The following is a 52,017-nucleotide window of genomic DNA, read 5'->3' as shown; positions in this document are numbered from 1 at the left end:
AGTGGTCGATATAGTAGAGGTCGTGCTCGCGCGGGCCTGGATCTTCTCCGGCCGGTCGATCTCGCCGCGCAGGCCGTTGATCTGGGCCCAGCCGGTGACGCCGGGCTTGACCTTGTGCCGGGCGAAATAGCCGTCGACCACCTCTTCCCAGAGCTTCTGCTCGGTATGGGCGTTGACGGCGTGGGGGCGCGGGCCGATCAGGGAGAGTTCGCCGCGCAGCACGTTGACGAGTTGCGGCAGTTCGTCGATCGAGGTGCGGCGGATGAAGCGGCCGACCTTCGTCACCCGCGCATCGCCCTTCGTGACGACCTTGGCCGCGGACGGGTCCGCCATCTCGTGGAACATCGAGCGGAACTTCATCACCTCGATGACCTCGTTGTTGAAGCCGTAGCGCTTCTGCCGGAAGATCACCGGACCGCGGCTCTCGGCGCGCACGGCCACGGCCGTCGCCAGCATCAGCGGCGACAGGACGACGAGGGCGAGCGAGGCGAAGATCACGTCGAAGATGCGCTTGGCGATCCGGTCCCAGCCGGCGATCGGCTTGTCGAACACGTCGAGGAAGGGCACGCCGCCGATGTAGGAATAGGCGCGCGGACGCAGGCGCAGCTTGCTGGCATGGGCGCTGAGGCGGATGTCGACCGGCAGCACCCACAGATTCTTGAGGAGCTGCAGGATCCGGTGCTCGGCGGTGAGCGGCATCGACACGATCAGAAGGTCGACGGCGGCGAGCCGGGCGAAGATCTCCAGTTCGCCGATGTTGCCGAGCTTGGGATAGCCGGACACGTTTTCCGGCGAGCGCTCGTCGGCGCGGTCGTCGAAGATGCCGAGGATTTCGAGTTCCTTGCCGCCGTCGCGTTCCACGGCCCGGATCAGCGCCTCGGCCGGCGCGCCGCCGCCGACGATCACCGCCCGCTGCTTGAGCTTGCCTTGCCGCGTCCAGCGGCGGACCTGCCAGCCGGCCAGCGATGAGGCGAGGACCAGCGCCAGCGCCTCGGCGCCGAGCCAGAGGCCGAGCCAGGCGCGCGACACTTCGAAGCCTATGCCGCCGACGAACATGAAGGCGAGGAACAGGCCGACGACGATGCCGAGGGCGACCAGCGCCTGGCCGGTGCGCAGCGCCGGGCGCCGCAGGGCGGCGATGTCGTAGTTCGACGCGATCTGGCCGGCGAGGATCATCAGGATCGGCGCGCCGATGGCGGGCCCGGCATAGCCGGCGGTCAGCCCCTCCAGATCCGGCACCCACGGCAGCAGCGTTGCCGCGCCGAACAGGACCAGCAGCGAGAAGTCGAGCATCACCGCCATGCCGGAGACGATGCTGGCCGGGATCGATTCCTGGCGGAACGACATCGCCACGGCCCGGGCGCGGGCGCGAGCGTGACCTTGCGGGCCGTGCGCAGGCGTCGTTCGGGCGGCGCAAGCTTTGCGGGCGCCGTCTCGCCGGCAGCAGGATAGTCGGCGGTTCCTTCGTGCATCACCATCGTTGAGGCTTTCGGATCCGGATGTCGGTTGCGTTGATCGGGAGAATTGCGCGGGATCGCTCATGACGGCGTTAACGAAGGGCAATCCGAGGCGGATGGGGGCTGGGAATCCGGGATCATGCTTGTCGGAAGATGAATCCGGAGGGTGAAAAACGGGGGGAATCGCGCCGCGCCTGCGGAGGTCGGCGCAAGCCCGATGGCGGCCTGCGGGCTGCCGCATCCGACCGGAATCGGCTTGACGCGCTGATTACTGACGAATATTGAATATCGTCAGTAATCGAATTTGTCGGGTGTCCCAGGTGCCGATGCGGCCCGCGGACGACCCGGCCGGCCGCCCCGGGCGGAAGGACGACGGACATGGCAAGACCAATGCGCAACCGCGCCGAGCCGGACGAGGTCCGCGCCGCCATTCTCGAGGTGGCCGAGGAGCATTTCCGGCGGATCGGCTACCAGAAGACCTCCGTCGCCGACATCGCCGCCGCGCTGAAGATGAGCCCGGCCAACGTCTATCGCTTCTTTCCGGCCAAGTCGGCGATCGTCGGGGCGATCTGCAGCCGCGTCACCGCGGAAACCCAGGCGCTCGGCTTTGCGATCGCCGCCTCCGGGGGCACCGTCGCCGAACGGCTGACCCGCTATCTCGTCGAGATCCATCGCCACAACAAGGCGACGCTGATGAACGACGAGCGCCTGCACGACATGGTGTCGGCGGCGATGGAGGAAAACTGGACAGCGATCAAGGCCCATATCGAGGTGATGCGCGGCATCGTCTCGGGGCTGATCCGAGAGGGGATCGAGACCGGCGAATTCGCCGAAGGCGACCCGGACCTGCTCGGCCATGTGGTCAAGACCAGCTTTGCCGCCTTCGTGCATCCCAAGCTGATCGAGCAGTGCTGCGATCAGGACATGGAGCCGATCGCCCGCAAGCTGGTGGATATTCTCGTCAACGGACTGAAGAAGCGCGACTGAACCGGCCGCCCGCGAAGGGGCGACCGGTCGTTTCACCATGTCTGCCGAGTGACGAATTTCGATTGTCGTCACTCATCATCTGATTCTCAAGCGGGGTGTGTCATGACGGGGCGATGGACGAGTGCGGCACTGCTGATGCCGTTGCTGCTGGCAGCCTGCCAGGAGGCCGAGGTGGTGAAGGCGCCCGATCCCGTGGTGCGCGCCGAGGTGGTGCGCGTGGTGTCGATGGCGGAAAGCCGGTCCTACACTGGCGTCGTGACGCCGCGGCGGGAGACCCCGGTGGCCTTCCGCGTCGGCGGCAAGATGACCGCGCGGACGGTGGACGTCGGCGACCGGGTCGCCGCCGGCCAGCTGCTCGCAACCCTCGACGAGGAGGATTTCCGGCTGTCGCTGGAGAGTGCGGAGGCGGAGCTTGCCGCCGCGCGCGCCAATCTCGCCCAGGCCGAGACCGACCAGAAGCGCTACACCGACCTGGCCAAGGGTGGCATCGTCAGCCGCTCCACCGACGAGCAGCGCCGGCTTGCCACCGACGAGGCGCAGGCGCGGCTGGAAAAAGCCGAGAAGTCCGTCCATCTCGCCCGCAACCAGCTGGACTATGCCCGGCTGGTCGCCGCCGGCGACGGCGTCGTCACGGCGGTCGATGCCGAGCCTGGCGAGGTGGTGACGAGCGGCCGCGCCATTCTCACGATCGCCCCCCTCGGCGAGACCGAGGTGGAGGTCGCCATTCCGGAAAGCCGGCTGGCCGACCTCGACGGCGCCAGCGCCTCGGTCGACCTCTGGTCCGGCGGCCGCGCGCTGGGCGCCAGGCTGCGCGAGATCTCGCCGCGCGCCGATGCCACGTCCCGCACCTACCGCGCCCGCTTCACGCTGGTCGATCCCGGCCCCGAGGTCCGCCTCGGCATGACGGCGACCCTGACGCTGACCCGCGGCGAGCCGGGCGCGGTGATCCGCCTCCCGTCGACCGCGATCCTCGACGAGGGCGCCGGTCCGGTGGTGTTCGTCGTCGCCGGCGACGGCCACACCCTGCGCAAGACGCCGGTGTCGATCCGCCGCTTCGGCGCGAGCGACGTGCTCGTTGCCGGCGGGATCGGCGACGGCGCGACGGTGGTGACGCTCGGCGTCAACAAGCTGCAGGACGGCGATGCGGTGCGCGTGGCTCTGGATGAGGCGAGGGGCTGATCATGACGAAGGAACCGGCGGCCGGTGGCCTCAATCTCTCGCGCTGGGCGGTGACGCACCAGTCGCTCGTGCTCTTCCTCATCCTCATCCTGTCGCTGGGCGGTCTCTATTCCTACGCCCGGCTCGGCCGCGCCGAGGATCCGAGCTTCACCATCAAGGTGATGGTCGTCTCCGCGGTCTGGCCCGGCGCCACCGCCGAGGACATGCAGCGCCAGGTCGCCGACCCGATCGAGAAGGTGCTGCAGGAGGTGCCGCATTTCGACAAGGTGCGCACCTATTCCAAGGCCGGCCAGGTCTACCTGCAGGTGCAGCTGGAGGATTCGACCCCGGCCGGCGACGTGAAGGAGATCTGGTATCAGGTCAGGAAGCGCGTCGGCGACATCCGCGGCGACCTGCCGTCCGGTCTCCACGGCCCCTTCTTCAACGACGATTTCGGCGACGTCGACAGCGCGCTCTACATGCTCAAGGGCGAGGGCGCCGGTCTGGCCGCCCTCAAGACCGAGGCCGAGGCGATCCGCCAGCGGCTGCTGCGCGTGCCGGATGTCGCCAAGGTCCGCTTCTACGGCAACAGCGACGAGAAGATCTTCGTCGAGTTCAGCCACGCCAAGCTGGCGACGCTCGGCCTTTCCCCGCAGGACATCTTCTCCTCGATCGCCGCCCAGAATCTCGTCACCCCCGCCGGCGCGATCGACACGCCGAGCGAGCATGTCGCCGTGCGCGTCGACGGTGCGATCGGGGGCGTTGCCGCCGTCGAGGCGGTGCCGGTGAATGCCGGCGGCCGGGTGTTCCGGATCGGCGACATCGCCACCGTTCGCCGCGGCTTCGAGGATCCGCCCTCCTTCGAGGTGCGCCACGAGGGCGCCGAGGCGCTGGCGATCGGCGTGGTCATGGCCGAGGGCGCCAACATCGAGACGCTGGGCCATGCGCTTGACGCGGCGATGGCCGAGATCCGCGCCGACATGCCGGTCGGCTTCGAGATCGCCCAGGTCGCCGACCAGCCCAAGATCGTGGAAGAGTCGGTCGGCGAATTCATCCAGGCCTTCCTCGAGGCACTCGCCATCGTGCTGGCGGTCAGCTTCCTGTCGCTCGGCTGGCGCACCGGCATCGTCGTCGCGCTGGCCGTGCCGCTGGTGCTGGCGATCGTCATGATCGTGCTCGACATGCTCGGCATGAGCCTGCACCGCATCACCCTCGGCGCGCTGATCATCGCTCTCGGCCTTCTGGTCGACGACGCGATCATCGCGGTGGAGATGATGGTGGTGAAGATGGAGGAGGGCTACGACCGCCTGAAGGCGGCGACCTTCGCCTGGAGTTCCACCGCCTTCCCGATGCTGACCGGCACGCTGGTGACGGCCGCCGGCTTCGTGCCGGTCGGCTTTGCGAAATCGAGCGCGGGCGAATATGCCGGCGGCATCTTCTGGGTCGTCGGCATCGCCCTGATCGCCTCGTGGTTCGTGGCCGTGATCTTCACGCCCTATCTCGGCGTGAAGCTGCTGCCGAACTTTGCCGGCCACAAGGGCGGCGGCCATGGCGAGATGTACACCTCGCGGACCTACCGCGCCTTGCGCGCGGCGGTGAACTGGTGCGTCTCGCACCGGGTGGTGGTCGTGCTCGTCACCATCGGCGTCTTCGCGCTGTCGATCTGGTCCTTCCAGTTCGTCGAGAAGCAGTTCTTCCCCAACTCGCCGCGCCCGGAGCTCACCGTGGAACTGCGCCTGCCGGAGGGCAGCGCGATCGCCGCCACCCGTGCGGCGGTGGAAACCGTCGAGAGCCGGGTCAAGGGCGATCCGGACGTGCTGACCTATTCGAGCTATGTCGGCGCCGGTGCGCCGCGCTGGTTCCTGTCGTCGAACCCGGAACTGCCGAAGGCCAACTACGCGATCCTCGTGCTCGAGACCACCGGCCCCGAGGCCCGTGACCGGGTGAAGGCCGAGATCGAACGGTTCACGCAGGAGGGCGGATTGCCCGAGGCCCGGGTGCGCGTCAGCGAACTGGCGCTCGGCCCGCCGGTCGGCTTCCCGGTCCAGTTCCGGGTCATCGGCACCGATCCCGTCGAGGTGCGCCGCATCGCCCGCGACGTGCAGGCGGTGGTGGCCGCCAATCCGAAGACCGTGGATGCCCAGCTCGACTGGAACGAACAGGCCAAATCCGTGCGCCTCGTGCTCGACCAGGACCGGGTCCGCGCGCTTGGCCTGACGCCGCAGTCGATCTCCGACACGCTGCAGACCCTGCTGTCGGGCTATGAAGTGACGACGGTGCGCGACGGCATCGAGAAGGTGGCCGTGGTCGCCCGTGCGGTACCGGAGGAGCGCGCCGACCTCGACAACCTCGGCGACCTCACGGTCGCGGTGGCCGGCGGCGCGCCGGTGACGGTCTCGCAGGTGGCGCGGATCGACTACGGTTTCGAGGAACCGATCCTGTGGCGGCAGAACCGCGACATGATGATCACCGTGCGCGCCGACGTGGTGCCGGGCGTCCAGGCGCCGGACGTGTCGGCCGAGATCGCGCCGACGCTGAGCCGGGTGATCGACGCTCTGCCGGTCGGCTACCGGATCGAGACCGGCGGATCGATCGAGGAGAGCGCCAAGGCCAACGTTGCCCTGTTCGCGGTCTTCCCGGTGATGCTGCTGGCAATGCTGACGATCCTGATGGTGCAGCTGCAGAGCTTCTCCAAGCTCGGCCTCGTCTTTTCGACCGCCCCGTTGGGGCTGATCGGCGCCACCGGCGCGCTGATCGTGTTCCAGCAGCCCTTCGGCTTCGTGGCGCTGCTCGGCCTGATCGCGCTGGCCGGGATGATCATGCGCAACACGCTGATCCTCGTCGACCAGATCGCCCAGGACATCGACGAGGGCATCGCCCCGTGGGATGCGATCGTCAACGCCACGGTCCGCCGCTCGCGGCCGGTGGTGCTGACCGCGCTCGCCGCGATCCTGTCGATGATCCCGCTGGCCCAGAACGTGTTCTGGGGGCCGATGGCGGTGGCGATCATGGGCGGCCTCGCCGTGGCGACGGTCATGACGCTGCTGTTCGTGCCGGCGCTCTACGCGCTCTGGTTCCGGGTGCGCCGCCCCGAGGCGGACGATCGGCCGGCCGTCGGCGAACAGCTGCCGCTGGCACTGCCCGATCCGGCCACGGCGATTCCCGTCAGGCTGGCGATCGCCGAAGCCGCCGAGTGAGGACGTCGATCAAAGGGGTGTCGCCGACAGGCGGCACCTCCGCTTCCGGGCTCCGAAACGCTTCATCGGACCGGATGATCACTTTCAACAGCGGAGCATCAATGCCCCGCCTTTTTCAAGTGTGTGCCAGACAACCTATTGTACCGAAATTGTTTTAATCCTCGGTGACACCGCGACTGCAAGGGTCGGCAGGCAGGCCCCGACGACGGCCTGCACATTCGTGACGCACCGGCCGGACCTTTCTCCGCCGCGCCCGGTCGGGCATGGTGAGGGCCGACAACAGGCGGCCGCAGGGCTGCCGAGAACATCCGAGGAAACATCGCCATGCCGAGCGACATCGAGATTGCCCGCAGTGTCACCATGCAGCCGATCGGGGACGTGGCGTCCAAGCTCGGCATTCCGGACAGCGCGCTCAACAACTACGGCAAGCACATCGCCAAGATCGATGGCGCCTACCTGAAGTCGCTCGAAGGCAAGCCGCGCGGCAAGCTGGTGCTGGTCACCGCCATCACCCCGACTGCGGCGGGCGAGGGCAAGACCACCACCACGGTCGCCTCGGCGACGGCCTCAACCGCATCGGCCGGAAGGCGGCGATCTGCCTGCGCGAGCCCTCGCTTGGCCCCTGCTTCGGCGTCAAGGGCGGCGCGGCCGGCGGCGGCTGGGCCCAGGTCGTGCCGATGGAGGCGATCAACCTCCACTTCACCGGCGATTTCCACGCCATCACCGCCGCGCACAACCTGCTCTCGGCGATGATCGACAACCACATCTACTGGGGCAACGAACTCGGCATCGATTCCCGCCGCGTCTCCTGGCGCCGCGCGATCGACATGAACGACCGGTCGCTGCGCGAGATCACCTCGTCGCTCGGCGGCGTGTCCAACGGCTATCCCCGCACCGACGGCTTCGACATCACCGTCGCCTCCGAGGTGATGGCGGTGTTCTGCCTCGCCACCGATCTGGCCGACCTCGAGGCGCGTCTGGCGCGGATGATCGTCGCCGAGACCCGCGACCGCAAGCCCGTCACCTGCGGCGACATCGGCGCCGCCCCGGCGATGACCGTGCTGCTCAAGGACGCCTTCGACCCGAATCTCGTGCAGACGCTGGAAGGCAACCCGGCCTTCGTCCACGGCGGCCCCTTCGCCAACATCGCCCACGGCTGCAACTCCGTCTCCGCCACCACCGCCGCACTGGCGCTCGCCGACGTGGTCGTCACCGAGGCCGGCTTCGGCGCCGACCTCGGCGCGGAAAAGTTCTTCGACATCAAGTGCCGCAAGGCCGGCCTCGTGCCCGACGTGGCGGTGATCGTCGCCACCATCCGCGCCCTGAAGATGCACGGCGGCGTCGGCAAGGCGGACCTCTCGAAGGAGAACGTCGTCGCCCTCGAGACCGGCTTTGCCAACCTCGAGCGCCACATCGAGAACACCCGCAAGTTCGGCGTGCCGGTGGTGGTCTGCGTCAACAAGTTCGTCACCGACACCGATGCCGAGGTCGAGGCGGTGATCCGCCTGACCCGCGAGAAGTGCGGCGCCGATGCCATCCTCTGCACCCACTGGGGCGAGGGCTCCAAGGGCACCGAGGCGCTGGCCTACAAGGTGGCCGAACTGCTCGACGCCCCGCGCGAGGCGGAGTTCACCCACCTCTATCCCTCGGAGATGGGCCTGTTCCAGAAGGTCGAGACCATCGCCAAGACGCTCTACCGCGCCAGCGCGGTGACCGCCGACGCTTCGGTGAAGAAGCGGCTGGCCGAGTTCGAGGCCGCCGGCTACGGCCACGTGCCGGTCTGCATCGCCAAGACCCAGTCGTCCTTCTCGGCCGACGCCAACGCCAAGAACGCGCCGGAAGGCCACGTGCTGCCGATTCGCGAGGTGCATCTGGCGGCCGGCGCCGAATTCGTGGTCGCGGTCTGCGGCGACATCATGCGCATGCCGGGCCTGCCCAAGGTGCCGTCGGCGCTGCACATCAAGCTCGACGCCAACGGCATGATCGAAGGGCTCAGCTGAGCCCTGACGTCCGGACCGGATCGACAACGAGAAAAGCCCCGGCAACGGGGCTTTTTTCATGTCTGGAAGGTGAGGCGCGGTGCTTGGGCCCGCGCTGCGTCACATGAAGCGGAAGCGGGCCAGCCGCGGGTCCTGGCTGTCGTGCACGGACACGGCCTCGCCGTGGAAGGTGACGCCGACGTCCTTGCCCTTGCGCCAGATCACCGTCACCGGCTGCATCACCGCGTCCGACATGTCGTAGAGCATGAACTCGCCCGGCACCTCCTCGGCGCCCTCGACGCGCAGGCGCGCGCCCGTCGGCGAGATTTCCCGCACCATGCAGTCGAGCACGTAGCGGTAGCTGCCGTAGACGATCTTTCCGGCGCGGATGGTCCGTCTCCGCTGATCGTTGCGCCGTTCATCCATCATATCGCCCCTCGTTGCCGGTCGATGAGGTCAGGCTACGACGGCGAAATTTACATTCGGTAACGACGGCTTTCCGCGCGCGCATCTGCAAACATGAGTACGCAAATCCACAATGCTTGACAGCCTCCGGCCGCTCTGAAAGGTTGGCCCGGCGACGGGAAAATCCCGTCGCAGCCTTTGATGTCTGGGCCTTGAACCCTTTCGATTGGAGGTGGGGGACATGACGGAAATGAACGGGGCTGCATCGATGGCCGCGCGGCGGGGCGCCGCGACGGCGGCCGGCCGATCCCGCGGGACGGGCGCTCGATGATGGCGATCGCGATCGCTCCGGGGCCGGCGGCGCCGCTGCTCAGCCGCAAGCCCGAACGGCTTCTGGTCGAGGGCTACCGAGCCTGGCTCAACGGCTACGAGACCGGCAGCATCGACTGCTGGGAACGCGGCTGGACGGTCTATCTCGCCGAACTCGGATCGGCCGATGCGCGCAGGATCTACGGCGAGGTGTCGTGGTGGGTCCGGCAGACGCGGGCCGCCGCCGGGCGCGCGCTGACCTGCTTTCCGTATGGCTGCCAGTGCCTCTGCCGGGACGAGTGCCTGCTCGTCTCCTTCGTGGCCGCCGTCCAGAACGGTGACCTGGAGGCCCAGCGCCGCTGCGTCGTCCACCTGGCCGCCGATGGCCGGGCCGACATGGCGACCGCCGCCGCGCGCGACCTTTCGGCCGCCTTCGACGGCATCCACCAGCGTCTCTTTCCGGTTCCGGCCGACGTCATCGACGACATCGCCGGGCGGCCCTGCTCCGCCCGGTTCAACTGACTTCAGGGTCCGCGCGCCGGACCATCTATCCACGGGGAGAATACGGATGCGTCTCGAAACCCTTCTGGCCGGCGGTGTGGCTCTGGCCGCGCTCGCGGGCGCCCAGCCGGCGCTTGCCGCCGGCACGACCGAGGCGGCCGCCGTGGTCGCCACCTATGCCGACATCGCCAAGGCCGGCTACGAGGATTCGCTGTCCACCGCCAAGGCGCTGGACGCCGCGATCGAGGCCTTCCTCGCCGCGCCGACCGAGGACACGCTGTCGGCCGCCAAGGCCGCCTGGATCGCCGCCCGCGTGCCCTATCAGCAGACGGAAGCCTTCCGCTTCGGCAACCCGGTCGTCGACGACTGGGAAGGCAAGGTCAACGCCTGGCCGCTCGACGAGGGCCTGATCGACTATGTGGACGCCAGCTACGGCGCCGAGTCGGACGCCAACAGCCTCTACACGCTGAACGTCATCGGCCATCCGGAGCTCGAGATCGGCGGCGCGACCGTCGACGCCAGCACGATCACGCCGGAGCTCCTCGCCGAGAAGCTGCAGGAAGCCGGCGAGATCGAGACCAACGTCGCGATCGGCTACCACGCGATCGAGTTCCTGCTGTGGGGCCAGGACCTCAACGGCACCGGACCCGGCGCCGGCAAGCGCCCGGCCACCGACTATGACGCCGCCAACTGCACCGGCGGCAACTGCGAGCGCCGCGCCGCCTATCTGGCGTCGGCCTCCGACCTGCTGATCGCCGATCTGGAAGAGATCGTCGCCGCGTGGTCCGAGGGTGGCAAGGCGCGCAGCGAGCTTCTCGCCAAGTCTCCCGAGGAGGGCATCGCCACGATCTTCACCGGCATGGGCTCGCTGTCCTATGGCGAACTTGCCGGCGAGCGCATGAAGCTCGGCCTGCTGCTGCATGACCCGGAGGAGGAGCACGACTGCTTCTCCGACAACACCTTCAACTCGCACTTCAACGACATCGTCGGCATCCGCAACGTCTACTTCGGCTCCTACACCCGGGTGGACGGCTCGAAGGTCGCGGGTCCGAGCGTGGACGCGCTGCTGAAGGCCAAGGCGCCGGACGTGGCCGCCGAGATCGAGGCCAAGCTCGACGCACCCTGAAGGCGGCGGAGGCGATGAAGACCCGCGGCGAGACCGTCGAGGCCTATGACCAGATGATCGGCGAGGGCAACGCCGAGGGCAACGCGGTGGTGCAGGCGGTGATCGACGGCCTCGTCGACCAGACCCGCTCGATCGAGCGCGGCGTCTCGGCGCTGGGCCTGTCGCAGATCGCCTTCGAAGGCTCCGACAGCCTCGACAACCCGGACGCCGTCTTCCAGTAAGCCGGTCGTCCAGCAGGACGGCGACGAGGGGGGCGGCGCTCCCCTCGTTTTCCGTTGCAGCAGGCAGTGCACGAGGGAGAGCCCCCCGGACGGGGGTGGACTTTCCCGTCTTCCCGCGTGTATCGGCGAGAGGGCGCCGGATTTCAGGACTGGTCCGAGATGATTTCCAAGCGGGTTCTTCCCTGGGTTCTGCCGGCGGTGGCGGCGGCGGCCGTCCTCGCGCTGAGCACCGCCCGCGCCGAGGGGCCGATGCCCTGGCGCGATGATCTGACGCCGAAGGATCGCGGCCGGGTGGCGAAAGTGACCGCGCCGCCGCGGGATTTTGCGGCGCCCGAACGCTTCGAGACCATGCCCGGCGGCGCGACGACCAACCGCAAGGTCTTCGACCGCGACGCCTTCTCGCAGTTTTCCGCCAACCTCGACTTTGCCGGCGAGGAATCCTTCAAGCTCGGCAACGCGCTGTTCCGGCGCTTCTGGGTGTCGCCGCCGTCGTCGACGCAGGCCTCCGACGGGCTCGGCCCGCTGTTCAATTCGCGCGCCTGCCAGAACTGCCACCTCAAGGACGGCCGCGGCCACGCGCCGGGGCCGGACGATGCCGAAAGCTTCCTGATGCGCCTGTCCGTGCCGGGGCCGCAGGGCGCCGAGCCCGAGCCGGCCTATGGCGGCCAGCTGCAGGATCTCGCCGTGCCCGGTCTTCCCGCCGAGGGAAAGATCCAGGTGCGTTACGAGGAAATCCCGGTCACGCTCGCCGACGGCAGCGCCGTGTCGCTGCGCAAGCCGACCTACACGATCACCGATCTCGGCTACGGGCCGATGGCGCCGGACGTGATGATGTCGCCGCGCGTCGCCACGCCGATGATCGGCCTCGGCCTGCTGGAGGCGATCCACCCCGGCGACATCGCGGCGCTGGCCGATGCGGACGATGCCGACGGTGACGGCATCTCCGGTCGGATGAACCGCGTCATCGACGACCGGACGGGCGCAACCGTGCTCGGCCGCTTCGGCTGGAAGGCCGGCCAGCCGACGATCGAGCAGCAGAGTGCCCACGCCTTCTTCGGCGACATGGGCCTGTCGACGCCGCTGATGACGGCCGCCGCCGGCGACTGCATGTCGGGCCAGCAGGCCTGCCTCGACATGCCGAACGGGGTGCAGCCGCGCTTCGGCGACTTCGAAATCCAGCAGGACGCGCTCGACCTCGTCACCTTCTATTCGCGCAACCTCGCGGTGCCGGCCCGGCGCGATGTGGACGATCCGGACGTGCTGGCCGGCAAGAAGGTGTTCGTCGAGGCCGGCTGCCCGGCCTGCCACCAGCCGAAATTCGTGACCCGCCGCGATGCGGCGACGAAGGAACTCTCCTTCCAGCTGATCTGGCCGTTCACCGACCTGCTGCTGCACGACATGGGCGAGGGCCTGGCCGACAACCGGCCCGAGGCCGAGGCGGACGGCCGGGAGTGGCGCACCGCGCCGCTCTGGGGTATCGGTCTCACCATGGCGGTCAATGGCCACACCCAGTTCCTGCACGATGGCCGCGCCCGCAACCTGCTGGAGGCGATCCTCTGGCACGGCGGCGAGGCGCAGGGCGCGCGCGACAGGGTGGCGGCCGCGTCGAAGACGGAGCGCGATGCCCTGATCCGGTATCTGGAGACGCTGTGATGGGTGCTTGTCTCGGGCGGTTCGGCCAGCTGGTCGCGGCGACGACCATGGCGTTGTCGCTGGCGGCGACGCTGGCGATGGCGCCGGCGCGCGCGCAGGAGGGCGCCACGGCCGCGTCCTCCGCGTTCGGCGAGACCGATTTCGCCATGATGGTCCGCACGACCATCGAGCGGCAAATCCGTCCGGCCTTCACGATCTTCTCCGAACGCGCCGCGCGCCTGTCGATCAGCACGTCGATGCTTTGCGCCGCCCCCGACGCCGCCGCTCTGGCGGCGGTGCGCGAGGATTTCGGCACGGCCGTCCTTGCCTGGTCGGCGGTGGAGTTCCTGCGCGTCGGGCCGATGATGGACGACCATCGGCTGGAGCGGCTCGCCTTCTGGCCCGATCCGCGCGGGATCGGCCTCAGGCAGGTGCAGGCGGCGCTTGCCTCCGGCGACGAGACCGCGGCCGATCCGGCAGCGCTGACGCAGAAGTCGGTGGCGATGCAGGGGTTGACCGCGCTGGATTATCTCCTGTTCGGCACGGCCGCCGACGATCTCGCCGCGCCGGGTGCCGCCGACTACCGCTGTCGCTACGCCCGGGCCGTGGCCCAGAATGTCTCGGCGATGGCCGAGGAGCTGGAGAACGACTGGAACCGCGGCGAGGACGGCATCGCGGCGCTGTTCGAGCAGCCTGGCCCGGACAACCCGCTGTTCCAGACCTCGAAGGAGGCAGCCGGCGAGATCTTCCAGCAGGTCGCGACCGGCCTCGAGATCGTCGCCGACCACAAGCTGAAGACCGCGCTCGGCAAGTCGGCCGCGACGGCGAAGCCGAAGCTCGCGCCCTTCTGGCGCTCGGGCGCGACCCTGCCGACGATCCGCGCCAACCTCGAGGGCCTGTCGGCGCTGGTGGAGGCGAGCGGCGCCCTCGACCGTCTCGGCAAGAGCGACCGCTGGCTCGCCGACGCGATCCGCTTCGAATTCCGCAACGCCATCGACGCCGCGCGCGGCTCGACGCGCCGGTCGAGGATGTGGTGCGGGACGCGACGCTGCGCGATCTGGCCGGCTACCTGATGCTGACCGTGCAGAGCCTCAAGGCGGAGGTCGGCGGCGACCTCACCGCCGCCATCGGCCTGGAAAAGGGCTTCAACTCGCTGGACGGGGATTGAGGACTCTCCTCCGTCATTCCCGCGAAAGCGGCAACCCATCGATCGGCAGGGGGAGGGCGTGGGGTGAGAGCGATGCTCCATCATGGATTGCAACGCCGAGTGCTCTGGCGCCCTTCCGCCCGGGTATGGATGGGTCCCCGCTTTCGCGGGGATGACGACCGAGAGAGACGGAGCAAGGTGCGGAAAACGCCGAGGGTTTGAGGCCAAGTGGGTGCAGTGTTGTGCGTCGGATGGCCGGGTTGCCTCTTCGGACGCAGATCTGCCTGCCGGCTGCCACCCGCCTCTCCGTCGTCATTCCCGCGAAGGCGGGAACCCAGCGGTCGGCAGGCAACGACCTGCGGCGAGTGCGATGCCCCGTCACGGGTTGCAACGCGGAATGCTTTCGCACCCGTCCGCCCGGGATGGATGGGTTCCCGCTTTCGCGGGAATGACGACCCGGAGGTCCGGGGCTGGGAGGCAGGAAAGGACACCACATGCAGCCGGATCGACGCCGTTTCCTGGCCCTCGTCGCGGGGGCGACCGTGCTCGGGCCGCGGCGCCTGTTTGCCGCCGCGCCCGACGGAAGCCCGCGGTATGCCGCCTGCGCGAAGCTGGCCGATGGCAGCTTTGCCGTGGTGCTGATGGACGAGGCCGGGAATATCCTCGGCAGCCGGCCACTGCCGGGGCGGGGGCATGAGATCGCGCGCGATCCGACGTCGGCTCGCCTCGTCGCCTTCGCGCGCCGGCCGGGCAGTTTCCTCGCCGTGTTCGAGCCGGACGCGCGGACCGCGCCGCTGATCGTGCCGGCCGCACCCGGCCGGACCTTCTACGGCCACGGCGCCTTCAGCCCCGACGGCGGGCTTCTCTATGCGACCGAGAACGATTTTGCGACGCCCGGGGCGCGATCGGCCTCTATGCGCCCGTGGCGGCTTTCGCCGGATCGGCGAGTTTTCCTCCGGCGGCATCGGCCCGCACGAGCTGCTGCTGATCGACGGCGGGCGGACATTGGCGATCGCCAACGGCGGGCTCGACACCGGACCGGAATTCGGCCGCACCAACCTCAACACCGCCGACATGACCCCCTCGCTGGCGCTGGTCTCGGCCGACGGCGGGGGCCTTCTCGCCAGCCATGATCTGGGCGACAGCTTCGCGCAGCTGTCGATCCGGCATCTGGCCGCCGACCGCTTCGGCGCGCTGTGGTTCGGGTGCCAGCACGAGGGGCCACGGACCGAGCTGCCGCCGCTGGCCGGCCGGCTCGGCGACGACGGGCGCATGGAACTGATGGAACTGCCGAAGGAACTGCGGGTGCGGCCGCGCAACTATGTGGGCGCGGTGTCGGCCAGCCGCGACGGCGGAACGGTCGCCTTCTCGGCGCCGCGCGGCAACGTGGTCTTCGCCTTCGACGCGGCGACCCGGCGCTTTGCCGGGATGGCCGCCCTTGCCGACGGCTGCGGCATTTCCCCGACCCGCGAGGCCCGGACCATTCGCGGCGCCGGCGGGGAGGGGGATGTGGTGGATTTCGTGTTTGGAGAAGAGGGCGGGACCGCCCGCAAGGTGGCGCGGGACGACCTTGCGTTCGACAATCACCTGACGTTGTTGTGACGACGTCCTCCCATAGGGGAAGGGCGAGATGACCGGTGAAGGCGGAGAGCATTGCGCCCCCTCCCGACCCGGCCTGCGGCCGGGCCACCCTCCCCACAAGGGGGAGGCATGGTGCGGGGGGGGGGCGGCCCGTGAAGACGGATAGACGCCGGATTTTCCTGAGGTCTACTCTCAGGCCAGTTCGTGGCGCCAGGGCGGGTTGGCGCCGGGGCGGGAGACGGTGACGGCGGCGGCGCGGATGCCGAAGGCGACGCAGGCGGTGATCTCGTCGGCGGTCATGGCCGCGAGGCGGTCGCGGGACAGATATCCGCCCTCGTAGAGTGCGACCAGGGTGCCGGCCTGGAAGGTGTCGCCGGCGCCGATGGTGTCGGCGACCGTGACCTTGGCCGCGGGCACCTCGATCCGGCCGGCACTCGCATGCCAGGCGACGACACCGTCGCCGCCGCGGGTCAACAGCACCAGCTTCGGCCCCGCCGCCAGCCAGCCGGCCGCCTTCGCGTCCCAGTCAGGTTCGCCATAGAGGAACTCGAAGTCGACGTCGGACATGCGCAGCACGTCGGCGTAGCCGATCAGCTCCTCGATCCGGCGGCGGTAGTCGTCGCGATCCTTCGTCAGCGACGGACGGCAGTTGGGATCGAGCGAGATCACCGTCCTGCCGGCGGCATCGCGCACCATCTTCAGCGTCTCGGTCGAAACCGGGTCGTTGATCAGCGTGGTCGAGCCGACGTGGACCACCTCGATCGTCGAAAAGTCGATCGAGCCGGGGCGCCAGGTCCAGTTCCGGGCGGCCGAGGTCTCGTCATAGAAGGCGTAATGCGGCTCGTTGTCGACGATGCGCACGAAGGCGAGCGTGGTCTCGTCGTCGGAGCGGCGCAGATGATCGAAGCTGACGCCGGACGCCGCCATGTGGTCGGCGATCATCTGGCCGAACATGTCGTTGGACACGCCCGCCACGAAGCCGGTCGGGGCGCCGAGCCGCGCCATGGCCACCGCGATGTTGAGGCAGGAGCCGCCCACCGCCGGCACATAGCCGTCGCGCCCGTCGGCGGTCTTGACGGGCACGAAATCGATCAGCGCATCGCCGCAGGACAGAAGCATGACACCGGCCTCCCGCCGAGAATTTGTCCGTTCGTAGCGACAATTCTTCGCGCTCGCAACGCCCCTGATCGTCGGGCTCACAAGCCCGTTCGGCAGATTGGGGTGCCCCTGCGGTCCTCAAAAGTCACTTGACGATGTGATTACATCAAAATACTGATGTAAAAAAATCGGAAGCGAGCGATCACGTGGGCAAGGTGACGATCCGGGATGTGGCCGAAGCGGCAGGCGTCAGCGTCGCCACCGTCGACCGTGTCCTCAACGGACGCGCCGGCCGCACCTCGCGCAGCGCCGCCCGGGTGGAAGAGGCGATCGCGCGCCTCGGCTATGCGCCCTCGGCGCTGTCGGCCCGGGTGGGCGCGGCGCCCGGCCGCTTCGTCTTCGTGCTGCCCGCCGGCTCCAATCCCTTCGTGGCCGGCCTCGCCGACGCGGTGGAGCGGCTCGGCGACTGGATGCCCTTCGATGCCGCCCGCTACGAGACGCTGTTCGTCGACGTCTTCGACGGCCCCGGCCTTGCCCGCATCCTCGACGGCCTCGACCGCAACGGGCTCGGCGGCGTGTCGCTGGTGGCCCTCGACCACCCGATGGTGCGCGAGGCGGTGAACCGGCTGCATGACGACGGCGTGCCGGTTGTCACCCTCGTCTCCGACCTGCCGGGCTCGCGGCGCAGCCACTATGTCGGCATCGACAACATCGCCGCCGGGCGCACCGCCGGCAGCCTCATGGGACGGTTTCTTGCGGGCCGGCCGGCCGAAGTCGCCATCGTCGGCGGCTCCTTTGCCCTGCGCGACCATGTGGAGCGTCAGCTCGGCTTCAAGCAGGCGCTGTCGGAGAGCTATCCGGCGGTGACGGTGGTCGGCATGCGCGAGGGTCGCGACGACGGCGACGCGACGCGGCGGACCGTGGCGGCGCTGCTGGCCCAGTATCCCGGCCTCGCCGGCATCTACAGCGTCGGCGCGGGCAACGCCGGCATTGTCGAGGCGCTGAAGGCGGCAGGGCGCAACCGGGACATGGTGTTCGTTGCCCACGAACTCTCCGCCGACAACCGGGCGGCGCTGATCGCGGGCGTGATCGACGCGGTGATCAACCAGGACTGCGGCCACGAGATCCGCTCGGCGGCGCGGGTGATGCGTGCGCTCTCGGCGCGGGTGCCGATCGTCGACGCGCAGGAGCGGATCCGCATCGACATCTTCCTCGCCGAGAACCTGCCCTGAGGGCGCCCGGCCGACAACAAGACCCGCAAGCAACAAGACCAGAGACACGGGAGGACGGAGACACATGTACATCGGGATCGACATCGGCACGTCGTCGGTGAAGTCGGTGCTCATCGACGACGCCCAGACGATCATTGCCAGCGCCAGCGTGGCGCTGGAGGTGTCCCGGCCGCACCCCGGCTGGTCCGAGCAGGAGGGCGACGCCTGGGTGACGGCGACCTATGCCTCGCTTGACGAACTGGCCCGCAGCCATCCGGCCGAGATGGCCAAGGTCAAGGGCATCGGCCTGTCCGGCCAGATGCATGGCGCGACCCTGCTCGGCGCCGACGACAGGCCGCTGCGCCCGGCGATCCTGTGGAACGACGTGCGCTCGGCCGCCGAATGCGCGCAGATCGAGGTGCGCTGCCCGAATTCGCGCGAGATCGCCGGCAACATCGCCATGCCGGGCTTCACCGCGCCGAAGCTCGCCTGGGTGAAGGCCCACGAGCCGGAGATCTTTGCAAGGACGCGCAAGGTGCTGCTGCCGAAGGACTATGTCCGCCTGCATCTCACCGGCGAATATGCCTCCGACATGTCGGACGCCGCCGGCACGCTGTGGCTGGATGTCGCCGGCCGCAAGTGGTCCGACGACCTCCTGCCGCGACGGACCTGACCCGGGACCACATGCCGGGTCTGGTCGAGGGCACCGAGGTCTCGGGCCGTCTGCGCGCCGAGCTTGCCGGCCGCTTCGGCATCGCCGGCACGCCGGTGGTGGCCGGCGGCGGCGGCGACAATGCGGCGAGCGCGGTGGGCATGGGCACGGTGACGCCCGGCGCCGCCTTCGCCTCGCTCGGCACGTCCGGCGTGCTGTTCGTCTCCAACGACCGCTTCTCGCCCAACACCGCCGGCGCGGTCCACGCCTTCTGTCACGCGGTGCCGGACACCTGGCACCAGATGGGGGTGTTCCTGTCGGCGACCGACAGCCTCAACTGGCTGTCCGGCCTGCTGCGCACCCCGGCTGCCGATCTTGCCGGCGCGCTGGGCGCCCGGGTGGAACGGCCCTCACCGGTGCTGTTCCTGCCGTATCTGTCGGGCGAGCGTACCCCGCACAACGACGCCGGCGCGCGCGGCGCCTTCGTCGGTCTCGGCCATGAGGCCGGCGCGTCCGCGATGACCCAGGCGGTGCTGGAAGGCGTCGCCTTTGCCTTCCGCGACTGCCTGCGCGTCCTGTCCGATGCCGGCAGCAGGGTGGAGCGCGCCGCGGCCATCGGCGGCGGATCGCGCTCGCCCGTCTGGCTGCAGATCATGGCGAACGTGCTCGGCATTCCCCTGGACCTGCCGAAGGACGGCGATTTCGGCGGAGCCTTCGGCGCCGCCCGTCTCGGCCTCATCGCCGCAACCGGCGCCGACTATCGCGAGATCGCGACGCCGCCGCCCACCGAACGCGTCATCGAGCCCGATCCGGCCCTGGCCGCGGCCTATGACGACAGCTACGCCCGCTACCGGGCCCTCTATCCCGCCATCAAGGAGGCACTGACATGAGCACCGGATTCTTCGGCGATATCGCCCCGATCAAGTTTGCAGGACCGGACAGCACCGATCCCTTCTCCTTCCGCTACTATGACAAGAACCAGCTGGTCATGGGCAAGCGCATGGAGGATCACCTCCGCTTTGCCGCCTGCTACTGGCATTCGCTGACCTTTGCCGGTCTCGACCCCTTCGGCGGCATGACCTTCGATCGCCCGTGGTTCAAGCCGGGCAACGAGATGGAGATGGCCAAGCTGAAGGCTAATGTCGCCTTCGAGCTGTTCCAGATCCTCGACGTGCCTTTCTTCACCTTCCACGACCGCGACGTGGCCCCGGAAGGCGCGAGCTTGCCGAGTCCAACCGCAATGTCCGCGAGATCGCCGACGTCTTTGCCAGGAAGATCGACGAGACCGGCGTGAAGCTGCTGTGGGGGACGGCGAACCTGTTCTCCAACCGCCGCTACATGGCGGGTGCCGCCTCCAATCCGGACCCGGACGTGTTCCTCTACGCTGCGGCGCAGGTGAAGAACGTCTTCGACATCACGCGCGATCTCGGCGGCGAGAACTACGTGCTGTGGGGCGGCCGTGAAGGCTACGAGACCCTGCTCAACACGTCGCTGAAGCGCGAGCTCGATCAGCTCGGCCGGTTCCTGTCGATGGTCGTCGACTACAAGCACAAGACCGGCTTCAAGGGCGCGATCCTGATCGAGCCGAAGCCGAAGGAACCGTCCTCGCACCAGTATGACTATGACGTCGCGACCGTCTACGGCTTCCTCAAGGCCTATGGCCTCGAGAAGGAAGTGCAGGTCAACGTCGAGCAGAACCACGCGATTCTGGCCGGCCACAGCTTCGAGCACGAACTGGCGCTCGCCGCCGCCCTCGGCATCTTCGGTTCGGTCGATCTCAACCGCGGCCATTACCAGCTCGGCTGGGACACCGATCAGTTCGGCATGAACGTGCCGGAGCTGACGCTGGCGATGGTGGAAATCATGCGTGCGGGCGGCTTCACCACCGGCGGCTTCAACTTCGACGCCAAGATCCGCCGCCAGTCGCTCGACGCCGAGGACCTGATCCACGGCCATGTCGGCTCGATGGACGCGATGGCCAAGGCACTGCTGTCGGCGGCCGCGATCATCGAGGACGGAGCGCTCGACGGTCACGTCGAGCAGCGCTATGCCGGCTGGAATGCCGAGCTGCCGCAGGCGGTCCTGAAGGGCGAGAAGACGCTGGAAGACCTCGCCGCCCATGTCGAGGCGACCCGTCTTGACCCGCAGCCGGTTTCCGGCCGCCAGGAATATCTGGAAAGCCTCGTCAACCGCTTCTGCTGAGGCCCGGGTCAGGGCGCGGGGCCGATGGCCCCCGCCGGAACCCGGAGGTGGGTTGCACAAACAGGTCCATCAAACAGGAAGGAGCCGCGTTCCGGGCGGAACGCGGCTCCTTTTGCTTCGCGATGTCGCCGCCGTCGTCACACAGTCGGGGGGCGACGGCCGGTGACGAGGCCGTAGATCAGCGAGATCGCGAAGAGAACGATCGCGACGAAGAAGATCAGCTTCGCAATGCCCATGGCTGTACCGGCGACGCCGCCAAAGCCAAGAACAGCAGCGATCAGCGCCACGATGAGGAAAGTAAGAGCCCAACCAAGCATTGTCCGTCTCCAGTCTTGTCTGGTTCGTTGTGATGCAGTGAAAACGTAGGGTGGCCGAAGTTTGTTCCTGCGTTTTCGATCGGGACCTTGAAATTTCGCAACGATGGCCAGCCCCGGCCTATCGGCGCCGCCGGTCCCCCGGTCGCCGGCCGCGTCGGCGCGGGAGGCGTCCGCAGTGCAACAGACGAAATCTTTACCGGATCCGGGCATAGACACAGGCGTGAAGCCCCGGCGATCCGGGTTTGCCGCGCGGGAGACCCGGATGCTGCGACGCCTCTACGACTGGACCCTGTCGCTGGCCGCCAGCCGGCACGCCGCGACCGCCCTTGGCGGCGTCTCCTTCATCGAAAGCTCGGTGTTTCCGATCCCGCCCGACACGCTGCTGATCCCGATGGTGATCGCCCGGCGCGACCGTGCCTGGTGGTATGCCACGCTGTGCACGATCACCTCGGTGCTCGGCGGCCTTGCCGGCTATCTGATCGGTGCCTTCCTGTTCGATGAACTCGCCAGTCCGATTCTGTCCGCCTACGGCTATCTCGACAAGTTCGAGGAGTTCCGCGGCTGGTACAACGAATGGGGCGTGTGGATCGTGCTGTTTGCCGGCGTCACGCCGTTTCCCTACAAGGTCGTGACGATTGCCAGCGGCGCCACCGGGCTCAACGTCGTGGTGTTCATGCTGTCGAGCATCGTCGCCCGCGGCCTGCGCTTCTTCATCGTCGCCGGATTGCTCTATCGCTTCGGCCCGCCGATCCGCGACTTCATCGAGCGCCGGCTCGGCCTCGTCTTCACGGTCTGCCTCGTGCTGCTGATCGGCGGCTTCGTCGCGGCGCGCTACGCGTCTGACGACGCCGGAACGGTGGCCTGCCATGCCGGCCGGCCCTTGCCGCCGGCGGCCGACCTTTCTATCGTCGGCGCCCGTTGCCCGAGACGCGGACAGAGCTGACGACATGAAGCCGACCAATCCGATCTTCACCGGAATGCCGACCACGATCTTCGAGGCGATGTCCGCGCTGGCCCGCGAAACCGGGGCGATCAACCTCGGCCAGGGCTTCCCGGACGTCGACGGGCCGGAGGAGATCCGGGCGAAGGCCGCCGGGGTCTCGCTGCACGGGCCGAACCAGTATCCCTCGATGATGGGCATTCCCGGACTGCGCCAGGCGGTGGCTGCCGCCAACCGGCGCTTCTACGGTCTCGACGTCGACTGGCAGCGCGAGGTGCTCGTCACCTCCGGCGCGACCGAGGCGCTGGCCGACGCGATTTTCGGCCTCGTTGCGCCCGGCGACGAGGTGATCGTGATCGAGCCCTTCTACGACAGCTACGTGCCGATCATCCGCCAGGCCGGCGGCACGCCCGTGTTCGTCCGCATCACCCCGCCGGAATGGGCGATCGACCCGGACGCGCTGGCGCGCGCCTTCTCGCCGCGCACCAAGGCGATCATCGTCAACGACCCGATGAACCCGGCCGGCAAGGTGTTCACGCACGAGGAGCTTTCGCTCATTGCCGGGCTCTGCCTTGCGAACGATGCCTATGTGATCGCCGACGAGGTCTACGAGCACCTGACCTTCGACGGCCGGCGCCACGAGACGCTGATGAGCTTTCCCGGCATGCGCGAGCGGGTGGTGCGGATCGGCTCGGCCGGCAAGACCTTCTCGCTCACGGGCTGGAAGATCGGCTATGTCACCGCCGCGCCGAACCTCCTGGAGCCGATCGCCAAGGTCCACCAGTTCGTCACCTTCACGACGCCGCCGAACCTGCAGGCCGCCGTCGCCCACGGGCTGGCCATGGGCGACGACTATTTCACCGAGCTTGCGGCGACCCAGGCCGGCAAGCGCGACCGGCTGGCGGCGGGGCTTGCCTCGGTGGGATTCGAGGTGATGGCCTGCGGCGGCACCTATTTCATCACCACCGACACCGGCCCGCTCGGCATCGACGACGATGCCGAGGCCTGCCGGCGCCTGACCCGCGAGGCTGGGGTCGCCGCCGTGCCGGTCTCGGCCTTCTACGCCGGCAACGCGCCGACCCGCTTCATCCGCTTCTGCTTCTGCAAGCGCGACGAGGTGCTGGACGCTGCCGTCGAGCGGCTGGAGCACTGGCTGCGCAAGGCGGCGTGACCCCGTTGCCGGCCGGACCGGTCCCGTGCATCGGCCGCCATGGCGCGGCAAGAGGAACTGCCTGATGACCAATCCCGTCCTCGTCGAAGTCCTGCGCGGCGGCGTCGTCGAAAGCCGCCACCGCGGGTCGATCGTGGTGATCGACGCCGACGGCGGCGACGTGCTCTCGCTCGGCAACGTCGCGGCGCCGGTGTTTCCCCGTTCGGCGATCAAGGCCTTCCAGGCGCTGCCGCTGCTGGAATCGGGCGCCGCCGACCGCTTCGGCCTCGACGACGCGGCGATCGCGCTCGCCTGCTCGTCGCACAACGGCGAGCGGCGGCATGTGGAGGTCGCCCGGCGCATGCTGGCGGCCTGCGGCTGCGACGAGGGCTGCCTCGAATGCGGCCCGCAGCCGCCCGAGCGCGAGGCCGACAAGGCCGTGCTGGCGCGGATGCAGGGCCGGCCGGCCCGCATCCACAACAACTGCTCCGGCAAGCATGCCGGCTTCATCTGTGCGTCGGTGGCGATGGGCGTCGACCCGGCCGGCTACGCCCGGCGCGGCCATCCGCTGATGGACGCGGTGATCGACGCGGTCTGCGACATGACCGGCGCCCCGTTCTCGGAGGACCTCTGCGGCACCGACGGCTGCTCGATCCCGACCTTCGCGGTCTCGCTGGCCTCGATCGCCCACGGCTTTGCCCGCTTCGGCACCGGCACCGGCCTCGGACCGGAGCGGGCGAAGGCGGCGGCGCGCATCCGCGCGGCGGTGGCGGCCGAACCGTTCATGGTCGCCGGCACCGGCCGCTTCTGCACCCGGGCGATGACCGTGCTCGACCGCCGCGCCTTCGTGAAGACCGGCGCCGAGGGCGTCTTCACCGTGGCGCTGCCGGACGAGGGCCTCGGCATGGCGATCAAGATCGACGACGGCGCGGCCCGCGCCTCCGAGGTGGTGACGGCCGCGGCGATCGAGGCGTTCCTGAAGCTGGCCGGCGGCGAGATCGCCGACCTCGTCCGCCCGCAGATCCTCAGCCGCAACAAGGAGTCGGTCGGCGAGATCCGGCCGTCCGAGGCGCTGCTGAAGGCGCTGGGGGCCTCGTAAGGCTTCCGGGGCGGGTGGATCTCCACGCGCCTCAAGGGGATGCGGCAGGCGACGGGATCGTGAAGTCGATGACGGCCGGACGAGCCACGGATCTGCGGGCATCGAGGGACTTTTCCACGTCGGGAAACGGGGGGACGGCGCAGTCGTCCTTGCCCGCCGGCCGGTCCCAGATGTCGCGGGCATAGCGGCTGCGCACCGCCAGCACGACGGCTTCCGTCCTGTCATTGCGCATCAGGCCCGCCGCCGCCAGCGAGCGGGCGACCTCCTCGAGGATGTCGGCGGATTGCTCGAAGGTGATGGCCTTCACTTCCGGCGGTGCGTCGCGCCCGCAGCGGTGCACCTCGAACAGCCAGTCGTGGATGATGTAGGCCGGGCCGAGGCCCCAGGGCGACAGGCCGGGCACGCCCCACAGGATGCGCGGCACCGAGCCGCCGTCGGTGTACATGTCCTCCGGCACGATCGGCACGGTCAGGAAACTCGGCTGGAAGCTGAGGGCGTTCGCGGTCCTGCGGTAGATGAAGGCGTCTTCCCTGTTCCACTCGACGAGAACGCGTCCCTGAAGGATCCCGGTCGGGCCGGCGGTCGAGCCGCCCGAGACGCATCCGCCGAGACACAGCAAGGCCGCAAGAGTCCGGACGATCCTCGATCTGATCATGACGTGAGGCCCCCGCCGCAACGTTCGCGATGATAACCGCGAAACGCGACAGGCGGCAATCGTCACGACACCCGGTTGTTCTCGATCGTCAGGTTGGAGAAATTCGCCGCGCTGGCCCGGGCCAGATCGCCGGTGACGAGCTCGCCGCCCCGCTCGCCGCGGATCGCGCCCTCGCTGGCGCCGTCGATCATGTTGCCCGACAGCACCGCCCCGCCGGCACCCTCGGCGACCGAGACGGCGATGCCGACCCGCCCGCCGCGCAGCACGTTGGCCGAGGCGACGAGGCCGTTGGCCCCTGCGGCGCCGCCGGCATAGATGCCGTAGAGCGGCGCGTTCTCGACGACGTTGCCGGTGACGCTTGCCCCGGCGGCCACCGAGATGCCGATGCCGTCGCCCTCCGCCGGCTCTTCGCCGGGGCCAAGGCGCGCACCACGTTGCCCTGGCAGACCGCCGGCCGGTCCTCGCCGCCGGAGAGGCGGATGCCGGCCGCGGCGCCGTCGATCACGTTGCCGGAGACCAGCGCGCCGCCTGCGCCCGCAACCTCGATCGCCGTGCCGCCGGACCGCAGGCAGCTGTTGCCGACGAGCTGGAGCCCGGGGCTGGCGCTGGCGTGGATCGCGCCGGCCGCGCAGTCGGCGATGCGGTTGCCGGACACGATCACCGCGCCTGCGCCGGAGAGCAGTACGCCGGAGCCGGCCCGCCCGCCGGCGCCGGTGCGGCTGGCGATCCGCTCGATGCGGTTGTCGGAGACAAGGCTGCCGTCCTCGCCGGGCGTCCAGCGGGTCAGCGACACGCCGGCCTCGCCGCAGTCGGTGATCTCGTTGCCGGAAATCGACAGGCCGACCGCCTCGATGACGGCAAGGCCGCTGCCGGCGGCGCCGTTGATCCGGCAGCCGGTGACGCGGCCGGAGACGCGGGAAAGTGCCAACGCGGTGCCGGAACTGCCCGAGACGGTGCAGCGCTCGATGGTGAGGTCGGTGACGGCGGAGAAGGCGAGCAGGCCGGCGTCCGGATCGTCGAGAGCGCGGTTGGCGCCGTCGATTGTCACGCCGTCGAGGCGACGTCGGAGACGCCATTGGCGGTCAGCAGCCGTCCGCCGCCGGAATAGACCATCACCGAGCGGCCGGGGATGCCGATGATGCGCACCCCGGAAGCCATCGTCAGGTTGGAGACGAGGTAGCGCCCCGGCGGCAGGAACAGCGGCCGACCCTCGCGGGCGGCGCGGTCCAGCGCCTGCTGCATCACGAGGCTCTGGTCGTCGGAGGCGCCGGGGGCAAGGCCGTGGTCGACAGCGCCGAACGAGCCGCGCAGGCCGGCAAGTTCCGTGCGCGCGGTCTCGGAGCGGGCCGGCACCAGCATCAGCCCGGTCCCCGCCGTCGCCATCGTGCCATATAGAAACGCCCGGCGATCCATTCTGGGTCTTCCTCCGCTGGATGGAGGAAGCGGAGCAAGGATCGGGCCGGGGGAGCTTACATCCCCAGCATCGCCGCGATTTCGGCGGCGGCAAGCGAGGCGGAGAGGCGGCCGGCGCGGACGTCGGCTTCGAGGCGGCGGTTGGCGTCGCGCAGGGCGGGGTCACGGTCGAGGCGGTCGCGGAAGCGGGTGAGGATCATCTCGCGCATCCAGTGGACCTGCTGGTCGCGGCGGCGGGCATCGAAGCGGCCGGAGCGGACGGTCACGTCGCGGTAGCGCTCGATCTCCGACCAGACGACGTCGAGGCCCTCGTTGGCAAGGCCCGAGATCGTGACGACCGGCGGGGTCCAGTCGGGCGTTCCGGCGCCGAGGATGTGCAGCGCCGCGCGGTACTCCGACGCCGAGGCGCGGGCGCGCAGGGCGCCGTCGCCGTCGGCCTTGTTGACGGCGATCATGTCGGCGACTTCGAGGATGCCCTTCTTGATGCCCTGCAACTCGTCGCCGGCACCCGGCAGCATCAGCACGAGGAAGAAGTCGACCATCTCGGCGACGGTGGTCTCCGACTGGCCGACGCCGACCGTCTCGACGAGGATCACGTCGAAGCCGGCCGCCTCGCACAGCAGCATCGTCTCGCGGGTGCGGGCGGCAACGCCGCCGAGCGTGCCGGCCGAAGGGGAGGGGCGGACATAGGCGTTGGGATCGACGGCAAGCCGGGCCATCCGCGTCTTGTCGCCGAGGATCGAGCCGCCGGTGCGGGTGGACGACGGATCCACCGCCAGCACGGCCACCTTGTGGCCGGCGGCGGTGAGATTGGTGCCGAACTGGTCGATGGTGGTGGACTTGCCGACGCCCGGCACGCCGGTGATGCCGATGCGCAGCGAGCGGCCGCTGTCGGCGAGAAGCTCCTGGAGCAGGTCGCGCGCCTTCGCCTGATGCTCGGGCTTCCGCGATTCCACGAGGGTGATCGCGCGGGCGAGCACCGCCCGCTCGCCGGCGCGGATGCCGGCGGCAAGGCCGGCCACGTCGGTGTCCGGGCGCCGGACATCGCCGGCCGGAGCGAGACGCGCGGTCATCGCCGTCAGCCGCCCGCCTGCGGCGTCCAGATCATCCGCTGCAGCGTGGAACTGGCCACGGTCGCCGGATCGGGCAGGGTGTCGGAGGCCTCGTAGTTCGGGATGGCGAAGACGAGCGTGACGGACGGCGCGCCGCGCGCGGTGCAGATCGGCATGCCGGCCCAGTTGCCGCGGCCGACGCGGCACTGCCCGATGTCCTGGCGCGTCTCGGCGAAGCTCATGCCGATCCGCTCGCCGTTGGGCCCGGCCATGTGGTGGGTGACGCCGTGGATCGCCTCGATCCGGCCGCCGCCGGCCGGAAGGATCTGCAGCACCTGCAAGCCATCGTGGAAGGCGGCGAGCGCCGTCTCCGTGCGCGTTTCGGTCGCCATGGTCACGGTGTCCACGGTGTAGCCGGGCAGGGCGGTCTCGATGGCCGCCTTGGAGTAGGGCGTGCCGGCGCCGACCGGGCCGGCACCGGTCTGGCCGAGCACCAGCAGGGTGTCGGTCGGAACGCTGCTGATGTCCTCGATCGAGGCGGAGCAGCCGCCGACGAGGAAGAGGAGGAAGCCGGCCGCGGCGATGCGGGCCTTGCCGGCGGGCGAGGAGGTGTGGGGGGCACGTCTCATCATGAAAGGCCGATAGCACGGCCCGGCGGGCGCGGAAAGGGCGGCGGCGGGATGCGGCGACATGCCTCCGGCAATATCCCCCGCCGCCATCCGGCTCAGCCGAGCACGACGGCCGTGCCGGTGGCCGACACCATCAGCATCGAGCCGTTGTTGCCGACCGTCTCGTAGTCGATGTCGACGCCGATCACCGCGTCGGCGCCGAGATTCAGCGCGTCGGCGCACATCTCGTCGACGGCGATCTTGCGGGCGCGGCGCAACTCGCTCTCGTAGGCGCCCGAGCGGCCGCCGACAATGTCGCGGATCGAGGCGAACAGGTCCTTGAACACGTTGGCGCCGAGAATGGCCTCGCCGGTGACGAGGCCGCGATAGGCGACGATCCGCCGGCCTTCGACGGTGTGGGTGGTGGTGACGAGCAAGGACGGTCCTCCGGGCTGCGGGCGCCCGCACCGGGCGGCGGGGGCGGCGCGATGATCGGGCCGAAGCCGCGCCGCCGCAAGCCCGGAGGTGGTCGGTAGGCAGGGTCAGACCGGGGACCGGGCCGGGTCTCAGACGTCGGCGGCCTCCGCCACTTCCGCCATCTCCGGCACCTGCACCGTGCTGAGCCGCGACATGCGGTTCCAGGCGTCGAGGCCGGCGATCTTGTAGGCCTCGGCAAGGGTCGGATAGTTGAAGGTGTTCTCGATGAAGTAATCGATGGTGCCCTTCAAATTCAGCACCGCCTGGCCGATGTGGATCAGCTCGGTCGCGCCCTCGCCGACGATGTGGACGCCGAGCAGGCGCCGCGTCTTCAGCGAGAAGATCATCTTCATCATGCCGGTGTTGAGCCCCATGATGTGGCCGCGCGAGGTCTCGCGGAAGCGGGCGATGCCGCATTCGTAGGGAATGCCGCGCGTGCGCACCTCCTCCTCGCCCATGCCGACCGTGGAGATTTCCGGCACGGCGTAGATGCCATAAGGGAAATAGTCGGGGGCCGGCGGCAGCGGCATGCCGAAGGCGTGGCAGGCGGCGACCCGCCCCTGTTCCATGGAGGTGGAGGCAAGGCTCGGAAAGCCGATCACGTCGCCGGCGGCATAGATGCCCGGCACGCTGGTGGCAAAGGTCTTCGGATCGACGGTGATCCGGCCGCGATGGTCGGTTTCCAGCCCGGCGGCGGCGAGGTTCAGCGAATCCACGGAGCCGACGCGCCCGGCGGCAAACAGCAGCGCCTCGGAGCGGATGCGCCGGCCGCCGGACAGCACCGCCACCGGCCAGCCGTTCTCCATCACGATGCTGTCGACCTTGTCACCGAGCCGGATCGCCATGCCGCGGTCGCGCAGGTCGTGGACGAATTCGTCGATGATCTCGCGGTCGATGAAGTCGAGGAAGCTGGAGCGGGGCTCGATCAGGGTCACCGACACGTCGAGCGCGGAGAAGATCGTGGCGTATTCGACGCCGATGACGCCGGCGCCGATCACGGTCAGGCTGCGCGGCAGCTTGCCGATCTCGATGATCTCGTCGCTGTCGAGCACGTTGCTGCCGTTGAAGGGCACATAGTCGGGGCGGAATGGCCGGGTGCCGACCGCGATCAGCACGTTCTCGGCGCAAAATTCGGTGCGCTCGCCGTTGTCGGCGACGACCTCGATCCGGTTCGGGCCGAGAAAGCGGGCCGTGCCCCAGACCGTGTCGACCGAATTGCGGGCGAACTGGTGCTCCAGCACGTCGACCTCGTGGTCGAGGGTCTTGTAGAGCCGGGCGAGCAGGTCGTCCGAGCCGATGTCCTTCTTCACCCGGTAGGCCCTGCCGTAGAAGCCGCGCTCGCGCCAGCCGGTGAGGTTGAGCACGGTCTCGCGCAGGGTCTTGGACGGGATCGTGCCGGTGTGGACCGACACGCCGCCGACCCGGCGCCCCTTTTCCACCACCAGCGCCGATTTTCCGAGCTTGGCGCTCTGGATGGCGGCACGGCGCCCCGACGGCCCGCTGCCGATCACGATCATGTCGTAGGTCTTCATGTCCGCCTGTTTCCCCCAGCATCGCCCGACTGTCATGGCCCGACCGTCATGCCCCGGTCTCCGGGCCGGCGCCCCGCGCCGCGGCGCCATCATTGCCGTCTTCGATGACAGGCGTTCGGGCGACGACGGGCGAACGGGCGAACGGGCGAACGGGCGGGCCTCTGGCGGAGGCATGCACGTCCGGGGCCAGATCGGCCGGCGGAAGCCCCGAAAACGCCACAGCACGGGACAGGACATCCTGGATCCCGAGGCCGGAAGGCCTGTTTCATCGCGGCCGATCGCGCCGTAAATTCAGGAGCATCGAAGTCGTGGGCGATTCGCGTTCGAGTCGGATCGCGGCAGGGGCGAAGGCGGGGCGGGATCGATGAAGGACATGTCCGTCGGAGCGGCGCCCGGCGTCAGGCTGCGGATCTGGCCGAAGACGCTCGGCCTGTCGCTGCTGTCGATCCTTGCCTCCATTCTTGTCACGCTCGCGCTGGAGGCCGTGTTCGTCCGCCCGTTCTTTCCGGGGATGAATCTCTACATCGGCGCCGGCATCGCGGCCGGCGTCTCGGCGATGCTGGCAACGCCGACGATCTACGTGTTCCTGAGGATGCAGGCGCGGCTGAAGTCCCTCTATGGCCGGGTCGAGCAGCTGGCGATGGCCGACGACCTGACCGGACTGATGAACCGCCGCTGCTTCGTCCAGACCGCGGAACGCGATTTCGTCGTCCCCGGCCTTCCGGTCGGGGCGCTGCTGATCGACATCGACCGCTTCAAGTCCATCAACGACCGCTTCGGCCACGCCTGCGGCGACGCGGTGCTGATGCGGGTCGCACGGGCGATTGCCGAGGCCGCGGGGGAGGGCCGGCTTGCCGCGCGTCTGGGCGGCGAGGAGTTCATCGTCCTCGGAGCGGCCCTCTCGGAGACGGAGGCACTGGCGCTCGCCGAACGGGTCCGCGCGGCGGTGGCCCGGCAGCGGATCGTGTTCGGCACCGACGTGCTGTCGGTCACGGTCAGCATCGGCGTGGCGCTGGCGGCGGATGACTATACGTTGAGCGCATTGATGTCGCAGGCCGATCTTGCGCTCTACGACGCCAAGCGCGACGCCGCGACAAGGTGGTGCCCTACCGGCCGCAGATGGCCTTCGCCGCACTCGCGAGCCGTCCCGGCCGGACGCCGCCGCCTGAAAGCGCCGCCGCGGAATAGGTGGGCGGCTCCGGAAGCGGAGCCTACTCGGCCGCCTCGAGATCGCCGTGGCCGAGGCGGCGGTTGAGGTCGTGCAGCAGGCGGCCGGCGGCCTCGGCGATCACGGTGCCGGGCGGGAAGATCGCGCTGGCGCCGGCCGCCTTCAGGGCGTCGTGGTCCTGCGGCGGGATCACGCCGCCGACGACGATCATGATGTCGCCGCGGCCGTGCGTGTCGAGCGCCGCCTTCAGGGCCGGGACCAGCGTCAGGTGGCCGGCGGCGAGCGACGAGACGCCGACGATGTGCACGTCGTTCTCGATCGCCTGGCGGGCGGCCTCTTCCGGGGTGGCGAACAGCGGGCCGATGTCGACGTCGAAGCCGAGGTCGGCGAAGGCCGAGGCGATCACCTTCTGGCCGCGGTCGTGGCCGTCCTGGCCCATCTTGGCGACGAGGATGCGCGGCCTGCGACCCTCGTTTTCCTCGAAGGCCTCCACCAGCCGGGCGATGTCGGCGATCTTCTCGTGCATGCGGCCCGCCTCCCGCTTGTAGACGCCGGAAATGGAGCGGATCTCGGCCTTGTGGCGGCCGAAGACCTTTTCCATCGCGATGGTGATCTCGCCGACCGTCGCCATGGCGCGGGCGGCCTCGATGGCAAGCGCGAGGAGGTTGCCCTCGCCGCTGGCGGCCGAGGCGGTCAGCGCGTCGAGTGCGCGCTCCACCGCGGCCGGATCGCGCTCGGCGCGCAGGCGCTTCAGCTTCTCGATCTGGGCGGCGCGCACGGCCGAATTGTCGATCTTCAGCACGTCGATCTCGGTCTCGGTGCCGACGCGGTACTTGTTGACGCCGATCACCGGCTGGGCGCCGCTGTCGATGCGCGCCTGGGTGCGGGCGGCGGCTTCCTCGATCCGGAGCTTCGGGATACCGGCCTCGATCGCCTTGGCCATGCCGCCGAGCGCCTCCACCTCGGCGATGTGGGCGAGCGCCTTCTCGGCAAGGTCGGCGGTCAGCCGCTCCACGTAGAAGGAGCCGCCCCAGGGGTCGATCATCTTGGTCGTGCCGCTCTCGTCCTGCAGCATGATCTGGGTATTGCGGGCGATGCGGGCGGTGAAGTCGGTCGGCAGGGCGAGGGCCTCGTCGAGGCCGTTGGTGTGCAGCGACTGGGTGTGGCCCTGGGTCGCCGCCATCGCCTCGATCACCGTGCGCACGACGTTGTTGTAGGGATCCTGCGCCGTCAGCGACCAGCCGGAGGTCTGGGAATGGGTGCGCAGCGACAGCGAGCGCGGGTCCCTCGGATCGAACTCCCGCTTCATCAGGTTCGCCCACAGCAGCCGCGCGGCGCGCAGCTTGGCGACCTCCATGAAGAAGTTGGTGCCGATCGCCCAGAAGAAGGACAGACGCGGCGCGAAGCGGTCGACGGGCAGGCCGGTGCGGATGCCGGTGCGCACGTATTCGATGCCGTCGGCCAGCGTGTAGGCCAGTTCCAGGTCCGCCGTCGCGCCCGCTTCCTGCATGTGGTAGCCGGAAATCGAGATCGAGTTGAACTTCGGCATGTTCTCGGAGGTGAAGGCGAAGATGTCCGAGATGATCCGCATCGAGGGGCCGGGCGGATAGATGTAGGTGTTGCGGACCATGAACTCCTTGAGGATGTCGTTCTGGATGGTCCCCGACAGCTTGTCGGCCGAGACGCCCTGTTCCTCGGCGGCAACCACGAACAGCGCCAGCACCGGCAGCACCGCGCCGTTCATGGTCATCGACACGCTCATCTGGTCGAGCGGGATGCGGTCGAACAGGGTGCGCATGTCGTAGATGGAATCGATCGCCACCCCGGCCATGCCGACGTCGCCGGGCACACGCGGATGGTCGCTGTCGTAGCCGCGATGGGTGGCGAGATCGAAGGCGACCGAGAGGCCCTTCTGGCCCTGCTCGAGGTTGCGCCGGTAGAAGGCGTTGGAATCCTCGGCGGTGGAGAAGCCGGCATACTGGCGGACCGTCCACGGGCTCTGGACATACATCGTCGGATAGGGGCCGCGCAGATAGGGCGCAAGGCCCGGCCAGCCATCGACATGGGTGAGGCCGTCAAGGTCGGCGGCGGAAAACACCGGCTTGACCGTCACGCCCTCGGGGGTCATCCACGGTTCGGCGGCCGTGGGCACGGCGGCCGGGGCGAGGCGGCGGTAGGGCACGTCGGCAAAGGAGGGGAGACGGCTCATGCTCTTCACTCCTGTCCGGGGGCGGGGAGGGCGACGCCGAGATCGGCGAGGAGATCCCGCAGCAGCGCGATCATGTCGAGACCCTCGTGGACGAAGGCACTGACGCCGGCGGCGCGCCAGTCGGCCTCGCGCTCGCCCGGCCGGCCGGCCATCAGGATCTTCGCGGCACCGGCGGCGGCGAGCGCCCGGGCGGCGTCTTGCGCCAGTGTCTCATAGGCGGCATCGCTGGAACAGAGACAGGCGATGCGCGCGCCGCTCTGCGCGAAAGCGTCCGCCAGCGTCTCTCCCGTCAGATGTCCGCCCCGGCCCTCGGCCTCGATGCCGCCGGCCTCGAACAGGTTCTTGGCCCAGGTGCTGCGCAGGGTGTAGGCCGAGACCGGGCCGAGGTTGGCGAGGAAGATCGCCGGCCGCGCGCCGGTTGCGGCGAGATGGGCGTCGGAAGCATCGCGCAGCGCCTCCCAGGGCTCGGCGATGCGGTGAGCGGGCACCGCATCGGCAGGCGCGGCCGCCTGCGGCAGCGGCGCGGCGACGCTCGGCCTGCGCTCGGTGAGCAGCGGCCAGGTGCTGGTGCCCGTGATCGGTTCGCGGCGGCGGGCGACGGCGAGGCGCGAGGCGTCGGCGTGGGCGGCGATGCGGCCCGAAAGTGCGCCGGAGGCAAGGCTCGCGGCAAGGCCGCCCTCGGCCTCGATCCGGCGGAACTCGTCCCAGGCGCGTTCGGCGAGCGCGTCGGTCAGCGCCTCGATGCCGCCGCTGCCGGCGGCCGGGTCGGCGACGCGGAAGATGTTGGATTCCTCCATCAGCACGGTCTGCACGTTGCGCGACAGGCGCCGCGCGTCGTCGTCCGGCAGGCCGAGCAGGGCGGTGTGCGGCAGGGTCGAGATCGCGTCGGCGCCGCCGGTGGCGGCCGCGAAGGTGGCGACGGTGGCGCGCAGGATGTTCACCCACGGGTCGCGCTTCGTCATCATCCGCCGCGCGGCTTCCGCGTGGACGAAGGCGGGGGCGGCGGCAAAGCCGCAGGTCTCGGCCATCAGCGCATGCAGACGGCGGAAGGCGCGCAGGCGGGCGATGGTGAGGAACTGGTTCTGGTCGGCAACGAGTCTGTATTCGGTCCGCGCGAACACGGTGGCCGGATCGGCAAGGCCGCCGGCCTCGGCCCGGCGCAGGTATTCGGCGGTGGTGGCGAGCGCGATGGCGATCTGCTGCGAGGGCGCCGCGCCTGCCCCGTGCCAGCCCTGTCCGCGGGCGGACAGCCAGGTGCCGGGGAGATCATGGGCCGCGCCGATGCGCAGGGCCGCGGCAAGGTCCGCCGACGGGTCGGCCGCGCCGGCGGCGAAGGGGTCGACGCCGAGATGCAGACCGCCGCTGCGCTCGCCCTCCGTGTGCGCGACGAAGCCGGCGATCTCGTCCAGCCGCGCGGCATCGCCGCAGGACAGGTGGATCGCGATCATCCCGACATAGACGCCCTCGAACAGGCGGGCCGGGTCGACGCTGGCGACCGGAAGGCGGATGTCGACGCCGCCGACCCCGCCGGACAGTTCGTCGAGCAGGCGGGCATTGGCAAGCTCCGCCGTGTCGACGTCGAGCGGCTGGACGATGCACACGGTGCGCCGGCAGGGCGGCCGGCGACCACCACCGCATCGCGCCGCGCCGGGGAGAGCGGGGGAACGAGAATGCGTCCGGCGTCTTCGCCGCGATCCTGTCGAGGGACCCGCCCTTGAGGGCCTTGTCGACCGCGGCCCGCCAGGCGGCCTCGTCGGCCGGCTCGATCGTGCCGTCCAGCAGCGCCGACAGGCGCGCGCCTTGCTCGGTCATGGGTTCCCGTCCCGTTGTTGTCGTTGCCCGCGCGGCCGCACGTCCACGCGGCCACGCGGTGCCGCCGGCCGCGCCGGGGGACTTCGCACCTGCACAAGAGATCAGGCGCGGTCCGCCGGCAAGGCGACGGCTGGTCGCATCCGCATCCTGCCGCCGGGAGGGGGCTGGCTCAACCGCTACTTCTGGCGGGTGCCGTGCGGCAGTCGCTCGGCGGCGATCTTGTCGATCCGCAAGCCGTCCATGTCGACCACCTCGAAACGCCAGCCGAGGCAGGTGAAGGTCTCGCCGGTGGCGGGCAGATGGCCGAGACGGGCGAGCACGAAGCCGGCGGCGGTGTGGTAGCCGCGGTCCTTCGGCAGCTTGAGCCCGACGATGTCGGCCATGGCATCGACCGGCATCGAGCCGGAGATCATCCAGGAGCCGTCGTCGCGCTGGTAGTAGGCGGTGTCTTCCTCGGCATCGAGGTCGGACTTGAAGCCGCCGACGATGGCGCCGAGCACGTCGGCCGGCGTGACGAGACCGTCGAAGTCGCCGTATTCGTCGTGGACCAGCGCCATCGGCACGTCGGCGGCGCGCAGGACCTCGAGCAGTTCGGGAGCGCCCATCGTGTCGGGGACCACGGGCGCGGGCCGGATGAGATCGGCGATCGTGAACTCGCTGCCTTCGACGAGCGCGGCGAGCAGGTCCTTGGCGGCGATCACGCCGACGATGTCGTCGAGCCCGTTGCGGCAGACCGGCAGGCGCGAATGCGGCGACTTCGCCAGCCGCTCGCGCAGCACGTCCGGCGAGGCGTCGAAGGGGAGCCAGTCGACCTCCGTGCGCGGCGTCATCAGGCCCTTGGCCGAACTGTCGCCGAAGCGGAACACGGCCGAGAGCAGGCGGCGCTCGTGGGATTCGATGCGCCGGCGTTCTCCGCCTCGTCGATCAGCGAGCGCACTTCCTCCTCGGTCACGCTGGGCCCGGTTTCCTCGCGGATGCGCAGCAGGAAGAAGACGAGGCGGGAGGAGACGTCGAGCAGCCAGACCAGCGGCGCCGCCACCCGCGACAGGATGTTCATCGGACCGGCGACGAGACAGGCAATCGCCTCGGGATTGCGCAGCGCGATCTGCTTGGGCACCAGTTCGCCGACCACCAGCGAGAAATAGGTGATCACGGCGACCACGAGGCCGAATCCGAGCGGGGCGGCGACGGCCTGCGAAAGGCCCGCCTCGATGAGCACGGCCTCCAGCAGCGCGCCGAGCGAGGCACCCGAATAGGCGCCGGCAAGAATGCCGACGAGGGTGATGCCGATCTGGACCGTGGACAGGAAGCGGCCGGGGTCAGCCGAAAGCGCCATGGCGGCGCGCGCGCCGGGTCGGCCGTTCTCCACCATCGACCTGAGGCGGGACCGCCGGGACGAGACGAGGGCCAGTTCGGACAGGGCGAACACACCGTTGAGAAGGATGAGTCCGGCGACGATCAGGATTTCGATCATGCAGTCGATCGGCCCGCGCAAGGAGGAGCGAGCCGGTGTTTCTCCTGTGGCAGCGGGCGAGCCTCAGACGAACTGCTCAAGCCCGGGGATGGCGCCGACGATGTCGTCGACGAGGTCTGAACCCGCGTGCTCGCGGGCATAATCGACGAATTCGCGCGTCAGGCCCTGGATCTCGCCCATGTCGAGGCCGGCCGAGCTGAGCTGGGTGAAGGCCGCCATCGCGCCGCCACCGACGAGCCCGCCGAGACCGGCGAACAGGCCGCCGCCGCCGGACGGGGCGGCGGACAGGAAGTCCGTGAGGCCGAGCTTTTCGGCAAGCTCGTGGACCTTGTCGCTCGGGCCGTCACGATCGAGAAAGTTGAGCACGATCCGAAGGGCCGTGTCCGCGGTGTCGGTGCTGATCCCGATGTTCTCGGAAACCCGTCGTACAAGCTCGTGCATGCCGCAGCACTCCAGCCGAATTTCGTCGGCGGAATAGATACCACGGCCACCGTGAAAACAAGCGTGAGTTTTCCTCACGGACTGTTCACTGCGCCGCGCGTGTCTTGGTCCGCCCGCCGGTCTGCGGCCCTGGTCCGCCCTTGTCGCGGTCCCCACCGGAGGCAGGTCCGCCCGCCGGAGCGCCGCGCCGGGCGGGTCGATTGCCCGGGCCGGACCGGCATCCTATAAATCCTGCGAAGCGGCGAACGCAGGACCGCTCGGGGGATTGGGCATGATCGTCGAGGACAGGATCTACATCGGCTCGAGCGGCAAGCCGGAATATCTCACCCTGAAGCTTGCGAACCGCCACGGGCTGGTGACGGGCGCGACCGGCACGGGCAAGACCGTGACGCTGCAGATCCTCGCCGAGGGCTTTTCCAATGCCGGCGTGCCGGTGTTCTGCGCCGACATCAAGGGCGACCTCTCGGGCCTTGCGATCGCCGGCGAGCCGAAGGACTTCCTGACCAAGCGGGCCGAGGAGATCGGTCTCGGCGACCAGTATGTGCTGGAGGAGAGCCCGACGATCTTCTGGGACCTGTTCGGCGTCGAGGGTCACCCGATCCGGACCACGATCTCGGAAATGGGGCCGCTGCTGCTGGCCCGGCTGATGAACCTCAACGACACCCAGGAGGGCGTGCTCAACATCGCCTTCAAGATTGCCGACGATGAGGGCCTGCTGCTGCTGGACCTCAAGGACCTGCGCGCGATGCTCGGCTATCTGTCGGAGCATGCGAAAGAGATCTCGGCCACCTACGGCAATGTCTCGACCGCCACCATCGGCGCGATCCAGCGCGGACTTCTGGTGCTGGAGCAGCAGGGCGCTGACAATTTCTTCGGCGAGCCGGCGCTGGAGATTTCCGAGCTGATGCGCACGACCCGCGACGGGCGTGGCGTCGTCAGCGTGCTGGCCGCCGACAAGCTGATCAACAACCCGCGCCTCTATGCCACCTTCCTGCTCTGGCTGCTGTCGGAGCTGTTCGAGGTGCTGCCGGAGGTCGGAGATCCCGAGAAGCCGCGTCTCGTCTTCTTCTTCGACGAGGCGCATCTCCTGTTCGACGAGGCCCCGAAGGCATTGGTCGACAAGGTGGAGCAGGTGGTCAAGCTGATCCGCTCCAAGGGCGTCGGCGTCTACTTCGTGACCCAGAACCCGCTCGACATGCCGGAAAGCGTGCTCGCCCAACTCGGCAACCGCATCCAGCACGCCCTGCGCGCCTACACCCCGCGCGAACAGCGGGCCGTGAAGGTGGCGGCGAGCACCTTCCGCCCGAACCCCGCCTTCGATGCCTTCGAGGTGATCACCCAGCTCGGCGTCGGCGAGGCACTGGTTTCGACACTGGAGGGCAAGGGCGTGCCGTCGGTGGTCGAGCGGACGCTGATCCGCCCGCCCTCCGGCCGGCTCGGGCCGTTGACACCGGAGGAGCGGCGCCAGATCGTGCAGAACAGCCCGGTCGCCGGCCATTACGACACGCCGGTCGACCGCGAGTCGGCCTTCGAGATGCTGGCGGCCAAGGCCGAGGAGGCGCTGGTGCAGGCGCAGGCACCGCAGGCGTCCGGCGGCCTCTTCGGCGGCCTGCTCGGCACCCTGTTCGGCACCACGACCACCGCGGCGGAGGGCGGCCGCCGCCCGAAGCTCACCGGCACCCAGCGGGTGGCGCGCGACGTGACGCGCTCTGTGGTCAACCAGGTGGCCGGCAAGGTCGCCGCCGATCTCGGCAGATCGGTCGCCGGTTCGGTCGGCTCGACGGCGGGCCGGGCGATCGTGCGCGGCGTGCTCGGCAGCCTGCTGCGGCGCTAGGTCAGGACGACCGGGACGGATCTTCCGGCGTCTTGCTGCGTCCTTGCAGCCACAGCGCGGTCATCCAGCACAGGATTGCCCAGGCGGCGCCGGCGCACCAGCCGGCGAGCACGTCGGTCGGATAGTGCACGCCGAGATAGATGCGGCTGAGGCCGATCAGCATCGTCAGCACGATGGCAATGCCGAGCACATAGGCCCGGGTGCGGCGATCTGGCTCGACCCGGGCGAGCAGGGCGCCGAGGGTCAGGTAGGTCGCCGCCGACAGCATGGCGTGGCCGCTCGGAAAACTCATGGTGTGGATGTCGGTCAGATGCGCCACGAGGTCCGGCCGCGGCCGGGCGAAGAGGTTCTTCATCAACGTGCTGAGCACCATGCCGCCGATGACCGAGGCGGCGACGATCAGGGCGTTGCGGCGCTTGCCCTTGGCGATCAGGTAGCCGATCGCCGCCAGCGTCAGCAGGGTGAGAACCGTGATGCTGCCGAGCGAGGTGATGTCCTTGACCGCGCTTTCCAGCCACGGCGGACCGATCGGGTCGGCGTGATCGGCCGGATTGCGCAGGGCGAGCAGCACGGCGGTGTCGAGCGCATGGGTCTCGTCCTCGGACACCTCCTCGGCGATCTGGATGAAGGCGAGCAGGCTGCCGCAGAACAGGATGATGAGGGACAGCGTCGCGAGTTCTGAACGCGCCCAGACGTAGATCTTCAGCAAGTCGAATCTGAACTGCGGCATGGACAGGGCCTCATGTGTCCCGCGAACGGGCGGGATTCGGACAGGCGGATCGCGCTCAGCCTTCGAGGCGGGGGCCGGAATGTCCCTGCGGAGCCTCGGCGAGGATCCTGTTCTCGCATCGTATCCGGATGAACAGCACCACCGCATTGGCGAGCGAGAAGACGAGCGCCACCAGCGGCAGCCCGAGGCACAGCGGCAGGACCGCGATCTCGCCGACGACCACCGCGTAGTTCGGATGGGACATGTAGCGATAGGGTCCATGCGTGACCAGTGGCGCGCCGGGCAGAACGATGATGCGCGTCGTCCAGCGCCGGCCGAGGGTGCCGAGAACCCAGAAGCGCAGGACCTGCAACACTCCGAAGACGGCAAGCCAGGCCGGATCGAGCGGCTGGTCCCAGCCGAACCACCAGAGGACGGCCAGCCAGACGACGTGCAGCGCGACGATGACCGGGTAGTGGCCGGCGCCGACCTCGTGGGCGCCGCGGGCGAGAAGCGCCGCGGTGTTGCGGCGCGCCAGCCAGAGTTCGCCGAGCCGCTCGGCCGTGACGAGGGCGAGCAGGAGGACCGCCGCGGTCATGGACCCGTCTCCAGCACGGCGGTGCTGAGCGAGAAGCCCGGCCCCATGGCCATCGCCAGGCTGCGTCCCGGTGCGCCTTCGGCCAGCATGCGTTCGAGCACGAACAGCGCCGTCGGGGCCGACATGTTGCCGAAGTCGGCGAGGACAGCCCGCTCGACCGCGAGCGCGCCGGCTTCGATCGGCAGGGCCTGTTCCAGCGCCTCGATCACCTTCGCGCCGCCGGGGTGGCAGATGTAGCGGTCGATGTCCGAGGCGGCGAGGTGGCCGGCACGCAGGATCGCCGCGACGGCGGCCCCGGTCTCGGCTGCGGCAAAGGGAGGAATCGCCCGGTCGAAGATGACGCCGAAGCCGGTCTCGTCGATGTCCCAGCCCATGATGCCGAGCGTCCCCGGCCAGGTGTGCTGGCCGGTGGCGCCGATGCGGGCAAGTCCGCCGCCATCGGTCGAGAGCAGGCAGGCTGCCGCGCCGTCGCCGAACAGGGCGGTGGCGACGATGTTCGCCTTCGTCAGCTTGTCGAGCCGGAAGGAGAGGCTGCAGAGTTCCACGGCGACCAGAAGCACGAGGCTGCCCGGCCGGGCTTCGGCGAGGCGTCCGGCGATGCCGAGGCCGGCGATGCCGCCGCCGCAGCCATGGCCGAACACCGGGACGCGCAGCACATCCGGCCGCAGGCCGAGACGCTCGGCCGCCCGGGCCTCGATGCTTGGCGTGGCAATGCCGGTGGAGGACACGGTGACGACCGTGTCGATCGCTGCGGCCGGCAACCCGGCCCTTTGCAGCGCGCGTTCGGTTGCTTCGGCGAACAGGGCTTCGGCTCCGGCGAGATAGGCGACGTTGCGATCGCTCCATCCATGCGGCGCGCGATACCAGTCGAGGGGCTGGGCGACATGACGCTTGCGGATGCCGGAGGTCCGGAACACCCGTTCGATCCGGTCGAAATCGTCGAACCTGTCGGCAAAGGTGTCCCGCGCGAGATCTGCCGCCGTCTCCTGGTCGAGGATCGTGGGCGGGACAGCGGTGGCGATGGCGTGAAGCTGGGCGTTCAACAGGAAACCGATCGATTGGCTGTCGGGAGGATTTCGGCAACACCGGCGTCGCGCGTTCGCCGGGCATTCCCGCTAACGATCTTGCGCCCGTTCCGTTTCGCAGCTTCGAACACAATTTCCTGATCGACAAGCGAATCTCGGTCTTCGCGAAGGCCGAGATCGGCGGGGCGACCCACCTCCGGCTTGCGTCCGCCGCGCGCCTCGTCTATTGATTCAATAGTTCTTGAAATATTGAGATGACGATGGACGAAACAGAAGCCCTTGGCGCCTTCGCCGCGCTGTCGCAGGAAACCCGGCTCCGCATCCTGCGGCTGCTGGTGACCTCCGGACCCGACGGCCTTGCCGCCGGTGCGGTCGCCGAGGCGATGGGCGTCTCCTCCTCCAATCTCTCCTTCCATCTCGCCCAGCTGGAACGGGCGGGCCTCGTCACGTCGCGACGCGAGTCGCGTTCGATCCTCTACAGCGCCGCCTATCCGGTGCTCGCCGACCTGATCCGCTTCCTGATGCGCGACTGCTGTCAGGGGCACCCCGAAGTCTGCGTGCCCGCCCTGGAAGCGGCGCCCGCCTGCTGCCCGCCCGAGAAGGACGTTCCCCATGTCTGACCACGTCTACAACGTGCTGTTCCTGTGCACCGGCAATTCCGCCCGCTCCATCCTGGGCGAGGCGATCCTCAACGCCGACCCGAGCGGTCGCTTCCGCGCGTTTTCGGCCGGCAGCCAGCCGAAGGGCGCGGTCAATCCCTTCGCGCTGAAGCTGCTGGAAAGCTATGACCTGTCGACCGAGGGACTGCGGTCCAAGCCTTGGGACGAGTTCGCCGCACCCGGCGCGCCGGTGATGGATTTCGTCTTCACCGTCTGCGACGACGCCGCCGGCGAGACCTGCCCGGTGTGGCCCGGCCAGCCGATGATTGCCCATTGGGGCATCGAGGACCCGGCCGCGGTCGAGGGCACCGACATCGAGAAGCTGGCCGCCTTCACCCGCGCCTACCGCTTCCTGAAGAACCGCATCTCGGTGTTCACGGCCCTGCCGATCGAGAGCCTCGACCGGCTGGCGCTCGGTCGGCGCCTGCGCGACATCGGCCAGTCGGAAGGCCACTCGGACGGCGCCGCCGCGCCCCGCTCCGACGTGGCGTGAGGGCGGCATGGACGTCGTCGTCTACCACAACCCCGGATGCGGCACCTCGCGCAACACCCTCGCGCTGCTGCGGCATCAGGGGATCGAGCCGCATGTGATCGAGTATCTGAAGACGCCGCCGAGCGCGGCCATGCTGGTCGATCTCGCCCGGCGGATGCGGATGCCGCTGCGCGAACTCCTGCGCGAGAAGGGCACGCCCTTCCGCGATCTGGGGCTCGGCGATCCGACCGTTGGCGACGAGGCGCTGCTGGCGGCGATCCAGGAGCATCCGGTGCTGATCAACCGGCCGATCGTGGTGGCGCCGCAGGGCGTGAAGCTCTGCCGTCCGTCCGAGACCGTGCTCGACCTGATCCCGCTTGTCGTGGCCGCCGACCTCGACAAGGACGACGGCACGCCGTTCCTGCGCGACGAGCAGATCTCGGCCACCGACCCGCGTCTTGCCAAGGCGCTGCGCGCGGCGAGACTGCGACCGAGGATCTCGATGTCTCGCCGGGCCGGTTCTTTGCCTTCCGCACGCTCGGCGGCACGCTGCTCGGCCATGCCGGCTTCGAGATCTACGGCGGCGACGCACTGATCCGGTCGCTCGCGGTGAGGGAAGAGCAGCGTGGCAAGGGCGCGGCCCGCGCCATGCTGCAGCTTCTCTCGACCCGTGCCTTCGAACAGGGCGCGCGGCGCGCCTTCGTGCTGACGACCACGGCGGCCGACCTCTTCCGCAAGGCCGGCTATGCGGACATGGACCGCAGCGCCGCGCCGGCGGCGATCCTTGGCACCCCGCAGGCCGCCTCCCTCTGTCCCTCTTCGGCGACGCTTCTGGCCCGCCGCATCACCCTGTGAGGCCCGATGTCGGTCTTTGAACGCTATCTCTCGCTCTGGGTCTTCCTGTGCATTGTCGTCGGGATCGGCCTTGGCTATCTCGTTCCCGGCGCCTTCCAGCTGGTGGCGGCGGCCGAGATCGCCAAGGTCAACCTGCCGGTGGCGGTGCTGATCTGGCTCATGGTCATTCCCATGCTGCTGAAGATCGACTTCGCCGCGCTGACGGAGGTCGGCCGGCACTGGCGCGGCATCGGCGTGACGCTGTTCGTCAACTGGGCGGTGAAGCCCTTTTCCATGGCGCTGCTGGGCTGGCTGTTCATCGGCTGGCTGTTCCGCGACCTGCTGCCGGCCGACCAGATCGACAGCTACATCGCCGGCCTGATCATCCTCGCCGCCGCCCCCTGCACGGCCATGGTGTTCGTGTGGTCGAACCTCACGCGCGGCGAGCCGCATTTCACCCTGAGCCAGGTGGCGCTCAACGACGCGATCATGGTCGTCGCCTTCGCGCCGATCGTGGCGCTGCTGCTCGGGCTTTCGGCGATCATCGTGCCGTGGGACACGCTGCTGCTGTCGGTGGTGCTGTACATCATCGTGCCGGTGATCATCGCCCAGCTGCTGCGCCGCCGGCTGCTGGCCACGGGCGGCGAGGCCTCCCTGAACCGGGTTCTGGCAAAGCTCGGCCCTGTGTCGCTGACCGCGCTGCTGGCGACGCTGGTGCTGCTGTTCGGCTTCCAGGGCGACCGGATCATCGCCGAGCCGCTGGTGATCGCGCTTCTGGCCGTGCCGATCCTGATCCAGGTCTATTTCAACTCCGGCCTTGCCTATCTCCTCAACCGCATGGCCGGCGAGAAGCATTGCGTCGCCGGGCCCTCGGCCCTGATCGGCGCCTCGAACTTCTTCGAGCTGGCGGTCGCCGCCGCGATCAGCCTGTTCGGTCTCGGCTCGGGCGCGGCGCTCGCCACCGTGGTCGGCGTGCTGATCGAGGTGCCGGTGATGCTGTCGGTGGTCTGGATCGTCAACGGGTCGAAGGGCTGGTATGAACGCGGACTGCCGGCCGCGGCCAGAGAAGAGGTTCGTCCGTGACCCCTGCCGATCTTCCCAACGTCACCGATGCCCTGCTGCCGCGCCCGACCTCGCCCGCCTCGCGACCGCGACGCCCTCGGCGCATCCGCCGCGCATCCTGCTGCTCTACGGCTCGCTGCGCGACCGCTCCTACAGCCGCTTCGCCACGCTGGAGGCCCAGCGGCTGCTGGAGCATTTCGGCGCCGAGACGCGGGTCTTCGACCCGCGCGACCTGCCGCTGCCGGATGCGGTGGCCGCCGACCATCCGAAGGTCCGGGAGCTTCGCGACCTGTCGATCTGGTCGGAGGGGCAGGTCTGGACCAGCCCGGAGCGGCACGGAGCGATGAGCGCCGTGCTGAAGGCGCAGATCGACTGGATCCCGCTGGCCACGGGCGCGGTGCGGCCGACCCAGGGCCGCACACTGGCGGTGATGCAGGTCTGCGGCGGCTCGCAGTCGTTCAATGCCGTCAACCAGATGCGGATCCTCGGCCGCTGGATGCGCATGCTGACGATCCCGAACCAGTCGTCGGTAGCGAAAGCCTACGAGGAATTCGACGAGGCCGGGCGGATGCGGCCGTCCTCCTATTACGATCGCATCGTCGACGTGATGGAGGAACTGGTGAAGTTCACGCTGCTCACCCGTGACGTCGCTCCCTACCTGACCGACCGCTACAGCGAGCGCAAGGAAACGGCGGACAAGCTCGAGGCAAGGCTCAAGCTCGGCGCCGTGCGGTGAGTGGACTGGCTCTGGCCGAGGCCGGCGGGCGCCGCTGGCCGGTGATCACCGTGCTCGGCATCACCCAGATCTTCGCCTGGGGCAGCTCCTACTACCTCCTCGCCGTGCTGGCCGGTCCGATCGCCGCCGACACCGGCTGGCCACTGCCGTGGATCGTCGGCTCCCTGTCGATCGGGCTTCTTTCCGCCGGTGCGGTCTCGCCGGCGGCCAGCAACGCCATCGGCCTGCGCGGCGGCCGGCCGGTGCTGGCGCTTTCGTCGCTGCTGCTTGCCGCGGGGCTGGTGATCCTTGCCCTTTCAATGACGCTGCCGATGTTCGTCATCGGCTGGCTGGTGATCGGCGCGGGCATGGGGTCGGGGCTCTATGACGCCGCCTTCGCCTCGCTCGGTCGCTACTACGGTGCGTCGGCCCGGCCGTCGATCACCGTGCTGACGCTCTGGGGCGGCTTTGCCAGCACGGTCTGCTGGCCGCTCTCGGCCCTGCTGGTCGACGCGGTGGGCTGGCGCGGTGCCTGCCTTGCCTATGCGGCGATCCAGATCGGCCTCAGCCTGCCGCTGATCCTCGTCTTCCTGCCGCGCGTGGCACCGGCCCCTCTTCCGGACGGCACCCGTCCGCCACCGCCGCCCGCCGCCTTCTCCGGCGCCGAACGACGGACCTTCGCGCTGCTCTGCGCGATCATGATCCTGTGCGGGGTCGCCGCCGCGACGATGTCGGTGCATCTCCTCACCCTGCTGCAGGCGAGAGGCGAGACGCTGGCGGCCGCGGTGGCGCTGGGTGCGCTGCTCGGCCCGGCGCAGGTCGGCGCGCGCATCGTCGAGATGGCCGGCCGGGGGCGCCATCATCCGATCTGGACCATGGCCGCGGCCGTGATCCTGACCGCGCTCGGCCTGCTGCTGCTCACCGTCGACACGTCGCTGGCGGCTCTCGCGCTCGTCTTCTACGGCGCGGGCAACGGGGTCTATTCGATCGCGCGCGGCACCCTGCCGCTCGCCCTGTTCGGTCCGGAGCGCTATGCGCGGGCCATCGGACGGCTCGGACGGCCGAACTTCGTGGCGCAGGCACTCGCTCCCTCGCTGGCCGCCCTCGTGCTGTCCATGACGGGAGCCGACGTGACGCTGTGGCTGCTCACCGGGATCGCGGTCGTCAACGTCGGGCTCGCCGGCCTGCTCTGGCGGTCCTGCGGGCGTGTCGAGGCCGCCCGGCGGCTGTGAAGCCGCGCGATGATGGCCGAGCCCTCTTCAATCAGGAAACGATTTCGCGTCTTATGCGGCCCGACGCATCAACCGCCGGAGCCCGCCCATGTCCTCGCTCGCCCCCGTCCTTGCCCGTCTCGACAGCGGCCTCGACGACAGCCTCGCGCGGCTGTTCGACCTCCTCCGTCTGAAGTCGATCTCGACCGATCCCGCCTTTGCCGCCGACTGCCGGGCGAGCGCCGCATGGCTGGTGGCGGACCTGACCGACATCGGCTTTTCGGCCTCCCTGCGCGAGACGCCCGGCCATCCGATGGTGGTGGCGCACTGGACCGGCGCGCCCGGCAGGCCGCATGTGCTGTTCTACGGCCACTACGACGTCCAGCCGGTCGATCCGCTGGAGCTCTGGACCCGGCCGCCCTTCGAGCCGGCGATCGAGACGCGGGCCGATGGCGCGCGGCAGATCTCGGCGCGCGGCTCGTCCGACGACAAGGGCCAGCTGATGACCTTCGTCGAGGCGGCGCGGGCGTGGATGGCCGAGACCGGCGGCCTGCCGGTCAACGTGACGATCCTGTTCGAGGGCGAGGAGGAGTCGGGCAGCCCGAGCCTCGTTCCCTTCCTGGAGGCGAACCGGGCGGAGCTTTCGCATGATGTCGCGCTGGTCTGCGACACCGGCATGTGGGACGCGGCCACGCCGGCGATCACCGCCAGCCTGCGCGGCCTGGTCGGCGAGGAAGTGGTCGTCACCTGCGCCTCGCGCGACCTGCATTCGGGGCAGTATGGCGGCCCGGCGCTGAACCCGATCCGGGTGCTGGCCCGCATTCTGGCCGACCTTCACGACGATACCGGCCGGGTGACGCTGCCGGGCTTCTACGACGCATTGCCGAGACGCCGGAGGCGGTGCGTGCCAACTGGGACAGCCTCGGCTTCGATGCGGCCGAATTCCTCGGCGACGTCGGCCTCGCGGTGCCGGCCGGCGAGGCGGGGCGCGGCGTGCTGGAGCAGATCTGGGCGCGGCCGACCGCGGAAGTGAACGGGATTTCCGGCGGCTACACCGGCGAGGGTTTCAAGACCGTGCTGCCGGCGACAGCCAAGGCCAAGGTCTCCTTCCGCCTCGTCGGCGGCCAGGATCCGGACAAGGTTCGCGCCGCCTTCCGCGCCTTCGTGACGGAACGGCTGCCGGCGGACGCGAAGGTCGCCTTCCATCCCCATGGCGGCAGCCCCGGCCTGACCCTGTCGCAGGACAATCCGGCGCTGAGGAAGGCGCTGGCGGCGCTTTCCGCGGAATGGGGCAAGCCCGCCGCGATCATCGGCGGCGGCGGGTCGATCCCGGTCGTCGGCCACTTCAAGGACATCCTCGGGATGGACAGCCTGATGATCGGCTTCGGCCTGGGCGACGACCGGATTCACAGCCCGAACGAGAAATACGATCTCACCAGCTTTGCCGGCGGCCAACGCTCGTGGGCGCGGGTGCTGGCCGCCCTGGCGGAGTGAGGCGCCGCTTACTGGATGCGGTCGAGCACGTCGGGGAACAGCCCCAGGATGCCGATCAGGATCAGGTAGGCGGCGACGATGTAGTTGAGGAAGCGCGGGGCAATCAGGATGATGATGCCGGCAATGAGGGCGACGAGCGGGGCGATCTCGATGGCGACCATGGGATGTTCCTTGCAGTAGGGGGCTGAGTTGAGGAAAGCCGGGGATCGGGCGCAGTTCCCGCGCCCTGTCGGCTTCTCAACGTCCGGCGCGGCGATTTGTGCCTTGCAGCATGCCGTCCGTCGCCTTGCCGTGTCGGCGAGGTCGATTTCGCCGTGGATCGCGTGGTGACGGCGGGCTATGTCTCGGATCAATCAGGCTCATGGGGCCGGATCACAGAGGACGACGGCGCGATGGCGGAGCATTCGAAGACCTGGACCTATGTCGACGGCGACTGGCACGCGGGCAACGTGCCGCTGCTCGGGCCGCGGTCCCATGCCTTCTGGCAGGGATCGAGCGTCTTCGACGGAGCCCGGGCCTTCGAGGGCGTGATGCCGGACATCGCGCTTCACTGCGAACGGGTGAACCGCAGCGCCGCAGCCCTGCTGCTGGAGCCGACCATGGCGCCGGGCACGATCGCGGAACTGGCCCGCGAGGGCGTGGCGAAGTTCGAGCCCGGGACCGCGCTCTACATCCGGCCGATGTACTGGGCGGAAGAGGGCGGCTACATGGGCGTGCCGCCGCTGAAGGAATCGACGCGCTTCTGCCTGTCGATCTACGAGACGCCGATGCCGCCCGTCACCGGCTTCACGGCGACCTTCTCGCCCTTCCGCCGTCCGTCGCTGGAGGTGGCGCCGACCAACGCCAAGGCCGGTTGCCTCTATCCCAACAGCGGGCGGGCGATCATGGAGGCGAAGGCGCGCGGCTTCGACAACGCGATCATGTGCGACATGCTCGGCAATGTCGCCGAGACGGCCACCTCGAACATCTTCCTCGTGAAGGACGGCAGGGTGGCGACGCCGGTGCCGAACGGCTCGTTCCTCTCCGGCATCACCCGCGCGCGGGTGATCGGCCTCTTGCGCGAGGCGGGCGTCGAGGTCACCGAGACCCGGCTGATGCCGTCCGACTTCCTGGAGGCCGACGAGGTTTTCTCCACCGGCAACTATGCCAAGGTGGTGCCGGTCACCCGGATCGACGGGCGCGACTTCCAGCCCGGTCCGGTGATGGCGCGGGCGCGCGATCTCTACTGGGAGTTCGCGCACGGCTCGGCCTGAGCCGGCCTGCCGCCACGTCTCTCGGGATGCGCTGCCAGGATGTACGGCGTCAATGTCAGTCGAGCAGGAAGACGTCCGCATCCGGCTGGGAGGCCGGGGCCGGCTTCAGCACGGCAACGGGCGCCGGGACGGGCACCTGCGGGACGACGGGAACGGGGGCGGGAACCGCGACCGGCCGCTGCGCCGCGAGGTGCTCGCGCACGTGCACGAAGCCGGTGCTGGTCAGCACCTCGTGGTCATCGACCTTGCGCCGCTCCGGTCCGATGTAGTTCGGATCCTTGCGGCGGCGGCGGTCGGGACCGAAGTAGCCGGACCGGGTCTTGATGTAGACGCGCGGCTTTTCCAGCACGCCCATCAGCCGCTGGTAGACGAACTTCGGGCGGATCGGCTTGACCAGGACCTCGTCGATGCCGTGGTTGATCGCGCGCTGGATGTTGGTGCGGTCGGCGTGGCCGGTGACCATGATGATCGGCAGCATGCGGTTGCGCAGTTCGGAATTGTGCCGGATCCTGTCGGCGACGCGAAAGCCGTTGGTGCCGGGCATCATCAGATCGAGGAAGCAGACGTCGACGAAGGTCGTCTTCATCATCTCGATGGCGTCGTCGGGGTTCTCGAAATCGATGATGTCGCGAAAGCCGAATTCCCAGAGCACCGACCGCATCAGGCTCGAGAAGGTGCGGTTGTCGTCGATCAGAATGATCTGCTTGAACGGCTTGTCGTCGGCCTCGGCCATCGTCCCATCTCCCCGGCGCCCGCCGAGGATCGGTCGTCACGATTAACATTCTGTTCGAAAACCGCGGCATCCGGGCCGAAAACGACGCGGGCCGCGGAGAAAATCCCCGCGGCCCGCACATCATCCGGCGATCAGGTGGCCGGACGGCCGATCATGCCTTGGAATAGAGTTCCGCGACATAGTCCCAGTTCACGAGGTTGTCGAAGAAGGCCTCGAGGTACTTCGGACGGGCGTTGCGGTAGTCGATGTAATAGGAATGCTCCCAGACATCGACGCCGAGCAGCGGCGTGGCGCCGTGCACGAGCGGGTTCTCGCCGTTCGGCGTCTTCATCACGGACAGCTTGCCGTCCTTGACCGCAAGCCAGGCCCAGCCGGAGCCGAACTGGCCGGCACCGGCGGCAAGGAACTCCTCGCGGAACTTCTCGACCGAGCCGAGGTCGGCGACGATCGCCTTCTCCAGTTCGCCCGGCATGGCGCCGCCGCCATTCGGCTTCATCCACTTCCAGAAATGGATGTGGTTGAAGTGCTGGCCGGCGTTGTTGAAGAGGCCCGCATTCTTGCCGTAGCTCTCCTTGACGATCTCTTCGAGGCTCTTGTCCTCGAGGCCGGAGCCGGCGAGCAGCTTGTTGCCGTTGGTCACATAGGCGGCGTGGTGCTTGTCGTGATGAAACTCGAGCGTTTCGGCGGACATGTAGGGTCCCAGCGCGTCATAGGCATAGGGCAGGTCCGGCAATTCGAAAGGCATGTCAGTCTCCTGAGAATTCTGGTGTCGGGCCACCGCGAAGAAGTGGGGCCCGGGTCCCTGCAGGGTCAACCCCCCGGCATGCGATCGGTTCCGGAAAAACGACGTGACCGTCGGGGAGGGGCGTGGTTGGGCAGGACTCTGAACGACGAGGCAACGATATCAGGAGTTTTGCGGAGTCTCAATGCCGAGCACCGGGGCCGCGGGCGGGCACAGGGCAAGACCGCCGACGCAGCAGGCCAGAGCGTCTGCCGCCTGCGAAATGCGCTCGCCCAGGCTCCGGCTTCGACTTATACTTTTCGCTCCTGAAGCAGGATTTTCGAGCATTTCGGTTGGGCGAGGGGGCAGGCATGAGCGAGACAAGGTCGGTGGGATCGGCGTTCCCCGGCGGCATGAACGGGCTGCTGGTGGCGCTTGGCATTGCCGTCGTCGCCGCGGTCGGCGGCTGGGCGATGGTGGCCTACGGCGCGTCGGAGCGCAGCGAACTGGAGGCGCGGATCGCGGCGCTCGAGGCCGATGTCGGCACCGAGCAGGAGATGGCCGCCCGACTGTCCGCCCTGCGCCGGCAGGCGAGCGTCGCCAACAACCAGATCGTCGCGCGCTCGGCCGCCGCCACCGCGCGGGCCGCGGAACTGGCAAAGGCCGAGAGCCGGCTGGCCGCGATCGTCGCCCGCGAGAGCGAGGCACTCGCCGCCACCGAGGGCGCGCGCACGGAGCTTGCCGGCCTTGAGGCCGAGCTGCCGGCCATGACCCGCGTTGTCGTCCGCAAGCGCAACGAGCTGGTGTCGCTGTCGGCGGCGGCGGGCGCGCGCACGGTGGAACTCGGCAAGCTGAACACCTCCGTTGCCGAGGCTCAGGGGACCCTTGCCGAGGCGGCCGAATGGACGCAGCGACGCGAGACGGCGATGGCGGACACCGCCGTGCTGGAACGCCAGACGCTGCGCGCGCGCAATCGCCTCGTGTCGTTGTCGGCCGCCAGCGGCGCACGCGCCGCGCAGGTGGAGAAGGCTGCTGCCGCCAAGCGCCGCGGAGGCGCGGCTGGCCGAGGCGACGTCGCTGGCCGCCAGCGCCGGACGTCGTCTTGCCGCCGCCGAGGAAAGCCTCGCCGCGACCGAGGATGCCCATGCGCTGGCCGAACGCCGGCTGGTCCGCACCACCAACCGGCTGGTGCCGACGCTTGCCGCCCTCACCGTGCGCGAGGCGCAACTGACCCGCACGAGCGAGGGCGTTGCCGCGCTGGAGACCCGCGCGAGCGAACTGACCGCGCTCGCCGAGGAGAAGACCGCGGCGATCCGCACCGCCGAGCGCGCGGTCACGACCGCCCGCGCGCAGATCTCCGCCCTTCGCAAGCTGCTCGACGACAGCGAAACACTGATCGCGGCATCGGAAGGAAGCGACGCCGCGGTGCAGTGAGACCCAAGACATCGTCCTGAATGCCGCAAGCCCTCTCGCCTGAACCGGCGAGA

Annotated in this window: 44 protein-coding genes and 8 pseudogenes; 29 read left to right on the top strand and 23 right to left on the bottom strand. The window is 69.4% G+C overall.

Features of this window, described 5'->3' with window-relative positions; all coding sequences use genetic code 11:
- On the bottom strand, nucleotides 1-1,347 hold a 1,347-nt coding region (locus A6302_RS03625; RefSeq protein ID WP_069305897.1), incomplete at its 3' end, for an exopolysaccharide biosynthesis polyprenyl glycosylphosphotransferase.
- A 488-nt stretch (nucleotides 1,348-1,835) separates the two neighbouring features.
- Here A6302_RS03625 and A6302_RS03620 point away from each other — a divergent pair.
- From A6302_RS03620 to A6302_RS03605, 4 genes and pseudogenes are all read left to right on the top strand, one after another.
- Complete coding sequence (locus A6302_RS03620) at nucleotides 1,836-2,444, top strand: TetR/AcrR family transcriptional regulator (protein WP_069305896.1); 609 nt, start codon at nucleotides 1,836-1,838, stop codon at nucleotides 2,442-2,444.
- A 102-nt stretch (nucleotides 2,445-2,546) separates the two neighbouring features.
- Nucleotides 2,547-3,623, top strand: a complete 1,077-nt coding sequence (locus tag A6302_RS03615) for an efflux RND transporter periplasmic adaptor subunit (RefSeq protein ID WP_069305895.1) — start codon at nucleotides 2,547-2,549, stop codon at nucleotides 3,621-3,623.
- Between the two features lie 2 nt (nucleotides 3,624-3,625).
- Nucleotides 3,626-6,799: an efflux RND transporter permease subunit gene (locus tag A6302_RS03610; RefSeq protein ID WP_069305894.1), complete on the top strand. Its 3,174-nt coding sequence runs from the start codon at nucleotides 3,626-3,628 to the stop codon at nucleotides 6,797-6,799.
- 324 nt (nucleotides 6,800-7,123) lie between these two features.
- Nucleotides 7,124-8,799, top strand: a pseudogene (locus tag A6302_RS03605) (formate--tetrahydrofolate ligase).
- 99 nt (nucleotides 8,800-8,898) lie between these two features.
- Here the strand turns inward: A6302_RS03605 and A6302_RS03600 are convergent.
- Nucleotides 8,899-9,207: a PilZ domain-containing protein gene (locus tag A6302_RS03600; protein ID WP_069305893.1), complete on the bottom strand. Its 309-nt coding sequence runs from the start codon at nucleotides 9,205-9,207 to the stop codon at nucleotides 8,899-8,901.
- Between the two features lie 303 nt (nucleotides 9,208-9,510).
- Between A6302_RS03600 and A6302_RS03595 the strand changes: the two genes are divergently transcribed.
- The 7 genes and pseudogenes from A6302_RS03595 (at nucleotide 9,511) to A6302_RS03575 (ending at nucleotide 15,721) form a co-directional block, all read left to right on the top strand.
- Nucleotides 9,511-10,014, top strand: a complete 504-nt coding sequence (locus A6302_RS03595; protein ID WP_083255479.1) for a hypothetical protein — start codon at nucleotides 9,511-9,513, stop codon at nucleotides 10,012-10,014.
- A 46-nt stretch (nucleotides 10,015-10,060) separates the two neighbouring features.
- Nucleotides 10,061-11,340 (top strand): annotated as a pseudogene (locus A6302_RS03590) (imelysin family protein).
- Between the two features lie 159 nt (nucleotides 11,341-11,499).
- Nucleotides 11,500-12,993, top strand: coding sequence for a di-heme oxidoreductase family protein (locus tag A6302_RS03585; RefSeq protein WP_069305892.1), 1,494 nt, complete (start codon nucleotides 11,500-11,502; stop codon nucleotides 12,991-12,993).
- Nucleotides 12,993-14,045 (top strand): imelysin family protein, encoded by a 1,053-nt coding sequence (locus tag A6302_RS03580; RefSeq protein ID WP_083255478.1) that lies wholly within the window; start codon nucleotides 12,993-12,995, stop codon nucleotides 14,043-14,045. The genes A6302_RS03585 and A6302_RS03580 overlap by 1 nt, the downstream gene beginning before the upstream one ends.
- Nucleotides 14,006-14,140 (top strand): hypothetical protein, encoded by a 135-nt coding sequence (locus tag A6302_RS25140; protein ID WP_280938812.1) that lies wholly within the window; start codon nucleotides 14,006-14,008, stop codon nucleotides 14,138-14,140. Before A6302_RS03580 ends, A6302_RS25140 begins: the two co-directional genes overlap by 40 nt.
- A gap of 473 nt (nucleotides 14,141-14,613) precedes the next feature.
- Nucleotides 14,614-14,952, top strand: a pseudogene (locus A6302_RS26000) (DUF1513 domain-containing protein); the annotation flags it as partial.
- 52 nt (nucleotides 14,953-15,004) lie between these two features.
- On the top strand, nucleotides 15,005-15,721 hold the full coding sequence (locus A6302_RS03575; protein ID WP_169833487.1) for a DUF1513 domain-containing protein: 717 nt from the start codon (nucleotides 15,005-15,007) through the stop codon (nucleotides 15,719-15,721).
- 171 nt (nucleotides 15,722-15,892) lie between these two features.
- Here the strand turns inward: A6302_RS03575 and A6302_RS03570 are convergent, their stop codons facing one another.
- On the bottom strand, nucleotides 15,893-16,819 hold the full coding sequence (locus A6302_RS03570) for a carbohydrate kinase family protein (protein ID WP_069305891.1): 927 nt from the start codon (nucleotides 16,817-16,819) through the stop codon (nucleotides 15,893-15,895).
- 185 nt (nucleotides 16,820-17,004) lie between these two features.
- Here A6302_RS03570 and A6302_RS03565 point away from each other — a divergent pair, with 185 nt between their 5' ends.
- The 3 genes and pseudogenes from A6302_RS03565 (at nucleotide 17,005) to xylA (ending at nucleotide 20,863) form a co-directional block, all read left to right on the top strand.
- On the top strand, nucleotides 17,005-18,030 hold the full coding sequence (locus A6302_RS03565) for a LacI family DNA-binding transcriptional regulator (RefSeq protein ID WP_069305890.1): 1,026 nt from the start codon (nucleotides 17,005-17,007) through the stop codon (nucleotides 18,028-18,030).
- A 64-nt stretch (nucleotides 18,031-18,094) separates the two neighbouring features.
- Nucleotides 18,095-19,551 (top strand): annotated as a pseudogene (xylB, locus tag A6302_RS03560) (xylulokinase).
- Nucleotides 19,548-20,863 (top strand): annotated as a pseudogene (gene xylA / locus A6302_RS03555) (xylose isomerase). The pseudogenes xylB and xylA overlap by 4 nt, the downstream one beginning before the upstream one ends.
- 137 nt (nucleotides 20,864-21,000) lie before the next feature.
- Here xylA and A6302_RS03550 read toward each other — a convergent pair.
- Nucleotides 21,001-21,180 carry a DUF1328 domain-containing protein gene (locus A6302_RS03550; RefSeq protein ID WP_069305889.1) on the bottom strand — a complete coding sequence of 60 codons (180 nt, stop codon included), beginning with the start codon at nucleotides 21,178-21,180 and terminating at the stop codon, nucleotides 21,001-21,003.
- Nucleotides 21,181-21,442: 262 nt separating this feature from the next.
- On the opposite strand from A6302_RS03550, the pseudogene A6302_RS03545 reads away from it, so the two are divergent.
- The 3 genes and pseudogenes from A6302_RS03545 to A6302_RS03535 form a co-directional block, all read left to right on the top strand.
- Nucleotides 21,443-22,015, top strand: a pseudogene (locus A6302_RS03545) (YqaA family protein); the annotation flags it as partial.
- Nucleotides 22,016-22,127: 112 nt separating this feature from the next.
- Nucleotides 22,128-23,291, top strand: a complete 1,164-nt coding sequence (locus A6302_RS03540) for an aminotransferase (RefSeq protein WP_069305888.1) — start codon at nucleotides 22,128-22,130, stop codon at nucleotides 23,289-23,291.
- A 64-nt stretch (nucleotides 23,292-23,355) separates the two neighbouring features.
- Nucleotides 23,356-24,369, top strand: a complete 1,014-nt coding sequence (locus A6302_RS03535) for an asparaginase (RefSeq protein WP_069305887.1) — start codon at nucleotides 23,356-23,358, stop codon at nucleotides 24,367-24,369.
- A 31-nt stretch (nucleotides 24,370-24,400) separates the two neighbouring features.
- On the opposite strand, the gene A6302_RS03530 is transcribed toward A6302_RS03535, so the two are convergent.
- The 8 genes from A6302_RS03530 to sthA all read right to left on the bottom strand — a co-directional run bounded on the left by A6302_RS03530 (nucleotide 24,401) and on the right by sthA (nucleotide 30,106).
- The gene (locus A6302_RS03530) at nucleotides 24,401-25,024 is read right to left on the bottom strand and encodes a DUF1353 domain-containing protein (RefSeq protein WP_141703391.1); all 624 of its coding nucleotides are present in this window, start codon (nucleotides 25,022-25,024) and stop codon (nucleotides 24,401-24,403) included.
- Between the two features lie 62 nt (nucleotides 25,025-25,086).
- Nucleotides 25,087-25,230: a hypothetical protein gene (locus A6302_RS22630; protein ID WP_169833484.1), complete on the bottom strand. Its 144-nt coding sequence runs from the start codon at nucleotides 25,228-25,230 to the stop codon at nucleotides 25,087-25,089.
- The gene (locus tag A6302_RS03525; RefSeq protein ID WP_141703390.1) at nucleotides 25,212-26,072 is read right to left on the bottom strand and encodes a right-handed parallel beta-helix repeat-containing protein; all 861 of its coding nucleotides are present in this window, start codon (nucleotides 26,070-26,072) and stop codon (nucleotides 25,212-25,214) included. Before A6302_RS03525 ends, A6302_RS22630 begins: the two co-directional genes overlap by 19 nt.
- Entirely contained in the window at nucleotides 26,069-26,383 is a 315-nt protein-coding gene (locus tag A6302_RS21905; protein ID WP_169833486.1) for a glycosyl hydrolase family 28-related protein, read from the bottom strand. The genes A6302_RS03525 and A6302_RS21905 overlap by 4 nt, the downstream gene beginning before the upstream one ends.
- Before the next feature lie 110 nt (nucleotides 26,384-26,493).
- Entirely contained in the window at nucleotides 26,494-27,510 is a 1,017-nt protein-coding gene (meaB, locus tag A6302_RS03520) for a methylmalonyl Co-A mutase-associated GTPase MeaB (RefSeq protein WP_069305885.1), read from the bottom strand.
- A 5-nt stretch (nucleotides 27,511-27,515) separates the two neighbouring features.
- Nucleotides 27,516-28,121: a DUF1131 family protein gene (locus A6302_RS03515; protein WP_169833485.1), complete on the bottom strand. Its 606-nt coding sequence runs from the start codon at nucleotides 28,119-28,121 to the stop codon at nucleotides 27,516-27,518.
- Nucleotides 28,122-28,213: 92 nt separating this feature from the next.
- A complete protein-coding gene (locus tag A6302_RS03510; RefSeq protein WP_069305884.1) occupies nucleotides 28,214-28,534 on the bottom strand; it encodes a heavy metal-binding domain-containing protein in 321 nt (106 codons plus the stop codon).
- 129 nt (nucleotides 28,535-28,663) lie between these two features.
- Entirely contained in the window at nucleotides 28,664-30,106 is a 1,443-nt protein-coding gene (gene sthA, locus A6302_RS03505) for a Si-specific NAD(P)(+) transhydrogenase (RefSeq protein WP_069305883.1), read from the bottom strand.
- A 364-nt stretch (nucleotides 30,107-30,470) separates the two neighbouring features.
- Here sthA and A6302_RS03500 point away from each other — a divergent pair, with 364 nt between their 5' ends.
- A complete protein-coding gene (locus tag A6302_RS03500; protein WP_069305882.1) occupies nucleotides 30,471-31,361 on the top strand; it encodes a GGDEF domain-containing protein in 891 nt (296 codons plus the stop codon).
- Here the strand turns inward: A6302_RS03500 and scpA are convergent.
- The 4 genes and pseudogenes from scpA to A6302_RS03480 form a co-directional block, all read right to left on the bottom strand.
- Complete coding sequence (scpA, locus tag A6302_RS03495; protein WP_069305900.1) at nucleotides 31,318-33,483, bottom strand: methylmalonyl-CoA mutase; 2,166 nt, start codon at nucleotides 33,481-33,483, stop codon at nucleotides 31,318-31,320. The two genes, A6302_RS03500 and scpA, sit on opposite strands and share 44 nt — an antisense overlap.
- 5 nt (nucleotides 33,484-33,488) lie before the next feature.
- Entirely contained in the window at nucleotides 33,489-35,084 is a 1,596-nt protein-coding gene (locus A6302_RS03490) for a methylmalonyl-CoA mutase family protein (protein WP_141703387.1), read from the bottom strand.
- Nucleotides 35,085-35,471: 387 nt separating this feature from the next.
- A pseudogene (locus A6302_RS25995) lies at nucleotides 35,472-36,769 on the bottom strand (hemolysin family protein).
- Between the two features lie 63 nt (nucleotides 36,770-36,832).
- A complete protein-coding gene (locus A6302_RS03480) occupies nucleotides 36,833-37,210 on the bottom strand; it encodes a hypothetical protein (protein WP_069305881.1) in 378 nt (125 codons plus the stop codon).
- Between the two features lie 271 nt (nucleotides 37,211-37,481).
- On the opposite strand from A6302_RS03480, the gene A6302_RS03475 reads away from it, so the two are divergent.
- A complete protein-coding gene (locus A6302_RS03475) occupies nucleotides 37,482-39,044 on the top strand; it encodes a helicase HerA-like C-terminal domain-containing protein (protein ID WP_069305880.1) in 1,563 nt (520 codons plus the stop codon).
- Nucleotide 39,045: 1 nt separating this feature from the next.
- Here A6302_RS03475 and A6302_RS03470 read toward each other — a convergent pair whose 3' ends face one another.
- The 3 genes from A6302_RS03470 to A6302_RS03460 are packed head-to-tail and all read right to left on the bottom strand — an operon-like array spanning nucleotide 39,046 to nucleotide 41,394.
- Nucleotides 39,046-39,774, bottom strand: a complete 729-nt coding sequence (locus tag A6302_RS03470) for a phosphatase PAP2 family protein (RefSeq protein WP_069305879.1) — start codon at nucleotides 39,772-39,774, stop codon at nucleotides 39,046-39,048.
- Between the two features lie 55 nt (nucleotides 39,775-39,829).
- Complete coding sequence (locus A6302_RS03465; protein ID WP_069305878.1) at nucleotides 39,830-40,351, bottom strand: isoprenylcysteine carboxyl methyltransferase family protein; 522 nt, start codon at nucleotides 40,349-40,351, stop codon at nucleotides 39,830-39,832.
- Complete coding sequence (locus tag A6302_RS03460; protein WP_245293895.1) at nucleotides 40,348-41,394, bottom strand: type III polyketide synthase; 1,047 nt, start codon at nucleotides 41,392-41,394, stop codon at nucleotides 40,348-40,350. Before A6302_RS03460 ends, A6302_RS03465 begins: the two co-directional genes overlap by 4 nt.
- A 242-nt stretch (nucleotides 41,395-41,636) precedes the next feature.
- On the opposite strand from A6302_RS03460, the gene A6302_RS03455 reads away from it, so the two are divergent.
- The 8 genes and pseudogenes from A6302_RS03455 to A6302_RS03420 all read left to right on the top strand — a co-directional run bounded on the left by A6302_RS03455 (nucleotide 41,637) and on the right by A6302_RS03420 (nucleotide 47,823).
- Entirely contained in the window at nucleotides 41,637-41,996 is a 360-nt protein-coding gene (locus A6302_RS03455) for an ArsR/SmtB family transcription factor (RefSeq protein WP_069305899.1), read from the top strand.
- Entirely contained in the window at nucleotides 41,989-42,528 is a 540-nt protein-coding gene (locus tag A6302_RS03450) for an arsenate reductase ArsC (protein WP_069305876.1), read from the top strand. The genes A6302_RS03455 and A6302_RS03450 overlap by 8 nt, the downstream gene beginning before the upstream one ends.
- 7 nt (nucleotides 42,529-42,535) lie before the next feature.
- On the top strand, nucleotides 42,536-43,102 hold the full coding sequence (gene arsC, locus A6302_RS25575) for an arsenate reductase (glutaredoxin) (protein WP_083255473.1): 567 nt from the start codon (nucleotides 42,536-42,538) through the stop codon (nucleotides 43,100-43,102).
- Nucleotides 43,057-43,362: a GNAT family N-acetyltransferase gene (locus A6302_RS25570; protein WP_083255481.1), complete on the top strand. Its 306-nt coding sequence runs from the start codon at nucleotides 43,057-43,059 to the stop codon at nucleotides 43,360-43,362. The genes arsC and A6302_RS25570 overlap by 46 nt, the downstream gene beginning before the upstream one ends.
- A gap of 6 nt (nucleotides 43,363-43,368) precedes the next feature.
- On the top strand, nucleotides 43,369-44,424 hold the full coding sequence (gene arsB, locus A6302_RS03435; protein WP_069305875.1) for an ACR3 family arsenite efflux transporter: 1,056 nt from the start codon (nucleotides 43,369-43,371) through the stop codon (nucleotides 44,422-44,424).
- Nucleotides 44,378-45,139: an arsenical resistance protein ArsH gene (arsH, locus tag A6302_RS03430; RefSeq protein WP_083255472.1), complete on the top strand. Its 762-nt coding sequence runs from the start codon at nucleotides 44,378-44,380 to the stop codon at nucleotides 45,137-45,139. Before arsB ends, arsH begins: the two co-directional genes overlap by 47 nt.
- The gene (locus A6302_RS03425; RefSeq protein ID WP_245293894.1) at nucleotides 45,136-46,350 is read left to right on the top strand and encodes an MFS transporter; all 1,215 of its coding nucleotides are present in this window, start codon (nucleotides 45,136-45,138) and stop codon (nucleotides 46,348-46,350) included. The genes arsH and A6302_RS03425 overlap by 4 nt, the downstream gene beginning before the upstream one ends.
- An 88-nt stretch (nucleotides 46,351-46,438) precedes the next feature.
- A pseudogene (locus A6302_RS03420) lies at nucleotides 46,439-47,823 on the top strand (M20/M25/M40 family metallo-hydrolase).
- An 8-nt stretch (nucleotides 47,824-47,831) separates the two neighbouring features.
- On the opposite strand, the gene A6302_RS20980 reads toward A6302_RS03420, so the two are convergent.
- A complete protein-coding gene (locus A6302_RS20980) occupies nucleotides 47,832-47,984 on the bottom strand; it encodes a DUF3096 domain-containing protein (RefSeq protein WP_083255471.1) in 153 nt (50 codons plus the stop codon).
- A 231-nt stretch (nucleotides 47,985-48,215) separates the two neighbouring features.
- On the opposite strand from A6302_RS20980, the gene A6302_RS03415 reads away from it, so the two are divergent.
- Complete coding sequence (locus A6302_RS03415; protein ID WP_069305874.1) at nucleotides 48,216-49,076, top strand: branched-chain amino acid aminotransferase; 861 nt, start codon at nucleotides 48,216-48,218, stop codon at nucleotides 49,074-49,076.
- Nucleotides 49,077-49,131: 55 nt separating this feature from the next.
- Here A6302_RS03415 and A6302_RS03410 read toward each other — a convergent pair whose 3' ends face one another.
- The 3 genes from A6302_RS03410 to A6302_RS03400 all read right to left on the bottom strand — a co-directional run bounded on the left by A6302_RS03410 (nucleotide 49,132) and on the right by A6302_RS03400 (nucleotide 51,380).
- Nucleotides 49,132-49,809: a response regulator gene (locus A6302_RS03410; protein ID WP_069305873.1), complete on the bottom strand. Its 678-nt coding sequence runs from the start codon at nucleotides 49,807-49,809 to the stop codon at nucleotides 49,132-49,134.
- A gap of 151 nt (nucleotides 49,810-49,960) precedes the next feature.
- Entirely contained in the window at nucleotides 49,961-50,554 is a 594-nt protein-coding gene (locus tag A6302_RS03405; protein ID WP_069305872.1) for a superoxide dismutase, read from the bottom strand.
- A 457-nt stretch (nucleotides 50,555-51,011) separates the two neighbouring features.
- Entirely contained in the window at nucleotides 51,012-51,380 is a 369-nt protein-coding gene (locus tag A6302_RS03400; RefSeq protein ID WP_141703385.1) for a hypothetical protein, read from the bottom strand.
- A gap of 35 nt (nucleotides 51,381-51,415) precedes the next feature.
- Between A6302_RS03400 and A6302_RS21900 the strand changes: the two genes are divergently transcribed.
- Nucleotides 51,416-51,964, top strand: a complete 549-nt coding sequence (locus tag A6302_RS21900; RefSeq protein ID WP_141703384.1) for a hypothetical protein — start codon at nucleotides 51,416-51,418, stop codon at nucleotides 51,962-51,964.
- The last annotated feature ends 53 nt before the right edge of the window (nucleotides 51,965-52,017 follow it).

The organism is Methylobrevis pamukkalensis (genome assembly GCF_001720135.1).
In the GTDB taxonomy this organism is placed as follows: domain Bacteria; phylum Pseudomonadota; class Alphaproteobacteria; order Rhizobiales; family Pleomorphomonadaceae; genus Methylobrevis; species Methylobrevis pamukkalensis.
Note: the sequence above shows the minus strand (reverse complement) of the source record. Positions and strands in the feature narration are given on the sequence as shown.

Coding starts and splice junctions, on each gene's coding strand:
- A6302_RS03620 (WP_069305896.1), top strand. CDS start 1,836: ATGGCAAGACCAATGCGCAACCGCGCCGAGCCGGACGAGGTCCGCGCC.
- A6302_RS03615 (WP_069305895.1), top strand. CDS start 2,547: ATGACGGGGCGATGGACGAGTGCGGCACTGCTGATGCCGTTGCTGCTG.
- A6302_RS03610 (WP_069305894.1), top strand. CDS start 3,626: ATGACGAAGGAACCGGCGGCCGGTGGCCTCAATCTCTCGCGCTGGGCG.
- A6302_RS03600 (WP_069305893.1), bottom strand. CDS start 9,207: ATGATGGATGAACGGCGCAACGATCAGCGGAGACGGACCATCCGCGCC.
- A6302_RS03595 (WP_083255479.1), top strand. CDS start 9,511: ATGATGGCGATCGCGATCGCTCCGGGGCCGGCGGCGCCGCTGCTCAGC.
- A6302_RS03585 (WP_069305892.1), top strand. CDS start 11,500: ATGATTTCCAAGCGGGTTCTTCCCTGGGTTCTGCCGGCGGTGGCGGCG.
- A6302_RS03580 (WP_083255478.1), top strand. CDS start 12,993: ATGGGTGCTTGTCTCGGGCGGTTCGGCCAGCTGGTCGCGGCGACGACC.
- A6302_RS03570 (WP_069305891.1), bottom strand. CDS start 16,819: ATGCTTCTGTCCTGCGGCGATGCGCTGATCGATTTCGTGCCCGTCAAG.
- A6302_RS03550 (WP_069305889.1), bottom strand. CDS start 21,180: ATGCTTGGTTGGGCTCTTACTTTCCTCATCGTGGCGCTGATCGCTGCT.
- A6302_RS03540 (WP_069305888.1), top strand. CDS start 22,128: ATGAAGCCGACCAATCCGATCTTCACCGGAATGCCGACCACGATCTTC.
- A6302_RS03535 (WP_069305887.1), top strand. CDS start 23,356: ATGACCAATCCCGTCCTCGTCGAAGTCCTGCGCGGCGGCGTCGTCGAA.
- A6302_RS03530 (WP_141703391.1), bottom strand. CDS start 25,024: ATGATCAGATCGAGGATCGTCCGGACTCTTGCGGCCTTGCTGTGTCTC.
- A6302_RS21905 (WP_169833486.1), bottom strand. CDS start 26,383: ATGCTGGTGCCGGCCCGCTCCGAGACCGCGCGCACGGAACTTGCCGGC.
- meaB (WP_069305885.1), bottom strand. CDS start 27,510: ATGACCGCGCGTCTCGCTCCGGCCGGCGATGTCCGGCGCCCGGACACC.
- A6302_RS03515 (WP_169833485.1), bottom strand. CDS start 28,121: ATGATGAGACGTGCCCCCCACACCTCCTCGCCCGCCGGCAAGGCCCGC.
- sthA (WP_069305883.1), bottom strand. CDS start 30,106: ATGAAGACCTACGACATGATCGTGATCGGCAGCGGGCCGTCGGGGCGC.
- A6302_RS03500 (WP_069305882.1), top strand. CDS start 30,471: ATGAAGGACATGTCCGTCGGAGCGGCGCCCGGCGTCAGGCTGCGGATC.
- scpA (WP_069305900.1), bottom strand. CDS start 33,483: ATGAGCCGTCTCCCCTCCTTTGCCGACGTGCCCTACCGCCGCCTCGCC.
- A6302_RS03480 (WP_069305881.1), bottom strand. CDS start 37,210: ATGCACGAGCTTGTACGACGGGTTTCCGAGAACATCGGGATCAGCACC.
- A6302_RS03475 (WP_069305880.1), top strand. CDS start 37,482: ATGATCGTCGAGGACAGGATCTACATCGGCTCGAGCGGCAAGCCGGAA.
- A6302_RS03470 (WP_069305879.1), bottom strand. CDS start 39,774: ATGCCGCAGTTCAGATTCGACTTGCTGAAGATCTACGTCTGGGCGCGT.
- A6302_RS03465 (WP_069305878.1), bottom strand. CDS start 40,351: ATGACCGCGGCGGTCCTCCTGCTCGCCCTCGTCACGGCCGAGCGGCTC.
- A6302_RS03455 (WP_069305899.1), top strand. CDS start 41,637: ATGGACGAAACAGAAGCCCTTGGCGCCTTCGCCGCGCTGTCGCAGGAA.
- A6302_RS03450 (WP_069305876.1), top strand. CDS start 41,989: ATGTCTGACCACGTCTACAACGTGCTGTTCCTGTGCACCGGCAATTCC.
- arsC (WP_083255473.1), top strand. CDS start 42,536: ATGGACGTCGTCGTCTACCACAACCCCGGATGCGGCACCTCGCGCAAC.
- arsB (WP_069305875.1), top strand. CDS start 43,369: ATGTCGGTCTTTGAACGCTATCTCTCGCTCTGGGTCTTCCTGTGCATT.
- arsH (WP_083255472.1), top strand. CDS start 44,378: ATGAACGCGGACTGCCGGCCGCGGCCAGAGAAGAGGTTCGTCCGTGAC.
- A6302_RS20980 (WP_083255471.1), bottom strand. CDS start 47,984: ATGGTCGCCATCGAGATCGCCCCGCTCGTCGCCCTCATTGCCGGCATC.
- A6302_RS03415 (WP_069305874.1), top strand. CDS start 48,216: ATGGCGGAGCATTCGAAGACCTGGACCTATGTCGACGGCGACTGGCAC.
- A6302_RS03410 (WP_069305873.1), bottom strand. CDS start 49,809: ATGGCCGAGGCCGACGACAAGCCGTTCAAGCAGATCATTCTGATCGAC.
- A6302_RS03405 (WP_069305872.1), bottom strand. CDS start 50,554: ATGCCTTTCGAATTGCCGGACCTGCCCTATGCCTATGACGCGCTGGGA.